This is a genomic window from Nocardioides sp. CPCC 206347 (genome assembly GCF_048654605.1).
In the GTDB taxonomy this organism is placed as follows: Bacteria; Actinomycetota; Actinomycetes; order Propionibacteriales; family Nocardioidaceae; genus Nocardioides.
In genome coordinates this window covers 391619-449157 of sequence record NZ_JBMCYZ010000005.1, presented here as the reverse complement: position 1 = coordinate 449157, position 57539 = coordinate 391619, and the positions used below count along the sequence as shown (strand labels likewise).

The 57539-nt window shown below is 67.8% G+C and carries 47 protein-coding genes and 7 tRNA genes (2 of these 54 running past the window's edge); 25 read left to right on the top strand and 29 right to left on the bottom strand.

Annotation, left to right across the window (positions count from 1 at the left end; translation table 11 throughout):
- The 10 genes from dpdJ to ACOACQ_RS19030 form a co-directional block, all read right to left on the bottom strand.
- Positions 1 to 3098 carry the 5' portion of a protein DpdJ gene (gene dpdJ, locus ACOACQ_RS19075; RefSeq protein ID WP_378596061.1) on the bottom strand. The gene continues 1402 nt to the left of window position 1, outside the view, so the window shows 3098 of its 4500 coding nt (coding positions 1-3098); its start codon is at positions 3096 to 3098; its stop codon lies beyond the left edge, outside the window.
- Positions 3095 to 3802 carry a hypothetical protein gene (locus tag ACOACQ_RS19070; protein ID WP_378596060.1) on the bottom strand — a complete coding sequence of 236 codons (708 nt, stop codon included), beginning with the start codon at positions 3800 to 3802 and terminating at the stop codon, positions 3095 to 3097. The genes dpdJ and ACOACQ_RS19070 overlap by 4 nt, the downstream gene beginning before the upstream one ends.
- Complete coding sequence (gene dpdH / locus ACOACQ_RS19065; protein ID WP_420289045.1) at positions 3799 to 6810, bottom strand: protein DpdH; 3012 nt, start codon at positions 6808 to 6810, stop codon at positions 3799 to 3801. The genes ACOACQ_RS19070 and dpdH overlap by 4 nt, the downstream gene beginning before the upstream one ends.
- Positions 6807 to 7727 (bottom strand): protein DpdG, encoded by a 921-nt coding sequence (dpdG, locus tag ACOACQ_RS19060; RefSeq protein WP_378596058.1) that lies wholly within the window; start codon positions 7725 to 7727, stop codon positions 6807 to 6809. Before dpdG ends, dpdH begins: the two co-directional genes overlap by 4 nt.
- Positions 7728 to 10334, bottom strand: coding sequence for a protein DpdF (gene dpdF / locus ACOACQ_RS19055; RefSeq protein ID WP_420289044.1), 2607 nt, complete (start codon positions 10332 to 10334; stop codon positions 7728 to 7730).
- Entirely contained in the window at positions 10334 to 13726 is a 3393-nt protein-coding gene (gene dpdE, locus ACOACQ_RS19050; RefSeq protein ID WP_420289043.1) for a protein DpdE, read from the bottom strand. Before dpdE ends, dpdF begins: the two co-directional genes overlap by 1 nt.
- 142 nt (positions 13727 to 13868) lie before the next feature.
- Positions 13869 to 14972 (bottom strand): DGQHR domain-containing protein DpdB, encoded by a 1104-nt coding sequence (gene dbpB, locus ACOACQ_RS19045; RefSeq protein ID WP_378602221.1) that lies wholly within the window; start codon positions 14970 to 14972, stop codon positions 13869 to 13871.
- The gene (gene dpdA, locus ACOACQ_RS19040) at positions 14965 to 16200 is read right to left on the bottom strand and encodes a tRNA-guanine transglycosylase DpdA (protein ID WP_378602218.1); all 1236 of its coding nucleotides are present in this window, start codon (positions 16198 to 16200) and stop codon (positions 14965 to 14967) included. The genes dbpB (ACOACQ_RS19045) and dpdA overlap by 8 nt, the downstream gene beginning before the upstream one ends.
- Positions 16197 to 17330, bottom strand: coding sequence for a DGQHR domain-containing protein DpdB (gene dbpB / locus ACOACQ_RS19035; RefSeq protein ID WP_378602215.1), 1134 nt, complete (start codon positions 17328 to 17330; stop codon positions 16197 to 16199). The genes dpdA and dbpB (ACOACQ_RS19035) overlap by 4 nt, the downstream gene beginning before the upstream one ends.
- On the bottom strand, positions 17327 to 18226 hold the full coding sequence (locus ACOACQ_RS19030) for a hypothetical protein (RefSeq protein ID WP_420289042.1): 900 nt from the start codon (positions 18224 to 18226) through the stop codon (positions 17327 to 17329). The genes dbpB (ACOACQ_RS19035) and ACOACQ_RS19030 overlap by 4 nt, the downstream gene beginning before the upstream one ends.
- 114 nt (positions 18227 to 18340) lie before the next feature.
- On the opposite strand from ACOACQ_RS19030, the gene queC reads away from it, so the two are divergent.
- Genes queC through ACOACQ_RS19010 form a run of 4 tightly spaced genes read left to right on the top strand, consistent with a single transcriptional unit; the run spans position 18341 to position 20800 of the window.
- Positions 18341 to 19018 carry a 7-cyano-7-deazaguanine synthase QueC gene (gene queC / locus ACOACQ_RS19025; RefSeq protein ID WP_378602209.1) on the top strand — a complete coding sequence of 226 codons (678 nt, stop codon included), beginning with the start codon at positions 18341 to 18343 and terminating at the stop codon, positions 19016 to 19018.
- The gene (queE, locus tag ACOACQ_RS19020) at positions 19015 to 19650 is read left to right on the top strand and encodes a 7-carboxy-7-deazaguanine synthase (protein ID WP_378602206.1); all 636 of its coding nucleotides are present in this window, start codon (positions 19015 to 19017) and stop codon (positions 19648 to 19650) included. The genes queC and queE overlap by 4 nt, the downstream gene beginning before the upstream one ends.
- Entirely contained in the window at positions 19647 to 20012 is a 366-nt protein-coding gene (gene queD / locus ACOACQ_RS19015) for a 6-carboxytetrahydropterin synthase QueD (protein ID WP_378602203.1), read from the top strand. The genes queE and queD overlap by 4 nt, the downstream gene beginning before the upstream one ends.
- Before the next feature lie 2 nt (positions 20013 to 20014).
- Entirely contained in the window at positions 20015 to 20800 is a 786-nt protein-coding gene (locus ACOACQ_RS19010) for a GTP cyclohydrolase I FolE2 (RefSeq protein ID WP_378602200.1), read from the top strand.
- 140 nt (positions 20801 to 20940) lie between these two features.
- Here the strand turns inward: ACOACQ_RS19010 and ACOACQ_RS19005 are convergent, their stop codons facing one another.
- Positions 20941 to 21180, bottom strand: a complete 240-nt coding sequence (locus ACOACQ_RS19005) for a hypothetical protein (protein ID WP_378602197.1) — start codon at positions 21178 to 21180, stop codon at positions 20941 to 20943.
- A gap of 208 nt (positions 21181 to 21388) precedes the next feature.
- On the opposite strand from ACOACQ_RS19005, the gene ACOACQ_RS19000 reads away from it, so the two are divergent.
- From ACOACQ_RS19000 to ACOACQ_RS18970, 7 genes are all read left to right on the top strand, one after another.
- Positions 21389 to 22879, top strand: a complete 1491-nt coding sequence (locus ACOACQ_RS19000) for a DUF3375 domain-containing protein (RefSeq protein WP_420289041.1) — start codon at positions 21389 to 21391, stop codon at positions 22877 to 22879.
- A 125-nt stretch (positions 22880 to 23004) separates the two neighbouring features.
- The gene (locus ACOACQ_RS18995) at positions 23005 to 23721 is read left to right on the top strand and encodes a DUF4194 domain-containing protein (protein ID WP_420289040.1); all 717 of its coding nucleotides are present in this window, start codon (positions 23005 to 23007) and stop codon (positions 23719 to 23721) included.
- A complete protein-coding gene (locus ACOACQ_RS18990; protein ID WP_420289039.1) occupies positions 23718 to 27206 on the top strand; it encodes an ATP-binding protein in 3489 nt (1162 codons plus the stop codon). The genes ACOACQ_RS18995 and ACOACQ_RS18990 overlap by 4 nt, the downstream gene beginning before the upstream one ends.
- The gene (locus tag ACOACQ_RS18985) at positions 27199 to 28008 is read left to right on the top strand and encodes a thioesterase family protein (RefSeq protein ID WP_420289038.1); all 810 of its coding nucleotides are present in this window, start codon (positions 27199 to 27201) and stop codon (positions 28006 to 28008) included. Before ACOACQ_RS18990 ends, ACOACQ_RS18985 begins: the two co-directional genes overlap by 8 nt.
- A 43-nt stretch (positions 28009 to 28051) precedes the next feature.
- Entirely contained in the window at positions 28052 to 28780 is a 729-nt protein-coding gene (locus ACOACQ_RS18980; RefSeq protein ID WP_420289037.1) for an SH3-like domain-containing protein, read from the top strand.
- Positions 28777 to 29364 carry a nitrile hydratase subunit alpha gene (gene nthA / locus ACOACQ_RS18975; protein WP_420289036.1) on the top strand — a complete coding sequence of 196 codons (588 nt, stop codon included), beginning with the start codon at positions 28777 to 28779 and terminating at the stop codon, positions 29362 to 29364. The genes ACOACQ_RS18980 and nthA overlap by 4 nt, the downstream gene beginning before the upstream one ends.
- Positions 29361 to 29744 (top strand): nitrile hydratase accessory protein, encoded by a 384-nt coding sequence (locus ACOACQ_RS18970; protein WP_420289035.1) that lies wholly within the window; start codon positions 29361 to 29363, stop codon positions 29742 to 29744. The genes nthA and ACOACQ_RS18970 overlap by 4 nt, the downstream gene beginning before the upstream one ends.
- Positions 29745 to 29750: 6 nt before the next feature.
- On the opposite strand, the gene ACOACQ_RS18965 is transcribed toward ACOACQ_RS18970, so the two are convergent.
- Positions 29751 to 31316, bottom strand: coding sequence for a peptide chain release factor 3 (locus ACOACQ_RS18965; RefSeq protein WP_420289034.1), 1566 nt, complete (start codon positions 31314 to 31316; stop codon positions 29751 to 29753).
- A gap of 16 nt (positions 31317 to 31332) precedes the next feature.
- Positions 31333 to 32121, bottom strand: coding sequence for an MBL fold metallo-hydrolase (locus tag ACOACQ_RS18960; protein WP_420289033.1), 789 nt, complete (start codon positions 32119 to 32121; stop codon positions 31333 to 31335).
- Positions 32122 to 32198: 77 nt separating this feature from the next.
- Between ACOACQ_RS18960 and ACOACQ_RS18955 the strand changes: the two genes are divergently transcribed.
- Positions 32199 to 32438 (top strand): FitA-like ribbon-helix-helix domain-containing protein, encoded by a 240-nt coding sequence (locus ACOACQ_RS18955; protein ID WP_378606320.1) that lies wholly within the window; start codon positions 32199 to 32201, stop codon positions 32436 to 32438.
- On the top strand, positions 32435 to 32851 hold the full coding sequence (locus ACOACQ_RS18950) for a type II toxin-antitoxin system VapC family toxin (protein ID WP_378606323.1): 417 nt from the start codon (positions 32435 to 32437) through the stop codon (positions 32849 to 32851). The genes ACOACQ_RS18955 and ACOACQ_RS18950 overlap by 4 nt, the downstream gene beginning before the upstream one ends.
- Positions 32852 to 32889: 38 nt before the next feature.
- On the opposite strand, the gene ACOACQ_RS18945 is transcribed toward ACOACQ_RS18950, so the two are convergent.
- On the bottom strand, positions 32890 to 33525 hold the full coding sequence (locus ACOACQ_RS18945; RefSeq protein ID WP_420289032.1) for a TetR/AcrR family transcriptional regulator: 636 nt from the start codon (positions 33523 to 33525) through the stop codon (positions 32890 to 32892).
- A 100-nt stretch (positions 33526 to 33625) separates the two neighbouring features.
- On the opposite strand from ACOACQ_RS18945, the gene ACOACQ_RS18940 reads away from it, so the two are divergent.
- Genes ACOACQ_RS18940 through ACOACQ_RS18930 form a run of 3 tightly spaced genes read left to right on the top strand, consistent with a single transcriptional unit; the run spans position 33626 to position 38723 of the window.
- On the top strand, positions 33626 to 35110 hold the full coding sequence (locus tag ACOACQ_RS18940) for an aldehyde dehydrogenase (RefSeq protein ID WP_420289031.1): 1485 nt from the start codon (positions 33626 to 33628) through the stop codon (positions 35108 to 35110).
- 38 nt (positions 35111 to 35148) lie between these two features.
- Positions 35149 to 36651, top strand: a complete 1503-nt coding sequence (locus ACOACQ_RS18935; RefSeq protein WP_420289030.1) for an APC family permease — start codon at positions 35149 to 35151, stop codon at positions 36649 to 36651.
- Positions 36648 to 38723, top strand: a complete 2076-nt coding sequence (locus tag ACOACQ_RS18930) for an FAD-dependent oxidoreductase (protein ID WP_420289029.1) — start codon at positions 36648 to 36650, stop codon at positions 38721 to 38723. The genes ACOACQ_RS18935 and ACOACQ_RS18930 overlap by 4 nt, the downstream gene beginning before the upstream one ends.
- A 275-nt stretch (positions 38724 to 38998) precedes the next feature.
- Here ACOACQ_RS18930 and ACOACQ_RS18925 read toward each other — a convergent pair whose 3' ends face one another.
- Positions 38999 to 40246: a flavin-containing monooxygenase gene (locus tag ACOACQ_RS18925; protein ID WP_420289028.1), complete on the bottom strand. Its 1248-nt coding sequence runs from the start codon at positions 40244 to 40246 to the stop codon at positions 38999 to 39001.
- A gap of 175 nt (positions 40247 to 40421) precedes the next feature.
- Here ACOACQ_RS18925 and ACOACQ_RS18920 point away from each other — a divergent pair, with 175 nt between their 5' ends.
- Genes ACOACQ_RS18920 through ACOACQ_RS18900 form a run of 5 tightly spaced genes read left to right on the top strand, consistent with a single transcriptional unit; the run spans position 40422 to position 45025 of the window.
- Entirely contained in the window at positions 40422 to 40868 is a 447-nt protein-coding gene (locus ACOACQ_RS18920; protein WP_420289027.1) for a RidA family protein, read from the top strand.
- On the top strand, positions 40865 to 41533 hold the full coding sequence (locus ACOACQ_RS18915; protein ID WP_420289026.1) for a DUF1028 domain-containing protein: 669 nt from the start codon (positions 40865 to 40867) through the stop codon (positions 41531 to 41533). Before ACOACQ_RS18920 ends, ACOACQ_RS18915 begins: the two co-directional genes overlap by 4 nt.
- Before the next feature lie 2 nt (positions 41534 to 41535).
- On the top strand, positions 41536 to 42675 hold the full coding sequence (locus tag ACOACQ_RS18910; protein ID WP_420289025.1) for a M20 family metallopeptidase: 1140 nt from the start codon (positions 41536 to 41538) through the stop codon (positions 42673 to 42675).
- Positions 42672 to 44087 carry an aspartate ammonia-lyase gene (locus ACOACQ_RS18905; RefSeq protein WP_420289024.1) on the top strand — a complete coding sequence of 472 codons (1416 nt, stop codon included), beginning with the start codon at positions 42672 to 42674 and terminating at the stop codon, positions 44085 to 44087. The genes ACOACQ_RS18910 and ACOACQ_RS18905 overlap by 4 nt, the downstream gene beginning before the upstream one ends.
- Before the next feature lie 20 nt (positions 44088 to 44107).
- Entirely contained in the window at positions 44108 to 45025 is a 918-nt protein-coding gene (locus ACOACQ_RS18900; protein WP_420289023.1) for a LysR family transcriptional regulator, read from the top strand.
- A gap of 30 nt (positions 45026 to 45055) precedes the next feature.
- Here ACOACQ_RS18900 and ACOACQ_RS18895 read toward each other — a convergent pair whose 3' ends face one another.
- The 11 genes from ACOACQ_RS18895 to ACOACQ_RS18845 all read right to left on the bottom strand — a co-directional run bounded on the left by ACOACQ_RS18895 (position 45056) and on the right by ACOACQ_RS18845 (position 50857).
- A complete protein-coding gene (locus ACOACQ_RS18895) occupies positions 45056 to 46447 on the bottom strand; it encodes a purine-cytosine permease family protein (protein WP_420289022.1) in 1392 nt (463 codons plus the stop codon).
- A gap of 120 nt (positions 46448 to 46567) precedes the next feature.
- Positions 46568 to 47731 carry an alpha-hydroxy-acid oxidizing protein gene (locus ACOACQ_RS18890; protein ID WP_420289021.1) on the bottom strand — a complete coding sequence of 388 codons (1164 nt, stop codon included), beginning with the start codon at positions 47729 to 47731 and terminating at the stop codon, positions 46568 to 46570.
- A gap of 69 nt (positions 47732 to 47800) precedes the next feature.
- Positions 47801 to 47877, bottom strand: a tRNA-His gene (locus ACOACQ_RS18885).
- Between the two features lie 2 nt (positions 47878 to 47879).
- Positions 47880 to 47951: transfer RNA gene (locus ACOACQ_RS18880), tRNA-Arg, on the bottom strand.
- 30 nt (positions 47952 to 47981) lie between these two features.
- Complete coding sequence (locus ACOACQ_RS18875; RefSeq protein WP_420289020.1) at positions 47982 to 48344, bottom strand: WhiB family transcriptional regulator; 363 nt, start codon at positions 48342 to 48344, stop codon at positions 47982 to 47984.
- 73 nt (positions 48345 to 48417) lie between these two features.
- Positions 48418 to 48490: transfer RNA gene (locus ACOACQ_RS18870), tRNA-Lys, on the bottom strand.
- 92 nt (positions 48491 to 48582) lie between these two features.
- Positions 48583 to 48655 (bottom strand) — tRNA-Asn (locus ACOACQ_RS18865).
- A 13-nt stretch (positions 48656 to 48668) separates the two neighbouring features.
- A tRNA-Leu gene (locus ACOACQ_RS18860) sits at positions 48669 to 48748 on the bottom strand.
- A gap of 2 nt (positions 48749 to 48750) precedes the next feature.
- Positions 48751 to 48837 (bottom strand) — tRNA-Leu (locus tag ACOACQ_RS18855).
- Between the two features lie 15 nt (positions 48838 to 48852).
- Positions 48853 to 48923 (bottom strand) — tRNA-Glu (locus ACOACQ_RS18850).
- Between the two features lie 785 nt (positions 48924 to 49708).
- Positions 49709 to 50857 carry an acyl-CoA dehydrogenase family protein gene (locus tag ACOACQ_RS18845; protein WP_420289019.1) on the bottom strand — a complete coding sequence of 383 codons (1149 nt, stop codon included), beginning with the start codon at positions 50855 to 50857 and terminating at the stop codon, positions 49709 to 49711.
- A gap of 86 nt (positions 50858 to 50943) precedes the next feature.
- Between ACOACQ_RS18845 and ACOACQ_RS18840 the strand changes: the two genes are divergently transcribed.
- On the top strand, positions 50944 to 51630 hold the full coding sequence (locus ACOACQ_RS18840; RefSeq protein ID WP_420289018.1) for a class I SAM-dependent methyltransferase: 687 nt from the start codon (positions 50944 to 50946) through the stop codon (positions 51628 to 51630).
- A gap of 9 nt (positions 51631 to 51639) precedes the next feature.
- Positions 51640 to 51984, top strand: coding sequence for a DUF1801 domain-containing protein (locus tag ACOACQ_RS18835; protein ID WP_420289017.1), 345 nt, complete (start codon positions 51640 to 51642; stop codon positions 51982 to 51984).
- Positions 51985 to 52002: 18 nt separating this feature from the next.
- On the opposite strand, the gene ACOACQ_RS18830 is transcribed toward ACOACQ_RS18835, so the two are convergent.
- Entirely contained in the window at positions 52003 to 52605 is a 603-nt protein-coding gene (locus ACOACQ_RS18830) for a hypothetical protein (protein ID WP_420289016.1), read from the bottom strand.
- 164 nt (positions 52606 to 52769) lie between these two features.
- Positions 52770 to 53708 (bottom strand): cupin domain-containing protein, encoded by a 939-nt coding sequence (locus ACOACQ_RS18825; protein ID WP_420289015.1) that lies wholly within the window; start codon positions 53706 to 53708, stop codon positions 52770 to 52772.
- A gap of 83 nt (positions 53709 to 53791) precedes the next feature.
- Between ACOACQ_RS18825 and ACOACQ_RS18820 the strand changes: the two genes are divergently transcribed.
- Both ACOACQ_RS18820 and ACOACQ_RS18815 read left to right on the top strand, forming a co-directional pair.
- A complete protein-coding gene (locus tag ACOACQ_RS18820; protein ID WP_420289014.1) occupies positions 53792 to 54628 on the top strand; it encodes an SDR family oxidoreductase in 837 nt (278 codons plus the stop codon).
- The gene (locus ACOACQ_RS18815; RefSeq protein WP_420289013.1) at positions 54625 to 55095 is read left to right on the top strand and encodes a DUF1772 domain-containing protein; all 471 of its coding nucleotides are present in this window, start codon (positions 54625 to 54627) and stop codon (positions 55093 to 55095) included. Before ACOACQ_RS18820 ends, ACOACQ_RS18815 begins: the two co-directional genes overlap by 4 nt.
- 25 nt (positions 55096 to 55120) lie before the next feature.
- Here the strand turns inward: ACOACQ_RS18815 and ACOACQ_RS18810 are convergent, their stop codons facing one another.
- Positions 55121 to 57539 carry the 3' portion of a choice-of-anchor P family protein gene (locus tag ACOACQ_RS18810; RefSeq protein WP_420289012.1) on the bottom strand. It continues 1292 nt past the right edge of the window, so 2419 of the gene's 3711 nt are visible here — the last part of the coding sequence; its start codon lies beyond the right edge, outside the window; the stop codon is at positions 55121 to 55123.

Genomic DNA, 57539 nt, shown 5'->3' with positions numbered 1-57539 from the left:
ACGTGGTCTGGAGGGGTGATCGTCTTCGGCAGTTGGAGGGTCATCCGCAGTCCGTCGACGTCGTAGGTCGCGCCGAGGCAGACCTGCTCGCCATCGAGGGTGAACCGGGACCGGACCTGCATCTCGACGTCGGTCTGCCCTGGGCCACCCTTGACCATCACAGTGGCGTCCGACTGGGTGGCGACCCGGTGGACGGCGAGATGCGAGTTCTGAGCATGCAGGAAGAAGCGCGCCTCGCTCAGGTAGCGGCCGATCGGGTCCGCCGTCGGCACCCGGAGTACCAGGCCGTCGCCATTCTCGAGGAATTGCGATCGCCATACCATCGTCGCGTTCGACGAGTCCTTGACGTCGTCCGGCGGCAGCTCCAACTTCACCTGGTCGGGGCGGACCACCGAGACTTTGGTCGCGGTGCCGTTGACTTCGATCGTGCAGGCCTCCTCGCGTTGGAACGCGAGCAACGTCGGCGCCAGGTCGATGACGGCGTCCCGATTCCCCAACGGCACCGGGATCCAGTGCCGATGGTCCAGGTTGCGCGTGGCGAACCGACGGGAGACGCGTCCAGGTGCGTACTCCCGCAGCATCTGTCCCATCCGCATCGGTTCGAGTTTGTCCTCGGTATCTCGCCGCGTCTGCGGAGGAATGGACACGTACGTCTCGGGCAACGCGAGTTCGCTGAACAGGTTCATTGGGAAGAAGTCCGGAAGTGGATTCTCGCCCATCGTGTCCCGGTACTTGACGATCTCCGTCTGGGTGGCGATCGACCATTCGTTGTGGAGGCGCCGAGCGAGCGTCGGAATAGCCGCCAGCAGGAGTGGGCGAGGCGGATGCCACAGAATCTCGTTCGCCTCGGAGTCCGTCAGTTGCAGGGCGCCTTGCACCCATTCGCGCAGGCTGCGTTGGCGCGCGGGGTCGCGCATCAAAGACCGCAGGATCGCGACGGCCTTGGTCTGGGTCTCCCGACCCGGCTTGGCGAAACTTTGGGCTGGTGGCTTCGCGAGCGCACTCCAGGCTTTGGTCGTGGGCATCACGTTCTGGGTGCTCAGTTGTCCGGCCAACCAGTCGATCATCGCGATCGTCGCTTGCATGCGCAGCACGGCTCGGTTGCGGATCGGCAACACCAAGTCCGGAAGCACCGGGTCGAACAGCGTGTCCCAGGCCTCGTACGTTGCCCGGTCGCGGCCGTAGTCGGACAGCACCACCGCTGTGTACGGGCGCATCCCGCGCTGGCGGCCAGCGCGGCCCTTGCGTTGCAGAAACGCTGCCACACCGCGTGGTGCCTTGTGCTGGATGACCACACCGACGTCTGGGTCGTCATAGCCCACCTCGAGGGAGGCGGTGGCAACGATCAGTTGGGCATTCGTGTCGACCCCCGAGTCCTGAGATGTCGTCCGGCCGATGTTCAGCCCGGAGCCTCTGTCGGCGAACTTGTGGCCGATCGCATTCGGGAGGTCCCACACCTGTCCTGCGCGCCGTTGGTTGAGCGGGTCATCGGAGGGCACTCGAGTCGAGGCAAGTGGCTTTTTGGTGTGCTCGGTCCTGCCGCTGTAATAGCGCTGGCCCTCAGCGTCGAGGAGATACCCGTACAGTCGGTTGGTGACGTCGAGGTCATCGGTGAACACGAACGCCTTGGTGCCGAGCAGGCCGCCTGAGATCCGACTGTTGGGGGCATCCTGTGTGCGCGGAAGCAGCATGGATGCCTGGATGGTGGTCGAAAGCACCGAGGCGCCGCTGGTCGGGTCGCTGCGCAAGGCGATCAAGTACTCGGCGCCCTCGTATTCCATCTCTGCTGGCTCCGGGGTGATGCTGGCGACCAGTTCATCTTCGACGCCGGTGAGGTCAGCCATGTGCCGGATCGGGTTCGAGAGCGTTGCGGACAGCCCGACGAAGGTCACCGGTCCTTGCAGGCTGTGATGCCAGCGCCGCAGTACCATTGCCGCCTGGGCGCCGGTCGTGCCGTCGTAGGTGTGGATCTCGTCGAGGAGCATCAGCCTCGGTTTCTTGGCCACGCCGACCCCGAAGGTCTGTCGGAGTTGCAGTTCGGAGAGGCCGCGGTTGAGCATCTCCGTGGTCACGAAGAGGACGTCCGGCGGGTGGGTGCGCATCCGTTCTCGAGTGAGGACGACCACCGAGTCGTCGAAGGCGCTCTTGCAGGTGCCGCAGACCAGGCGCTCCTTCTTTTGCTTCACGTCGTCGAACGGCCAGACGAGCTCGCCGCCGCAGCGGACGTACCCGTCGCCAGGGCAGCGCAGTTGTGGCGACGCCCAGCCCGTCGCGCGCTTCGGCCAACTGTTGTAGGGACCGTTCATCCAGCTGAGGCTTTGCGGCGTGCTGGCGTACAGCGCGCCGATGGTCATCGGCCGGCCGCTAGCCTCCATCCAAAGTGGGTCCAGGCGGCGCGCGTTTGCGAAAGCGGTATCCAGTTGATCTTTGAGCAATTCGGTGCGCGGGTACACCGCTAGCGCCCGGGTCCAGCGGGTGGAGTCCTTGAGACCCGCCAGGTACGCGAAGGCTGGCAGGTAGAACGCCAGCGTCTTGCCGCTGCCGGTGCCCGCGCCCACGACGATGGCACTGGTCACCGACGTGCTCAGCGCCGCCAGCGTCTGCCGCGTCGCCCGCACCTGGAACCCGCTGAGCCGGAAGTGATCGGTGTCGATGGCGGTCATTGCGTCGATGACTGATCGGTGGGTGTCGCTAACTCCGACAACCCCGTCCAGCACAGCGTCCCAGGCCTGGTCGCGGACCGGGTAGGCGCGCGGACGACGGGCATAGCGGAAGTCGGAGACCAGGTTCACGCCAGTCTGCCAGGACCCGCCGAGCATGATTTGTCGCAAGCGGGCCAACAGACGCATTGTCTCGCCGTTCCGAGTCCGCCAGCGTGCCGGTGAGACGGTCAGATCCTGGACCAACAAGGCCTGCTCGGTCATCGTCTCGATCACGTCGTCGATCTCGTCGAGGGATCCTGAGCGCATCAACTCCTCGGAGATGTACTTACGCAGTTCGGCATCGCTGAACCCACCGTCGACCACGCCCCAGCACAGCAGCGGGTCCTCGAGTGCCTCCAAATGATCGAGCAGTCGTGCGTACAGGAATGAGGTCATGTCAGCCGCACCCGGAACCGGTCGAGGATGCCGAGATCGGTTACTGCTGCGATCCGCTCGGGCGTGAACCAACTCAACGAGATTCCCTCGGTCTGAGACTTCAGGATCCCTTCGGCGAGCGTGGGGTCGACCAGCGTGCTGATCTCCTCCCCGCACGCGCGCAAAGTAGCTAGGGCCTCGCTGAACCTGGCGACATCGCCTTCCTGGGGGATAGATCGATACCGGATGCCCAGGATGGTGCTGTGCGCGCCGATCAACTTGTTGCGCACATCCTCGACATCGACGCCACCGGCAGCGAGCGCCTCGACGAGTTCCTCGTTAATCGCAGGCAACTCTTGTTCGCGAAACGGCCCCCAGTGCGTGTCCACGAACAGGGCCAGCTTCTTGGTGAGGTTCTCAACGGACTTCACCTGCGACTTGGGCAGTTCGAGGGCGGCGTCAATCGGCAGGCCGGGCAACGTAGTCGCCAGCGAGCGCAACGCGGCAACGGTCTCGGCGGCGTCCTGCACCGAATCGCTGTCCAGAGAGGCATCGATCGAGGCCAGTTCGGTCAGGGCCGTGATCAGCGTCGGGAGTTCCCGAGCGGGGGAGCCCAAACGGTCGGAGAGGGTTCGTAGATCACCAGTCCGAGTCTTGATCTTGACGACGTCATCGACTGCGACCGCGGCGGTGCGCAGGTTGGTCACCCGAGTGAGCAAGGTCATGCGACGACCTCCGGTCCGTTGATCTCTGAGACCGTACCCGCCAGCGACTCCAAGTTCTGGATCAAGTCCTGTCGGATCTCGCTGTATTCACGCTGGGCGCTAGATGCCGGGCCTGCTTGAAGACTCGATTCGAGAGCCGAGACCGCGGCCAGTGCTGGATCGAGCCAGTTCCGGATCCGGCTTACCGGCTTCTCCCAGTCGGCGGTGAGCAGACGCAGACGCTCGTCGGAGGTGAGTTCCTCCCATCGGTCCAGGTCACTTCGGAGCGCCTCTACCGTTTTCAGATCGCCAGGCTTGACGGCCTTGGCTGCGCTACGAAGTCCCTCCGGATCGATCGAGCCGGGCAGTCCGCCCACGTTGATCCGTTCGCCGATCAGGGTGTTCAACTCGGCGGCGACGGCGGCCACCTCGCCGCCGATGTCACTGACGTCGGGTACGCGGTTCGACGCTTCGGCGCGAGCGTCGACGAGGTTGGCGAGCCAACTCGTGACGGCCTCATCTGTCGAGGTCAGCAGATCGGGGGAACCGGCGGGCCAGGCCACCTCTGCATTGGTGTCGCGCACGGCTCGCAGCAAGCGCGTCACATCAACAGCCAGTGGCTTGCCGTCGCCCTGAGTGAAAGAGGCCCGTCTGAGCAGTCGTTCTTGGAGTGCCTGACGTCCAAGGCCTGACTCGATGACCCTCTTCTGCCACTTGTGGAGATTCGGCCGGGCTTCTGGGTCGGTGTGCCCAGGCGGCGACGCGAACAAGGCCTTCACCCGGCTTTGCGCCTCGGACTTGAAAGCGTCAGCGACGCCCAGTGCTTTCGCCATTGCCAGCAGGGTGTGGGCCGTCCGAACGAGTTCAGCGTCGTCACCCTCCTCTCGGCGAGGGAGCAGCTTTTCTGAGACTCGCGCCGCCCACTGCTCGAGTTTCTGATCGCAAAGCCGCTCGAGCGAGTCCCCGCTAGGTACTCCCGCCCACGACCCCGCATGGTTGACCCAGGCGAGGGCCCTCAGCGCCCGGACGTCATCGTCGTTGTCGCGATCGACGGGGAGCAGTGCGTTTGCCAACTTCTCGTCGTCGAACTCGACCGACGTAGTAGCGACGAACGCGGGTGCGAATTCCTTTGTGCCGTTGGTCCACGAACCCTCGCCGCCGTAGCCATCCTCGAGTACCAGTCGTGCCGCGACTGCAGCGTGAACAAAGTTCCGGAGCTTGTTGCGGTCGCCCATGAGCAACTCACCGGTAGCGCGCCACTTGTCGACAGCCTTGACCAACGCAGGCAAGGCCGTCGCCTTTTCTGGCTGTGGTGGTTGTTCCACCGCATCTGTACTGACCACGACTGGCGGAAGATCAGGAGCATTCTCCAGGCCAGCAATCGGCGGAACTCCAAATGCCTGATGAATCGTCGGGTTCAGATTCTCGGGTCCGGCGCCGGACCCCCAGAACCGGACGAGGCGCTCTCGACGATCCGAGATCTCCTTGTCGCCCGGGGTGCGCAAACGTTGGAGTTCCTCAATATCGTCGAGAAGTCCGAGTGCACCGGTCTTGAAGTCGTCGGCGAACGCGACGGTCGGAAATCGGTCGTCTTCCAGTTCGGTCCCATCCCGATGCAGGACGGGACGAACGACTCGCGTAAGGACATCGCGAGCGACAAAGACTCCGTCCTTCGACTGGCTGTCGATGGCGCGGCTAAGGGCATTCGGATTGAAAGGGAACAATCCGAAGTTGTCTACCTGGCCGAATGCGGCGTGACAGGACTGATTGACGGGGCATTGTTCGCACGCACTGACGATCGGTTCGCGACTCTCGTACAGGTCATCCAGAACTGATGTGCCAGTCCGCACCGCGTTCATGTAGCGCGCAACGAAACCAGTCGGGTCGAACACAACCCTTGAGTCCTGGGGGAGTTCAAGGTCAAAGACCTTGTATGTTCGGGTGAACACGGTGTCTGGCATCTGGTCGGTAAAGTAACCGGACGTCACTGCCATCACTACCCGCATCGGGCAGAGCGTGAGTTCCTCGGTCGAGATCAGGGTGATGGCGTCGATCAGTCCGCCCTGGATTCCTTGGAAGATCGAGAAGTCCTCGATCAGCAAGAGCAGTTCCAAGCCCTGTGCGGCCAGGTCGACGCGCACATCTATCAGGATCTGTTTCAGGTCGTCTCCGCCGATCCCAAAGACCTCGCTGACGGCCGGACCCAGTTGCTCATTAAGCATGGTCGCGGCCAATTCGCGCAGTGCCGAATCGCTGGTCAGGGAACCGGCCACCTGTTTTGCCGATTCACCGGCGTTCTTGATGTCGTCGACCGAGAGGTTCAGATCGTCGGCGACGAAACCGAAGGCGCCGTCTTTGTCGACGATCCCCTTGCCATCCAGTTTCTCTTTGACCAGGCGGGCTATGGGGCCTCCGTCGGAGAGCAGGCGGGACTTGAACACGACGTCCCCGAAAAGGGCAGGTAGGCCGGTTTCCATCGCCAGGTACCGACGCAGTTCGACCTGCTCGGGCGTCCCGTCCTTCGTCGCGCCACGCGTCTCAAGCAAGATCGCCAACTCGCTCATCAAACGGAGGCGGGCGACCGGTTCGTCGGACGCTGCATCGACGGCGGTTGCGACCTTGTCGCGCAGTTCGTCCGCCCGGGGTCCGTCAGCATGTTCCAGGATCAGATTGAGGATGGATCGCAATGACATCTTGTGCTTCGGCACGAAGATCATCCGAGTCGAAGGCTTCTGGTCTAGCTTGATGCGCAGCCAACGAACCAGGTGGGACTTGCCAGCACCGGACTTGCCGAGGATGGGAATGATCGGTTGGTCGGCTGGCTGCTCCTCAACCGCTCGCAGCAGGTCCTGCTCCGTGACCTCGGTGCCGCCGTTCAGGCTCTGCACTTGGTCCCGCTGCAGGATCGGGATGGTGCTGTGTGTCGCCAGGAAGACCCCGTCCGACGTGCTCTCGGCTTCGACGGGGATGATCGCCTCCGCCTCCACGGCGTCCCAGCAGGCCGCCGGCAGGGTTCCGCGCCAACTCACTTCTTGCCTCCGCGTTTCAACGTAACGTGCGTTTGCCGACTGGTGTCGGATCGAGCCAGTCGGACTCCCCGGGCATCGGGGAGAGTCTCAAAGGCCAACCGGCCGCGCTCCTCAAGGATTCGCAGTGCCTGTCCGATCGAACTATCGGCGCAGTCCTCGGCGACCGCCGGGTCTGGGTCGGCGCCGAGGTGGGCCGTCAGGGCAGTGCGTACGGAACCGCCGTGGAGTACTGGGATCTTGGAGCTGAGTTTGGTTAGGAAATCGGTGATCGGGATGCGTCCGAGAGGGAGGTCATCAAGGACGTCGTTGACTGCGACCACCGGTAATGGGACCACCCCCGCGCTCTTCATGATCATCATCGGTGGTGATGCCAGGCCCAGTGCAAGCGCCCAGCGACTGGCCGCCGTCCAACGGGTGTCATTGGTGATCGCCCACTTCTCATTGGCGCCGGTCTGGAACTGACTGGTCTGCAGAGGTTGAACCTTCTCTGTCCACGACAAGGGCCGGCCGAGTGCATCCTGGGCCAGGAGCCAAGACAGTGCCCTGGTGAGGTCGCGCGCTCCACTGGTGTGCGCATCTCCTTCTTCGCGGTGCCAAGGGTCGCCGTCCCGTTCGAGGTCGAACACATGCGTCTGCATCAGTCGGCGGAACTGTGAGTTCGAGAACTTGGAACCGACCGTGGTCACACTCTCGCTGACTGTGACGACCCCGTTTTCGGAACGGAGCATCCCGATCGCGCGAAACGACGACAACGTGTTCGTCAACCCGTCACGAGCAGACGGGCCGTCGTTCAAGCCTTCGGGTTTGAAGAGGTCCAGCAGTTTGTCTTCAGTCCAGTCACCGCGTGCATCGATAAGGAAGTTGATGAGTGATCGGCCCAGACCGGGAAGGCTTCGGGGCGGGTTCAGGACGGCCATTCAGAATCTCCTGAGGAAGTCTTCAAGCCCGAGATGCGGGCTACGGATGTTTTTGACCAGGTGATCGGGGTATTCGGGGTCGCGGGTTCCCTCGGGCATGACCACGATCCGCAAAGGCCCTTCTGAACCGGCGAGCCAACTGAGTTGGGGTACTTGGTGCTGGTCGAGGAGGATCAAGGTCGGGACGCAAATCCGCACCGGGGGGCCGCCGCTAGGCACAGGGTCGACCATTACCAGGCCTTCGGACGCGAACTTCGAGGCGGACCCGATGGCTTTCAAGCCGACGAGCGAAGGGGATGCGAAGACTCCCCGGATGCCGTTGTTAACGCACGTCTGGAGGAGATTTCCCAGCAATGAGCGCAGACGGTCCTTCGGGTAGGTGACGACGATGGTCCGCCGGCCGAGCGACAGTTCGCGCAGGGCCGGGCTCGACTCCCGGCGGAGGTTCGGCAGCAGACCCTCGGCAACGATTGGTTGGGCAGCGCGGTAGGTCGACTGGTGGACGTGCTCGGACGCAGGGCATCCGGAGCAGGCAGCGGCGACGATCTGGGTGGCACGCATTGGACCCACGTTCGTGTAGGTGTACTCCTCCTGCAGGATCTTGCCCCAGCATTCGGTTAACGCTAGGAGTCGGCCCACACGGTCCGAGGATGCGGCCTCGGTTCCCTTGATCTCGCTGCGCACTTTCTTGAATGCGGAGACGACCGATTCCTCGTCCAGATTGGTGATGTGCGGGCGGACCCGCACCGCCATCTGACGGACGTACACCTCCCAGGTTGCGGCCACCCGGGCTGACCAGGATTCCTCGGACTCACCGGGTTCCTGTTCGAGTTTCGGCGGTTCGATGTTCTCCAGGTCAAGCAGTCCGGCTCGCTGCATCAGCACCAGGGTGTTTCGGTTCCACAGTCGGTTCTTGTCGGAGTCGATGTCGAGGTTCGGTGGTATCACGGAGGTGTCCAGGACCAGGCGGCGATGGGCATTTTCCTGGTCGACGCGCTGAGACCGCATTGCTTGCCAGCGCTTCCAGGCCTTCTCATCGCCCAGGACTGTCGACTTCTCGATATTGCTCTGATTCTTGTCGACTGTCGCTGGAATCCACACCGAGAGCGCGGCGTGGCCGTCTCGGCCGGCCCGCCCGACCTCCTGATAGAAGCGGTCGACCGTGGCCGGAATGCAGGCATGCACGACCGTCCGGACGTCGCTCTGGTCGACCCCGAGGCCGAAGGCACTGGTGCCCACCACGACGTCGTAGGAGGTCGGCCTACCGTCGCCGGACCACCGCTGGAGGATCTCCAGTCGTTCCTGCGAGCCGATGTCGCCGTGGAAAATCGCCGTACGTCCGAATCCACTGTCGCGGAGTTGGGTGGCGATCTCCTCGGCGGCAGTCTTCCGCGTGGTGTAGACGATCGCAGGACGAGGGAGGTGACGCAGTGCCTCGATGACGCGCTCGAGTCGCGTTTCCGGTGCGCAGATCTCTGCTTGGAGGTACCGCAGTTCGGTGCGTAAGAACGTTGACCCGACGAACAACGATTCCTCGGAACCGCGAAACAGGCCGTCATTGAGGATGAGGCCCTGCTCGGACAGGGTCGCTGTCAGTAGTGCGACCCGGGGAGGAGTCTGTCCGGCGGCCCGTGCGAGTTCGCGGAGTTCGCTGAGCAGCGACGCGACGATCTGGAACTCAGGGCGGAAACTCAGGCCCCAGGACCGCACCAGGTGCGCTTCGTCGATGATCAGGTGGGTGAGTTCGCCGCGTGCCGCGAGGACCCGTAGTGATTGGGCCAAGCCGGTCACCAGCGCCTCGGGCGAGGTGAAGAGCACTCGTTGGGTGCCGTTGCGCAGACGTTCTTTGATCGCGGCGCACTCATCCTCGGAGCGGTCTCCGTAGTAGGCGAGTTCCCGCGGCAGGTGCGCGCTGGGGAAGCGCGCCCGCAGGTTCCGCTCTTGGTCCAGGGCCAATGCGATGGTCGGGACGACGACTACGGTGGTGCCACTGTCGAGCAGGAGTCCGGGGGCAAGTCCGACGATCGACTTCCCGGTTCCGGTGGGCAAGACCACGTGCAGCGTCGCTTCGGGATCACCGAGAGCGGCCGCTCTCATCGCGTTCGCCTGACTGCGCGACCGGTATTCCCGGATCCCGGGCGCGATGGCCGCGACGGCCGGGTCTACCTGAACCGAGTTGTCGGGGCGGGCATAGGTAGACACTCGTTCGCCGTCGGGTAGCACGAAAAGGCCGGGACTGGCGCAGGCGAGGTCCATCCATTTGAGGTCCCCACGCAGCCAATCCGGCGCCCAATCCTCGGCCAAGGAGACGTGGTGCTCGCGCCCGCCGAAGGCGGATACGAGCAGGTGCGCCTTCTCTAAGACGCCGAGATCGATGCCACGGTCCTTGAGGTTGAGGCGGAGGCGAAGGTTGGTGAGCCCAGTGACCCCGCGTCGGTGGCGCAATACCTGGGCAATCAGCACGGCAACGTCGCCGCTGATCGTGTCGCCTGGCGCATCCGATCTCCATGCGTCGACTATTCGGCGGTGCGCTCCGGTCAGGTCGACGGAATCTTCGTGGTCACTGGTGAGCAGGCGCTGAACCAGGTCGAACTCATGGGTCGCCATCAGTCGTTTCCCAAACCCTGGCCGGAGAGAACCACCAAACCGGTGCTGTCCAGTCGCAGAGTCGGGGCCTTGATGGCAGTTGACAAGGCGCGGGCCACGACTTCCTCCCGGTGGATTTCCTCGGTGAGGGTGTTTAGTTCGGCCCCAGTGCTGCGAACTGCGCGCAATCGCAACTGACCCAATCGGGTCGCGGCGTCCTGTTCGGCGATCCCCGCCGCACGCTCGATGGCGGCCAGTGTCTCGGCACTGCTGCGGACCAGTTTCTGTGCTGCTTTCTCGGTCTTGCGCCATTCGGCGGCCCAGTTGGCTGCCGACACGATCTCGTACGCACGCTCGATCCGGATCCGGTTCAGGGCGTAGTCGCCGCCAGGCTCGACCCCGGGTTTCGCATAGGGCGCCTCCAGTGCCTCGAGATGCACCTTGCTTGTCAGTTCCCTGCCCTTGCTGTCCATCCATACGGTGACGATGAGTGGCGGGAAGATCCCGTCGGCACGCCGGGCCAAGGACAGTTGGTCCAGGCCACGGTCCGGGAGTGTGGCCAATTGGCTGCGCGGGTCATCAGCCGACGGGACCTCGAGTGGGTTCGCCTCGATCGCGTAGTCGAACCGATAGACCACGGTCTCCGCTCGCGACCAGGTCGGCAGCCAGCGCCACATCCCGAAGGCGCGGCCGCGGTCGTCGTTGGTCAGGAAGTCGGAGACGGCGTCGATGAACGGGTCGCCGTAGCGGTACAGGTGGACGTCACTGCGATCGATCGCCACGGTCCGCACGAAGGTGCCACGGTGTTCGCGGAACGGTAGGAAGTCGCGGACCAGTCGCCAAGCAGGGACCAACGGCATCTGGGCTTGCTTGCCGGGCATCTTTCCGAATACCTCGTAACTGCCGACATCGGAGACCGGGTGGCCGACCGGTTCGAATCTGAGGTTGCCGGGTGCGCCTGCCTTTGAGAGCAGGCTGTCGGTCAAGGCTGCGAACCCGTTGGCCTCGGCTTCGACCTCCTGCATGCGGTTGAAGATCGAGCGCTCGTCCGAGGTCGACTCGAGGCTGTCGAGAGCATCCTGCTCGCGGACTTTCTCAGTCTCGGCTGCGAGTGCGGCCTTGACGGCAGCGATCGCGGCCTCAGCGCCTGCGGGGCCTTGCTCTACTAGGGTCACCCAGGCCGCGTCGGTGGCGTCGTCCACGGCCTGCTGCAGGCTGGCGACAGAGGTGCCGAAGACGCCGAACCCGTCGAGCAGGATCCGGTACCAAGCATGGGCGAAGGTGTCAGCGTCGGGTTCGCGCACGACGTAGGAGCGCCAGTGCTCGCCCGTCGGGTTGGGGTCCCACCGGTCGCAACGGCCGATCCGCTGCTCCAACCGGTTCGCGCTGGCCGGCACTCCGACGTGGATCAGAAGGTCGGCGAACTGCAGGTTGCGGCCTTCCTCGGCCGAGGAATCAGCGACCAGCACGGCCGCCTTGCGGGTCTCCTCGAAGGTGCGCACGGACTTTTCCGTGAACTCGCTCGGGTCGGTGGCCAGATGCTGGAGGATGCTCTCGGGGGACAGGATCCTGCGCAGTTCCGACGCGACCTCCGCCGCCATCGCGGTCGTCGGGCAGAAGACCACGACGCACTGCTTGGCATCGAACAGGTAAGTGAGCGCGTCCGCCAACGGCCGACTGACCACCTTGCGCCGGTCGGCGAAGCCAAGATCAGCGCTGATCTGGTCCAGTGCGGTCCGCTCGCCGTCGCTCAGCGGGACCCGCGATTCGGCCCACTGCACCAGGCTGGCCGGATCGAAGGTAAGCGCTGTGGCAGTGGCAAGTGCCCGGCCCGCCTCACGAAGGCTGGCGGGATCGCCCTCGACGACTGCGAGGACCTGCTGCCGCCATTGGTCGAGCACGTTGCTGACGTCGGTCGATAGTGCGCCTTCCAGCAACAGTTCCAAGGGCAGGTCGCGCCCGGTCACCTGAAACGATCCCTCCAACGCCGCGGTGCGGCGGGTCCGCAGCATCCGGCGGTGGACTCGGTAAACCTCGGCGATGTGGGTGCGCAGTGTCGTGATTGCCTGGACGAGTGCGGCGTCGTCCTTCGCCGTGACAGCCGCAAGGCCCGCCCTCGAGAGTGCGGCCACCTCCGGGTCGTCGGGGAACGCCGCCGCGATCTCCTTCAAACGGGCGTTCACCAGCACCCCGGGCAGGCCGGGTTGCAGGCCAAGGAACAGGCGGCCGAGGCCGGCTCGCGCCTCGAGGCGCTCTCGTAGTTCCGCGACCGTAGTTCTCTGGTAAACAGCGGGGTCCAGCAACTTGAGCATCGCCAGGAACGCGTGCTCGTTGTGCAGTGCTGGTGTGGCGGACAGCATCAGCAACCGGGGACTGGAGTTTGCCGTCTTGGCCAGGCTCTCGAACCGTGCGGCGAGACTGGAGTCGTCACTGGTGGAGAGTCGGGCCAGGTTGTGCGCCTCGTCAACGACCACCAGGTCAGCGGGGGACCAGGTTGCCGGCTCGTCATCGCGGCCGAAGCGGATCTCGGCCCGCCGGAAGTCCTGGACCCGGAACTTGCTGTGCAGTTCGCGCTTCCACTGGTCGACGAGGAACGGCGGTAGGATCAACTGCACGCTGAGTTTCGGGTTGTCCAGCAGCATCTGCCGGATCACGATGCCTGCTTCGATGGTCTTTCCGAGACCGACCTCGTCGGCGAGCAGGTACCGCTGGACGGGGTCTTGTAGGACCCGCCAGGCGGTCTCAATCTGGTGCTCGTGCAACTCGATGCAACTCGACAAGGCTCCGCGCATGCCGTGCGAGGCAGACCGCTGCCGGAGGATGCCTTGGAGAAAGGGTCGCCGCATGTCGGCCAGGAGAGGGGACTCCAGGAGGCCCGCGGCACCGAAGGCCACAGGGTCGTTGAGGGGTTGATCCCAGCGGACGAAGATCTGCGCTTCGAGCAGGTGGCCGTCCCATTCGTGCCCGCGGACGAGGATGTCACCGTGCTCGGTCGTCTCGATGATGCGACCGGACCGCCATTGGGCAGTCTTGTCTTGCCAGAACACCCGCAGTTCTGGGCTCAGTGCGAACCTCTTCAAACTGGCCCGCGGCACATTCTCCTGGTACATCTCCTCCGGCGTCTGGCTCGGTGCGTCGAAGTAGGCCAGGACCAGGTTGTCGCCATCGCGGCCGACCAATTTGCCTGGTCCGAAGGTGTTCGCCGACGAAACAAGGAGGTCGCCCCTGCTGAGGCCCTTGCTGCGCGCCGCGCGACTGGCGTGGGCGACGCCCGCGACGGCCCTCTCTCGCGGTTCTCTAGCGATCGGGGCCACCCCGTCGGCGTTCCGACTGCCGCGGCAGGTCGGAAATCGCGAGCAACCCCAGAAGGATTTTCCGCTGTTGGGACCTCGAGATACGAACTGCATCAGCATCGGCGCATTGCACTTAGGACAAGTGACGTCGTCGATCACTGCGACCCCCATCTGCTCGGACTTCGAGGAGGCTATCGCCGCCGTCCGACTCATGGAGGTAGGTCAAGGAAATTGCATGAAGGTTTGGCAAATCGCGCGACATTTACCGCACCGCGCGCAGCAGGTATCCCGTGAGCATCCGGATGTCGTTCGGGGTGTTCTGGATCCCGTTCCAGCGCCGGGCCTGGTCGGCGCCGAAGTCCCACGTGCCGCCAGTCCATGCGCAGTGCTCGCGCAGTCTCTGCAGTCGTGCTGGGATGTCGAGGGCCGGCAGGTCGGCCGCTGGGACGCCGTCGGTGAGCGCGTCCATCACGTACCCGAGCGACTGGATGCCGGCGCCGTGGGTCAGTCGCGACTTCGTCGGCGGCAGTTCCCAGGCCTCCGGGAAGGTGACCCGGACGGCGGTCCAGTAGAAGTTCAGGTGGAGCAGGATTCGGTCTATGTCGCCGGAGCCGTCCACCGGATCCCTGTACTGATAGAGCGCACCCTCGTACAGGCTGTTCTCGATCATCCGTAGGACGCTGTTGTCCTTGATGTAGCCGTGCGGCATGGTCGGGGTTGCGATTCGGCCGGCGAACGGTTCCCCCTCGCCGCCAAGCCCGAAGTTCAACTGGGTCAACACCTGCGCCGGGAGTTGTTTCCGGGCGTAGTTGGTCGGTAGGTGTCCCTTGGTGTCGGGCAACAGTTCGTGGATCAGGCCCTTGGGTAGTGGTTTCGTGTTGTTCACCAAGATGAACTGGGAGCGCTGCTCTTCCTCGCCCTTGGCGATGAACCCCACCGCGGCCACCGGGAACTCGGCCAGGTCAGCATCCCGGATCGCGGCACTGCGTTGCTGGCCGTCGACCAACCAGGCGGGTCGCTCGTCGTCGGGCAGTGTCTCGTCAACGGGGATGATCAGTTCGCCGATGGTGACGTACTCGACCGACGAGGCGGAGTCAGTCGGTTCGAAGGCGACTCGGTCATCGAACGCGAACACCACAGCGTTGGGCAGCATCGCCCCGTCGGACTCGAGGTACCTGCGGATCGCTCGGATGTGTGTCAGGACTTCTGGGCGCTGGTACCCAGCCAACTTCTTGTCGTCCCGGTGGACGCGGCTGATTGCACTGAAATCCTGGATCTGCTTGCCGTCGACTCCGAAGGTGTAGATGTTCTGTTCGCCTTGGCGGATCCGGAGAGCCGGAAGTCGAATCTCGTACCTGTCAGCCATGTGCAGCCCTCTCGGCTTCTGGTTGGAGTCGGGCCATCTTCGCAGCCAGTACCGACACGTTGTGGAATCCTCGCCGCTTGTTGCGTTCGGTTCCTCGGAAGATTCCGATTTCGATGCCGTGCTGCCTACACAGCGCGCACTGGCATGCGAGCCAAGGCGCGGCGCTGAGGGTTCGTGCGTATCCGTCGAGGTAACTCTTCTTTGAATCGCAAATCAGTTCGTACTCGCCGAGAGCGTCGAGACAGCCCTGAACTTGGCTACCTGAACCATCGAATGCGCGGAGTGCCTTGAGGGTCGCCCGCTCTGCGTCCAACGCAGACTTCTGTGAAACGGTTCCGGCAAGAATCGCTCGCTTGAGAGTCGGATTTCCATCCACCTGCGGCACACGCAATGCCACGTATGCGTCATCGAGTGTGTGGTAGTTCTTCCGGTCGTCCATGAAAGCCTGCCGGAATGACGAGGTGCTATCAAAACTGGTGACACCGAGTCGTCCGAAGTCGGCCATCGCTTCGGTTCGGGTGATTCCGAGCAAGTGGAGCCCTGTCTCTGGCCGGCGAACTGCGTTGATGGCTTCCAGGCAAGCCAGAATCTGGGTCGTCTTCAAAGGCACCATGCCGCCCAACGCGATTCTGCGGTACCCCATCTCCTCTAGCGATCGAACGCTGGCGGCGTAACTCGCAGGGCTCCACCCTTGGGCAGCGCCGACCGGCTCTATCGGCGCACTCTGATCCTGCACCAAGCCAAAGAACTCCTCCGCGAACCGAAGAGTAAGGAGGCGCCGAGCCGACCACTCGGGGTCGACTTCGCTTTCGCTTGCGGTAGCGGCATATCCGAAGATGACGTGGTCGGTGCTGATCCCGGAGTCGAATCCACACGAGACGTAGAACTCGAGAGTCTCAGCCGGCGTGACTGGCGGCACAGCCTCGTCGACGTAGTTGAACGCACCATTGTCACCGAGCGCTTCGACCCCCTTGGGTAGACGAAAGAATCGCTGGACACCCATCCGATGCAGGCGCGCTCGTTGCGCTGCCGTGTACTTGCCGCCGCCCTTGATCGAGCCATCGACGATGGACTTGCTGACCAGGATCCCGTCGTACGGTGCCCCGCCGAGAACCTCGTGGGCATAGAGGTCGTCGCGTTGACGGACACGGTGGGCCGAGTACTCGTCGCGCAAAAAGTCGTACGAAGGACTGACGAGATCCTGACTGTCCGGGAAAAAGAACCTCATCGGCGCCCGGTCCGTTCTGCCAGATATGCCCGAACTAGGAAGTTAGACAGTGCACTGATGTGCCGCGGGGTGTTCTGCACGTCGTTCCAGACGATTCCCAAGTCGTCCCACGTGCCGGCGGTCCACCGGCACTGGTCGGCAATCAGCGACAGTTCGGTGCGGGCTCGCTTGGTCGCGTCCGGGGCGTCCGGGTCCACGTGCGCCATGACCCGGTCCATCAATCGGCCCATCGCCCGGATGCCGACGCCGCCCATCAGTCGCGAGTCGGTCGGCGACTGCCCCCAAGCCCGCGGGAAGGTCTCCTTGACGGCGCCCCAGTAGGCGATCAGCAGGCGGCGAATGCCCTCGGTGTCAGTGGTGCCGGTAGCGATGTTCCGGTACGGGAACAGCACTCCGGACGGCGACTCGATCGATTCGCGCAGAGCCTCCACCAGGCCGGTGTCGGTGACGACGGCGACCTTCTTGCTGTCGATCGGGGTCGAGGAGCGGCGGATGATCCCGTGGAAGGGCGAGTCCGGGTCGCTGTTCAGCATGTCGACCAGGGCAGAGGGGAGTTGCCGCGTCGCCATCCGGGCCGACGGCACTCGGGCGATCTCCGGCAGCAACTCGGTGACCAGGCCCACCGGCAGTGGTTGCACCGTGTTGACCCGCAGGAACTGTTCGCGCTGCAGTTCCAGGTCGTCGGCGACGAAGCCTGCCACTGGCACGGGCAGGCGGGTGTTCTTGGTCCTGGCCAGCGCCAGACTGCGTTGCTGGCCATCGACGATCCATGCAGGACGGGGGCCGTTCCCGTCGCGTGAGAACGGGATCTCCAGCGTGCCAGAGATCGCAAGGCCGTCACTCGCGCCGGGGCCACGACTGGATTTGAACCGGACTTCGGTCGGTAGCGCCAAGATCAGTCCGTTCGGGAAGAGTGCATCGCCGGAGTCGAGGTAGTCCTGGATCTGCTTGACGTGCTTCTTCTTCTCCGGTCGTTGGTAGCCGATCAACTTGCCAGCCTCGTCCCGGCCGATCCGGGAGACGTCGGCAACCAGGTCCACCTCCTCGGCGGCCAGGGTGAACAGGTACAGCGGTACGTCGCTGTTCTGTAGGACCTTGAGGGCCCGACGCTCAAGCCATTGCTCGCTCATACCCTTGCTCCTGACTGGGTGAAGAGGGCGCCGAAGCGGCGCTGCTCGCAGGCCATACCGGCGTCGCGCAGATGACGCAGCGCCCGGGACTTGGTCAACGCCGGTTCGAGGCGGCGCAGTGCGGTGATGAACTCCAGCACCGCGCCGTCGGTCATTGGCTCTCGGTTCCAGCGCTCGTGATGCTCCGCGCCGGCGGCCCACTGCTGCCACCGGTCCCGGACGACGGGGGAGTGCACGCCGTCGGCGCCGGCCAGTTCGGTCCAGCGGATCGCCATCCGCAGGTTCAAGCTGGTAGCGGTGCCGCCGAGCGCGTGGCGCAGCGCTCGGTTCGATGGCACCCGCAGGCCGGCCGGGATGTCCTCCGAGCCGCCGAACACCAGCAGGCCGCCGGTGTCCGCCCGGGTGAGCAGGTCGGCGGCGATCACCTTGGCGTAACTCTCCGACAGGACCCAGATCATCGGCCCGTCCAACGCCGGGAGCGGCCCGTCGTCCGGGTCGGTGGTGGCGTCGGCGCTGTTCATAGCCCGCCACCAGTCCTTGGCCAGGTCGGTGGTGTTGCCGACGGCATCCGGGTGCGGCCGGGTGAAGGTGGCGCCGTACGCGGGCGCCCTGTAGTCGATCGGTCGCAGCCCGACGCCGGCTGATGCGACTAGGGTCCGTGGTTGGTACCCGGCCTTCTCGACAGCCCGTTCCAGAACGCTGACCTGCGACCAGGTCTCACCTTGGTACAGATCCCGCAGGGGGACAGTGTCGTCGGCGTGGCGTAGCCTCCGCGACCAGGACGCCGCGCGGTCCTCCATGCTCGCCGGAGGGAGGTCGCGGATCCGGAGGCCGTCCTGAACGGGCGCTGACTTGCGATCAGCGCAGGTGACGACGATCGTCAGTTTTTGGGTCACTCGTTCGGTCTCCGGTTAATAACTGTCGGTGTGTCGAAGTTACTCTATGCGGTAGTTAGTCGTAGCGTCACTGTGTACACGCAGCGACAGTTGAGGAAAGTTCAGGTGGTTCAAATGAAGGCAGTTGTCCTGCTCAGTGGGGGTCTTGACTCCACGACCGTGCTGGCGCACGCGAAGAGCCTGGGCTTCGAGCCCTACGCCCTGAGTTTCCGCTACGGCCAGCGCCATGTCGTCGAACTGGAGGCTGCCCGCAAGGTCGCCGAGGCTCAGGGGGTGGCCGGCCACGTGATCTGCGACATCGACCTGAGCGTGTTCGGCGGGTCGGCCCTGACTGCCGACATCGACGTCCCCAAGCATGAGACCGCCGCCGAGGTTGCCGAGGACATCCCGGTCACCTACGTGCCGGCGCGCAACACCGTGTTCCTCTCCTTCGCCCTCGCCTACGCGGAGGTGATTGGCGCGACGGACGTGTTCATCGGTGTGAATGCCTTGGACTACTCCGGCTACCCGGACTGCCGCCCGGAATACATAGAGGCGTACGAGAACATGGCCAACCTGGCCACCCGGGCCGGCGTCGAGGGTGGGCGTTTGAAGATCCATACTCCGCTGATCGACAAAACCAAGGCGCAGATCGTCGAGATGGGTCTGGCGCTCGGCGTTGACTATGGGCTTACCTCGTCCTGCTATGACCCCGACGCCGCCGGCCGCTCGTGCGGCCACTGCGACTCCTGCCTGCTGCGCCTGAAGGGCTTCGCCGAGGCCGGCACCTCCGACCCGATCGAGTACCAGTGACGTACAAGATCAAGGAGATCTTCTACACCCTCCAGGGGGAGGGGGCGCACGCCGGGACGCCGGCGGTGTTCTGCCGGTTCAGCCTCTGCAACCTCTGGACCGGCCGCGAGGCCGACCGCGACCGCGCGATCTGCCAGTTCTGCGACACAGACTTCATCGGCACCGATGGCGAGAACGGCGGTCGCTTCGAGACCGCCGAAGACCTGGCCGATGCTGTGGAAGCGCAGTGGCCGGCCGACTGGCAGGAGGACCGGATGGTCGTCTGTACCGGTGGCGAGCCGCTCCTGCAGTTGGACGACGACGCGGTCGCTGCGCTGAAGGCCCGGGGGTTCTTCGTCGCGGTGGAGACCAATGGCACCCAGGTGCCGCCGGCCGGGATCGACTGGCTGTGCGTCAGTCCCAAGATCGGAGCCGAGTTGGTGGTGTCAGGTGGTCAGGAACTCAAGTTCGTCTATCCGCAGAAAGACGCCGACCCGACGCGTTTCGAGGGACTCGCGTTCGAGTCCTTTCGGGTACAACCCATGGACGGACCCGATCTCGACATGAACGTCGCTGCCGCCGTGAAGTTCTGTCTGGATCACCCGAACTGGCAACTCAGCCTGCAAACCCACAAGTACCTAGGAATCCCGTGACCGGCACTGCAGAGATCTACCGCGAGTTCACCTTTGAGGCGGCGCACCGTCTGCCCCATGTGCCAGACGGGCACAAGTGCGGTCGGCTCCACGGGCATTCGTATCGTGTGGAGGTGCATGTCACGGGTTCAATCGGCGAAGACACCGGGTGGGTGCAGGACTTCGGGGACATCAAGAGTGTCTACAAGCCGCTTGAGGAGCAGTTGGATCACAACTACCTCAACGACATCGAAGGGCTCGAGAACCCGACCAGCGAGGTGCTCGCTCAGTGGATCTGGAACAAGTTGGTTGGAACGTTGGCGGGCCTGAGTGCAGTCCAGGTTCGTGAGACCTGCACCTCCGGGTGCATTTACCGGGGGTAAACATGTCGCTGCCAGACATCCAGGACCAGGTGGACGAGCGCGGAGTGGAACTCGATCGCGTTGGCATCGCTGGGGTTCAATACCCGATCCGCTTCAATGACGGTTTGACCCAGCACGCCGGGATGGCGACATTCGATGTGACTGTGACGCTGCCGGCCGACCGCCGCGGAACCCACATGAGCCGGATGGTGGAGATCATCCATGACGAACTCCAGGATCTGGAACCCGAACGGCTTCCTCAGGCCCTCAAGGTGGCAGCTGACCGCCTTGACGTCGACAGGGTCCAGGTTGGTGTTGGGTTGCCGATGGCTTTCCTGGTCCAAGCGCCGACCTCTGGGAAGGAAGCGTGGCAGGTCTGCGACGTGGAACTTGAGGCGCGACTGACCGCCGATCGCGCAGAGCTCGCGGTCACAGTCGGCACTGATGTCACGAGTCTCTGCCCCTGCAGCAAAGCGATCAGTGACTACGGAGCCCACAACCAGCGCAGTCGAGTGCGTCTCACCACCATCGGGCGGCATGACGATGTCTATCCGTTGGACGTGGCGTCCGCATTCGCCATGATTCGCTCGATCGGCTCAAGCCCGGTTTTCCCGCTGATCAAGCGGCCTGACGAGCGCGCCGTCACGATGGACGCCCACGACAACCCCGCCTTTGTAGAAGACATGGTGCGGGATCTCTCTCACATGTGCCGAGAGCGCGGCATTGCCCACGCGGTGAGCGTGCGCAACTTCGAGAGCATTCACAGCCACGACGCCGTGGCCTCCCTTAGATGGGTTCCGGGCCCGTAGGCTCCCGACCGACTGAAGCACTCGCTTAGCCGCAACGCACAACTGTGTCGATACCTCAGGATGCACAGCGAACGCTTCTCGCAATACTGCGCCGCTCCGATGTCTCTGCCCAGGAACTCTGTCGGGCGCGGCCTGCTGGGTCACGGCGTTATGCAGAACGTCTCGCATTCGACGACGTCGTTCGGGTAGTCGTCGTTGATCGTCAGGACGTAGTACGTCTGCCCTGATTGTTTGTCGATCTCGTGGCCGAATAGGGTGATGGATTCGATGGGTGCCACCGGGTAGACGTTTGTGACCTCGCCATCCCGGATCTCGCGAAGTTCGCCATTCTGGCGCACCATCTCCCAGCCAGTTTCCAAATCTGTGTAGGTCAGTCGCATGCGATGAGGATGCCATCCAGTACGACTGTTTGCGGTCGCGCCCGTCGCGTCTGGTCTGTCCGCGGGGCCGACCATCGCGATCGCCCGCCGAGTCAGACCGCACATTGGCGACCCGACTTCGGGCGGCCGGTGGGCCTCTCCGACCCGCCGTCGTACCCCTCTGGAATGCTGACCCTCTGTCCAGAACGCCAGGGGAGGCACGACAGCAGTGAGTGACATCGCGGGGGAGTTGGCTCGGGTCAAGGGTGCGTTCGCGCAGCCGACCCTGACGTTGCTCCACCAGCGGCAGGCGCCGGTGGTGATCACGATCTTCCGGGCGGCGTTCGGGCGGAACAACAAGCCGATCCCGACGGCCCGGCTGCACAGCCAGGTGGAGGAGCATCTCGCCGCGATCCGGGCGGCGGGGGAGAGCGACGTACCGGCTGGGAGCGGGCGGGACATCTGTCAGCGGTGGATGCGCGGGCAGTGGTTGGTGCGGTCCCTCGACGAGATCGGCAACGAGGTCTACACGTTGACCTCGCACGCCCAGCAGGCGCTCGAGCTGGTGAAGTCGATGACCCGCGACCGGGCGACGCTCAGTGAGCACCGGATCGCGACCATTCTCGGCACCGTGCGGCGGTTCAACGCCGAGGCCAACCCCGACCGAGGCGCCCGGGTCACCCTGCTCAACGAAGAGATCGCGCGGCTCAAGGCCGAGCGGGACCGGTTGGTCGACGGGGCGGAGATGGTCAGTGCCACCGAGGACTACATGCTCGAGGGGTACACCGAGCTCCTCTCCCTCATCTCTGCGCTGCCCAGTGACTTCGCCCGGGTCGAGGAGCGGTTCGCGACGATCCGCGGCGAGATCCTGGCCGCGTTCCGGGCCGAGGACCGGCCGGCCGGTGAGGTCATCGACGACTACCTCGCCCGCGCCGACGCGCTGATGACCGCCACCCACGAAGGGCGGGCGTTCGAGGGGGCGTTCGCGTTGCTGCGCGACGACGCCCTCGTCACCCAACTGCGCGAAGACCTCACCGCGCTTCTCGACCACCCGCTGTCCGACGGGATCCTCGGCGACGCCGACCGTGCCGAACTGCGCGGCACGGTCCGCCTGGTGCGGGACGGGCTGGACCGGGTGCTCGCGCAGCGGTCGCGGGTGACCGCGACGCTGCGGGAGTACATCGTGTCCCACGACGCCGCGCGCGACCGCGAGCTCGAGCAGACGCTGCGGCAGGTCGAGTCCGAGCTGATGGGGTGGATGGCGACCACCGGGCCGCGCGCCACTCACGACGTCTCCTTGTTGCCGCTTCGGACGAACCTGGACCACCTCCGTGAGCGGTTCTACGACCCGGCGGACGACGTACTGCCGGAGCGGATCGGTGTTGCCGACCCCGACGACGCTCCATCTGTCCTGCTGTCCGAGCTGATGGCGCAAGGTGGGCCACAGCTGTCGACGCTGCGGGACCGGTTGTCGGATGCGCTCAGTGCGTTGTTGCCTGCTGGCTCGTTGGGTGAACTGTTCGACGGGCTCGAACCTTCGCTGCGCCGGCCCGTCGAGATCTTCGGCCTGCTGCACCTGGCCGCCGACCACGCGTGGGAGACCGAGGACGTGGCGGAGGAGTTCGCCGCCGTACGGCCGGATGGGTCGAAGCGGACGTTCTCGGTGCCGCGGATGGCGATTCCTGACCCTGACCTGACTGAGAGTGAGAGCCGCGGATGACCGAGTTGGATGTTGAGCCCGGGGGTTTCGAGGCTCGGCCGCGGGCGGCCTCGCACCTCAACCACCGGGAGGAAGACGGGCGTCTCGATACGCCCTCGCCTGGCGGCTCGGACTACTCGACGAGCTTGGACGAGGACGAGTTTGGTGAGGACTCGGTGTCGTTGTTCGAGGGGGACGAGGGCGGGCTGGAGTACGGGCAGCGCCATGCGCTCGTGACGCTGCTCAAGCAGCGCTTCATCAGCGCCCGCACCCACCCGCGTGATTGGCAGGTGCTCGTCGAGAACGAACGGGTCCTGCGGTCGCGGCTCAACGACCTCTTCCTCGACCTCGCCATCGACCGCGGGCGTGAGGTGGCGTGGAAGCGCCAGGCGGTCTCGGAGACCGCCAGCCGGTTCCCGACCCTGTTGTACGACGCCGCGTGGACCCGTGAGGAGACGCTGGTGCTCGTGCACCTGCGTGACCGGCTGCGGGCCGGGGTCGCGAGTGGGGACGTGCGGGTGTTCATCGACCGCGAGGACATCGTCGACTACATCGCCACCTTCCGTCCGCCGCACGCGACCGACGAGGCCGGGGACGAGAAGCGGGCCCGGAATGCGGTTGCTTCGGTGGTGAAGTCCGGGTTGCTGATCGGTGCGGTCGGGGATGACCGGTACGAGATCAGTGAGGCCGTGGAGCCGTTGCTGCCGCTGGAGCTGTTGGCTGAGTTGCTCGAGGCGTTGCAGAAGGCGAATGGGACCGAGGTCGTTGTGGAGGACGACGCGGACCTTTTCGACGAAGGCGGCGGGCGTCTCGAGACGGTTGCTAGCGCAACCTCCTCGACGAGCGGGGAGGACGGCGAATGAGTATCGACGAGGGTTTCGAGACGGCCGTGGCCGGCCTCCTCAACCAGCGGGACGAAGACGGGTTGTTCCGGGAAGACGTCGTGGCGACGCCGGCGGACGACACGGTGCAGTGGCGGGCGTCGTTGCTGCAGTTGGTCAACTGGGGCGGGTTCGGGGGACTGACGACCGTCCCGCTGCGGGGCGACACGACCATGATCTCCGGGGCGTCGGGGGTCGGGAAGAGCACGATCCTCGACGCCTACACGGCGCTGATGATGCCGTCGGACACCAAGTTCAACGGTGCCTCCAACGACGCCGTCGCCGGGCGGGCGCGCAGTGTCGGGCAGCGGAACCTGCTGTCGTACCTGCGGGGTGCCGTCGACGTGATCGACAACCCGAAGACCGGGCGGCCCGAGGAGCAGCTGCTGCGCGGCAAGGGCACCGACACCTGGGGTGCCGTCGCGATGACGTTCGTCAACGACCAGGGCGGCCGGTTCACGGCGCTGCGGACCTACTACGTCCCGCGTCGCGCCACCCGCTCCGGTGAGGTGCAGATGCAGCTCACCACCCACGAGGGGGCGCTCGCGCTCGACACGCTCGAGGTCGCCGTACCCGAGCGCTTCCACGCGAACACCCTCAAGAAGCTCTTCCCCGGCATCCGCGTGCACCGGACCTATGCGGAGTACTCCGCTGTCCTACACGCGCGGCTCGGCATCGGTGCGAACGGTGATGGTGCCAAGGCGCTGCGGCTGCTCGCGCGGATCCAGGCTGGCAACCAGGTGCGCAGCGTCGACGAGCTCTACAAGGACATGGTGCTCGAGCGGCCGGCGACCTATGCCGCTGCCGACCGGGCCATCGAGCACTTCGACGACCTCGACGCGGCGTACGTCGCCATGCGCACCGAGGAGCAGAAGCTCGAGCTGCTCGAGCCGATCACCGACCTGCACGAGCGCCGGGTCGTGGCGACGCGACGGCGCGCCGAGCTCGATTCGTACGGCGTCACGCTCGCCGGTGACACGCCCCTGCGGCTCTGGCTGCTGCGCACCCACCGGCGGCTCCTCGAGGCCGAGGTCGGCAGCAACCGCGCCGAGCGGAGCGCGACCACCGGGAGCCTGACCACGGCGCGAGCCCTGGAGGCCACGCTGGCCAGCGACCTGGAGGCGGCCAAGGAAGCGCACCGGGCGGCGGGCGGGGGAGACCTGCAGGCGCTCGCCGCGCAGATCGACCACGAACGCGTGATCCGCGAGGAACGCGGCAACCGGCTGGCCGAGCTGGAGGAACGCGTCTACCCGCTGGTCGGGCTCACCGACGCCGACGCGCCCGACCTCGAGGTCGCCCTCGACTCCGCCTCGGCGTTCGCCGAGCTCCAGGTGCAGGCGCGCAAGCGGCTGGCCCACGGTGACGAGCAGCAGGCCGCGCTCCGGGCCGAGCGCGACAAGGTGCGCGACGGGCTGGTGCCGCTGAAGAACGACCAGGGCAGCCTGCGCCGTGAGCGGGACTCGCTGGAGTCCCGCGCCGGCCGGGTGCCGGCGCACCTGCACGAGCTGCGTGCCGAGGTCGCAGCGGCCAGCGGGCTCAGCGTCGAGGAGCTCCCGTTCGTCGCCGAGCTCATCGACGTCGCGCCCGAGGAGGCGCGGTGGCGCACGGCCATCGAGACCGTCCTCGGCGGTACGGCCCGGATGATGCTGGTGCCGCTCGACCGGCTCAAGGACTTCTCGTCCGCGATCGACGGGGTGCGCCTCAGGGGTCGCCTGACGTTCCAGGGCGTCGAGCTCGACCTCCCGGAGACCGGGCCGTCCGACCCTGAGCGGATCGCGGGCAAGCTGCTGTTCAAGGACTCGCCGTTCGCCGGCTGGGTGCAGCAGCACGTCGAGGAACCCGCCCGCAACGCGCTGTGCGTCGAGACCGCGGACGGCCTCGACGGCGGCGGCTTCCGGGTGACCGCATCGGGGCAGACCCGCAACGGTCTGCGCGGCACGCACGGGCGCAACGACCAGCGCAGCATCATCGGCTTCTCCAACGGCGACGCCATCGCCGAGATCGATGCCCAGCTGGCCGCGAGCGAGCGCAAGCTCGAGGACCTCGACGTCCGGATCGCCGAGCTGGACCGGCGGGCGAGCCTGCTGGAGCTCCAGCGCAAGGCGTACGACGCCATCGCCATGGTGCGCTTCGACGACGTCGACGTGACCGGCAGTGACCGGCGGATCGCCGAGCTGGAGCAGCGTCGCGCCGACATCCTCACGTCCGATGACCAGCTGCAGGTGCTGCAGGCGCAGATCGACGACCTGGTCGTCCGCCTCGAGTCGACCCGGCAGCAGCGGTTCGGGCTGGAGCAGGCGCAGAAGGACCTGAACTCCGCGCACGGCGAGCTCGTCGAGTCCGAGGACATGGTCAACGACCGGCTGCAGGCGATGGAGGCGACCGGTGCCGTCGAGCTGACCGACGAACAGGCGGCAGCGCTGGCCGCCGACTTCGCCGCTGCGGCCGCGCCCGCGGATCCGGAGGACCTCGACCGGTTCAGCGACAACGCCCACCGCCTCGGTGAGCGGTTGCGTGGCGCCGTCGGTGAGGTGGAGGCCGAGATCCGCCGGTGCGAGGAGGACCTCGCGCTGATCTTCAAGCACTACAAGTTCCAGTGGGACTCGCCGAACCTCGGTGGCACCGCGGACTCCTACCCGGACTACGCGCGGATCCTCGACGAGATCCGCGGCAAGGGCCTCGCCGACCGGCGCTCCGAGTGGCGGCGCCGGCTCACCGAATGGAGCGGTCAGGACCTCGTGCCGCTCGTCGGCGCGATGGCCGCCTCGATCGAGGAGATCGAGGATCGGCTCGAGCCGATCAACGCGATCCTGCGGCGCCTCGAGTTCGGTGGCCTGGCCAGCGACCGGCTGCGGATCCGGTTGCGGCGGTTGAGCCCCGCGCACGTGCAGGTCTTCATGAAGGACCTGCGGTCGCTGTCCTCCGGTGTCACGACCGAGCTCGCCGAGGCCGACCTGGAGAAGCGGTTCACGCTGCTCAGCGGGTTCATGAACCAGCTGCGCAAGCCCGCCCAGGCAGGCGAGGCCGGCCCGGTCACGAGTGACCGCGACCGGCTCCTCGACGTGCGGCGTCACGTGGAGATCAGCGCCGAACGCTATGACCACCTGACCGGCGAGCTCCGGGCGACGTACCGGACGCTGGGGGAGAAGAGCGGCGGCGAGAGCCAGGAGCTGGTCGCGTTCATCGTCGGCTCGGCACTGCGGTTCCGGCTCGGCGACGAGATGCGGTCGCGGCCGCGCTTTGCGCCGGTGTTCCTCGACGAGGGCTTCGTGAAGGCCGACTCCGAGTTCGCCGGGCGTGCGGTGCAGGCCTGGAAGGGGCTCGGGTTCCAGCTGATCATCGGCGTCCCGCTCGACAAGGTCACCGGCCTCGAGCCGCACATGGACGACCTGCTCGCGATCACCAAGAACTCGGCGACCCACCAGTCGTGGATCACGCCGATCACCGACGCGGCTGTCGATGGGTGAGGCAACGGCCGTCTTCACCCGCGACGGCGAGACCTGGCTGCCGAGCGTCCTGTCCCGAGGCCCGTGGGACGAGCGCGCCCAGCACGGTGGCGCGCCGGGCGCGCTCCTGGCCCACGTCGCCGAGTCCGCGGTGGACGAGCCCGGTTGGCAGCTCTCGCGACTGTCCATCGAGCTGATCAAGCCCGTACCGGTCGCGCCGCTGACCACACGGTCCGATGTCCATCCCGCCCGTTCCACGACCCGCGTCACGCTCAAGCTGCTCGCCGGCGACGTACTCGTGGCCCGGGCGCATGCCCTCCTGGTCCGGGGCCAGCCCTTCGAGCTGCCGGCCGGGCTGCCCGGCTGGGAGCCGGCGCAGCTCCTGCCCGGTCCCGACGACTGCACCCAGCGGCTGCTCATCCCCGGCATGCCCACGGGCGTCTCGTTCTACCAAACGGCGATGGAGCACCGGATGGCTCGCGGCAACACCGCGGAGCCCGGACCGGCAGCCGCGTGGTTCCGGCTGGCCGTGCCCCTGATCGAGGGGCAGTCCACCTCGGCTGCCATGCGCGCCGTCGCGGCCGCCGACTTCGGCAACGGCCTGAGCTGGGTGCTCCCGGCCGACCGGTACCTCTTCTCCAACGCCGACCTCAACGTGCACCTGCACCGCCCACCCGTGGGCGAATGGATCGGCCTGTCGTCGGCGACGCAGCCCGACGGCAGCGGCGTCGGTACGACGCTGTCCCACCTGTACGACGCCGGCGGCCCCATCGGCGTCGCGATCCAGACGCTGGTGATGCGCGAACGCCGCGATCCCTCGTAACGAAGGGATCCCGGGAGCGGCCGTCAGCCGCTATCTTCGGCAGATGACCACGCTGGCGGACATGGGCGGCCGCGCCGAGTTCTACGGCACGGTCGCGCACGACCCCGACGCGCCGGCCTTCCACGCCGACTGGGAGCGCCGCGCCTTCGGCTGCGCGGTCTTCGTCAGCGGGATCCTGAATCCCACCGGCCCGGACCTGGACTCGGGCCGCTGGGCGATCGAGCAGATCGCCCGCGAGGACTACCTGGCGCCGTACTACTGGCGCTGGCTGCGTGGAATGGAGCTGCAGCTGGAGCAGGCGAAGTGGCTCCAGCCGGGCGAGGTGCAGGCCCGCATCGACGGCTCACCCGCCCCGGGAGGTGGACGCCGGGCACGGAAGATCCAGACGACCATGGCCAGTGCCGCCATCGGACTGGTCACGCGTCCGACGATGCCGCGCTTCATGGCCGCACAGGTCATGCCCCGCATCATCGGCGGCAACCGCAGGACCATCCGCCGGCCCCGCTTCAAGGTCGGGGACGCCGTCCGGGTGCGCGCCGAACGCGCCGCCGGCCACACGCGCCAGCCGGGCTACACGTCGGGCAAGCCGGGGACCATCGTCGGCAACAGCGGTGCCGTGCGGTTCTCCGATGCCAGGGCGATGGGTCGCCGGAGCCGGCCCCAGTACGTCTACACCGTCGCGTTCGACGGGCGTGACCTGTGGGGCGAGGCCGCCGAGCCCGACACCGAGGTCCGCATCGAGCTGTTCGAGTCCTACCTGGAGGCACGATGACCACCGACGACGCCCGCGCGATCCGGGTCGAGGCGGTCGAGTCGCTTCTCGTGGAGAAGGGTCTGGTGGACTCCGCTGTCGTCGACAGGATCGTCGAGCACTACGAGACCAACGTCGGGCCGCTCAACGGCGCGAAGATCGTCGCCCGCGCCTGGACCGACCCGGCCTTCCGCGAACGCCTCCTCGCCAACGGCACCAAGGCCGTCGCCGAGCTCGGCTTCGGTGGTCCCGAGGGCGCGATGATCGTCGCGATCGAGAACACCGCCGAGGTCCACAACGTCGTCGTGTGCACCCTCTGCTCCTGCTACCCGTGGCCGGTCCTCGGCCTCCCGCCGACCTGGTACAAATCCGACGCGTACCGCTCGCGCATGGTCGCCGAGCCGCGCAAGCTCCTCGGCGAGATGGGCCTCGAGGTGCCCGCGACCAAGAAGGTGCGGGTGTGGGACAGCTCGGCGGAGGCGCGGTACCTCGTGATCCCGGAACGTCCGTCGGGCACCGAGGCGATGAGCGTCGAGGAGCTGGCTGCGCTGGTCAGCCGGGACTCGATGATCGGTGTCGCGGTCGCGAAGGTGCCCGCCGCATGACGGCGCAGCCCGAGCCGATGACCGGGCAGGCGACGATCGACTCCGACCTCGAAGGAACGGTTTCCCCGCCGCGCGACAACGGCGCGATCGTGTTCGACGCCCCGTGGGAACGCCGGGCGTTCGGCCTCGTGCTGGCGTTGTGCCGGGACGGGCAGTGGGAGTGGGAGGAGTTCCGGCAGGAGCTGATCGCGCAGATCGCGGCCGACCCGGAGCGGCCCTACTGGGAGAGCTGGGCGGCCGCGCTGGAAGCGGTCCTCAGCACCAGGTCAGCGCTGCTGCCCGTCGAGGTCGACGAACGCACGGACGAGCTGCTCGCCCGACCCCACGGGCACGACCACCGCGACGACGAACACGGCCACGGGCATGGCCACGGCCACTGAGACCGGTCAGTTGCCGCCGGCCGGCAGCTCTTCGAGCATCACCGTCGGGTTGTCGCGCGCGGTGACCTGCGCCCGCCAGCGGTCGACGAACAGCGCCAGGTAGGTGCCGTCGCTGCGCTGCAGCACCTCGACGCCGCGGATGCCGGACAGCGCCGAAGCTCCGGCAGCATCGGTGAGGCGCGCGACCTGGTAGTCGAGCCGCGAGAACCGGATCGGCGAGTTGAACTCGTTGAGCATCCGGTCCTCGACCACCTCGAACTGCATGGGGCCGACGGCTGCGAGCACGGGCGACTGGTCGCCGCGGAGGTCGGAGCGCAGCACCTGCACCACGCCCTCCTGGTCCAGCTGCTCGATGCCCTTGCGGAACTGCTTGTAGCGGCTGATGTCGCCCGCGGTGGCGGTCATGAAGTGCTCGGGCGCGAACGACGGTACGGGCGGGTACTCGATCGCGTCGCCGACGTACACGGTGTCGCCCACACGCAGTGCCTGGGCGTTGACGAAGCCGATGATGTCGCCGGGCTCGGCGGTCTCGACCGAGGTGGTGTCGCGGCCGAACACGGCCTGCGCGAACTTCGTGGCGAACGGGCGGCCGCTGGCGGCGTGGGTGACGATCATGCCGCGCTCGAAGGAGCCGGACACGATGCGGGCGTAGGCCAGGCGGTCACGGTGGGCGTTGTTCATGCCGGACTGCACCTTGAACACGAACGCGCTGAAGTCGTCGTCGACCTTGCGGACCGAGCCGTCCACGCCGAGCGCGGCGTCCGGCGAGGGGGCGAGGTCCAGCAGCAGGTCGAGCAGCTGCGCGACGCCGAAGTTCTGCAGCGCCGAGGCGAACATGACCGGTGTCGTCTCGCCGGCGAGGAAGCGGTCCTGGTCGTGGTCGGCGTCGTCGAGCGAGAGCAGCTCGTGCTCCTCGACGGCGTGCGCCCACACCTGGGCGTCGTTCTCCTCGACCTCGTCGGCGCCCATCCGCTTCTCGGGCGCGCGGGTGGCACCACCGGCGGTGCGGGTGTACTTGATGAACTCGCCCGTACGACGGTCCAGGACACCCCGGAAGTCACCGGCCTCGCCGACCGGCCAGGTCAGGGGAGTGGGACGGAGCTTGATCTTCTCCTGGATCAGGTCCATCAGCTCGAGGGCGTGGAGGCCGGGGCGGTCCCACTTGTTGATGACCGTGATCACCGGGATGCCGCGCAGCGCGCACACCTTGAACAGCTTGAGTGTCTGCGGCTCCAGGCCCTTACCGGCGTCGACGAGCATCACGGCCGAGTCGACCGCCGAGAGCACGCGGTAGGTGTCCTCGGAGAAGTCGCTGTGGCCGGGGGTGTCGACGAGGTTGATGACATGGTCGCGGTAGACGAACTGCAGCGCGGCCGACGTGATCGAGATGCCGCGGGCCTTCTCCATCGCCATCCAGTCCGACACCGTGGCGCGCCGGTCACCCTTGCCGTGGACCGCTCCCGCCTCGGTGATCACCCGCGCGTGGAGCGCCAGCGCTTCGGTCAGCGTGGACTTGCCGGCGTCGGGGTGGCTGATGACGGCAAAGGTACGGCGGGGACGAGTGTCGGACACTGGCCGAAATCTACCCCTACACAGGCAGAGTCACGTCCTCGCCGGGGTCGAGCCAGGTCACCCGGTCGGCCAGTGGTGACTGGCCCAGCACTGCCTCCGCTTCGGCACGGCCCTGCTGGAAGTGCGACCAGCCCTCGTAGTGCACGGGTACGACGTGTGCCGGGTCGACGAGCTCGATCAGCTCGGCGCCCTCGCGGGCGTCCATCGTGTAGCGGAACCAGCCCGAGAGGTAGCGGAAGCGGACCGACCCCAGGTGGAGCAGGATCGTGCCGATCTTCAACCGGGACGGGACCTCGCGCAGCGCTGGGTAGAGCACGGTGTCGCCCGTGACCCAGAGCTCGCCGTGCTCCTGACCCGCCCAGGCGAGGGAGAAGCCGATCACCGGCCCCGTGATCGGCTCGCTGCCGACCGGTCCGTGCCGGCACGGAGTAGCGGTGACCGTGATGGTCTCCTTGCCCGGTGCCTCCAGCAGCGTGGTCTCCCACGCCGCGAGGCCGACGCAGTTCCCGCCCAGCTTCGCTGCTGCCTTCTTCGTCGTGACCGTCGTGCCCCAGGTCGGGAGGAGCGCCTGCGCCGACGGGTCGAGGTTGTCGCCGTGGTGGTGATGGCTGACGAGGACGGCATCGATCGGGCCCAGGTCCGCTGCGGCGATCGAAGGACCGACCAGCTTGCGCGACGTCGTACCCCAGCCGAAGAAGTAGCGCTTGCCGGGCGGGTCGAAGGTCGGATCGGTCAGGATCCGCCAGCCACCGACCTCGATGAGGGCCGTCGGACCGCCGATGTGGGTGATCTTGGTGGGAGCCATGAACAGAACCTAGAGGTCAGGAAGGGCCTGCGGCCACCAAGGTGATAGCATATTGAGATCTGATATCAGGAGGGCTGATGGCAGCAATCACGATCCGTAACCTTTCCGACGAGACGCATCGGGCGTTGAAGGCTCGGGCGGCGTCGCGCGGTCGCAGCACCGAGGCGGAAGTGCGCCAGATCCTCGACGACGCTGTCGCTCTTCGTGTCGACATCGGCTTCGGGGAGCGGATGGTGCAGATCGCCGCTGAAGTGGGCGGGTTCGACCTGGAGGTCGAACGGGACCGGACAGTCACCGAGCCGATCGAGTTCGGGTGATCATCCTCGACACCAACGTGGTGTCCGAGTTGATGCGCGCCCGGCCCGATCCGATCGTCGTCGGGTGGGCCGACCGCCAGACTGAGAGCAGTTTGTTCCTCACAGCGATCAGCCTTGCGGAGATCCGGTTTGGCGTCGCAGCCCTGCCACGCGGACGCCGACGTACCGCTCTGAGCACCACTTTCGAGCAGGGCATCCGGCCCCTGTTCGGCACCCGGGTCCTCGATTTCGACGAGCCCGCTTCGTTGGCTTACGCCGAGATCCGCGCTTCGGCACGAGAGCGCGGCCTCGCGCTCGCCAATGTCGACGCGATGATCGCCGCGATCGCTCGTGTTCATCGTTGCGACGTCGCCACGAGGGATGTAGCTCCCTTCGAGGCTGCCGACGTCAGGGTGACCAACCCGTTCGAGTGACTACTACCGGTTTCTTTGCGGCTCGCCGCAGTTGAGGGTCAGCTCTTCGCTCGCCCGGACGTTGCGGGGGCAGGCTCGATCGTCACGCCCGTGGTGGCGCGGGCGTAGCTGGCCAGCTGCTGCTCGGCGCGAGCCAGGGTCATCGATGAGTTGTTCGCCAGCAGGTGCAGGCCGAGGGCGTCCTCGAGGGCGACGAAGTTGCGGGCGATGACGTCGGAGGAGTCGGTGAGCTCGAACTCGCCGAGCGCCGCGCCGACGTCGAGGACGGCGGCGTAGAGCGAGACCTCGCGGTCGAAGAGCAGGGTCATCAAGGTGGCGTGCATCGGGCTGCGGCTCGCGCTCACCGACATCTCGTCGAGCACCTGGCTGAGCAGGAGGTCGTCCCCACGGGGGAGTCCGGAGTGCATCAGGCGTGCGAGCTTGGCGGTCGGGGAGAGCTCGCCCTCGATGTCGCGCTGCCGGGACCAGTAGTAGCGATCGGTCGCCGCCTGGTGCGTGGCCTCGATCAGGTCGTCCAGCTCGGGGTAGTAGTAGGCGATCAGCCGCGGGGAGATCCCTGCTTCCTCGGCGATGTTCTTCATCGATGCCTCCGCCAGTCCGTGCGTGGCGATCGTCTTCAGGGTTGCCGAAATCAGGTGCTCGCGCCGAGCTGTCTGGTCCTTGCGTCGCGCCATGGCTTCACGGTAGCGCCCTGACCTGCGATTTCGGGCCAGGCATTGACAGCAAGTGTGGGCTGGGTCATATTTGCGCTGAAGCGCAAAGAAAGGATCACTCGTGCGTTCACATCAGGACTGGGTCCAGGAGGCGGCCAAGGCCACCCTCCACACCCGCCCGTTCATCGGCGGCCGTTTCGTGGAGGCCGGGCAGGCCACCTTCGAGAACCGCAACCCGGCCACGGGCGAGCTGCTCAGCGAGGTCTTCGACACCGGCGCCGCGGGAGTCGACGCCGCCGTACGGGCTGCCCGGTCGACGTACGACTCCGGCGTGTGGAGCCGCGCCGGGGTGCGCTTCCGCCGGGAGCGGATGCTGCGCTTCGCCGACCTGCTCGCGGACCACGCAGCAGAGCTCGCGGTGCTGGACTCGCTCGACATGGGCAAGCGCGTGGCCGACGCCCACGACCTCGACCTGCCGTTCTCGGTCGACCTGTTCCGCTACTACGCCGAGGCGATCGACAAGATCAACGATGAGGTCGCACCGACGCCGCCCGGGACGCTCGGGCTGATCCGCCGCGTGCCGCTGGGCGTGGTGGCCGCGGTCATCCCGTGGAACTACCCGGTCGACATGCTGGCCTGGAAGGTCGCGCCCGCCATGGCCGTCGGCAACAGCGTGGTCCTCAAGCCGGCCGAGCAGTCGCCGTCCTCGGCCCTGCGGATCGCCGAGCTCGCCGTCGAGGCGGGGATCCCCGAAGGCGTCCTCAACGTCGTCCCCGGACTGGGCGAGACCACGGGCAAGGCGCTCGGCCTGCACCCGGACGTCGACGTGCTCGCCTTCACCGGCTCCACCGAGGTCGGCCGCTACTTCCTGCAGTACGCCGGCCAGTCGAACCTCAAGCAGGTGTGGCTCGAGTGCGGCGGCAAGAGCCCGCACCTCGTCTTCGCCGACGCCGTCGACCTCGCCGAGACCGCCCGGCACACCGCAGCCGGCATCTGGTTCAACCAGGGCGCCGTGTGCTCGGCCCACTCCCGCGTGTTGGTCGAGCGGTCCGTGCACGAGGAGTTCGTCTCGCTCGTCGCGGCCGAGGCGGCGTCGTATGCCCCGGGCGACCCGCTGGACCCCGCGGCCGGCATGGGTGCGATCGTCTCGCCGGAACAGACCGACGGCATCATGGGGTTCGTCGACGAGGCCCGCGCCTCCGGAGCACGACTGGTGACCGGTGGTGAGCGGATCACCCGCGACGGCAGCGACTGCTACGTCCAGCCCACCGTCTTCGACGACGTCGACCCGGCCTCCGCCCTCGCCCGCGAAGAGGTGTTCGGACCGGTCCTCGCGATCACGCCGTTCGACACCGAGGCCGAGGCGCTGGGGCTGGCGAACGACTCGGCGTACGGACTCGCCGCATCGGTTGCGACCGGAAGCCTCGGTCGCGCCCACCGCCTCGTCGAGCAAATCCACGCCGGCACGGTCACCGTCAACGGTGTCGACGCGTTCAGCGCCTGGACCCCGTTCGGCGGCTTCAAGGGATCCGGATTCGGCCGCGACCTCTCCCTCCACGCGCTGGACAAGTACGTCGGTCTGAAGACCGTCTGGATCAACCACTGACCTCTGGCACCACCTCCACCTACGCTCAAGGAATCACCATGACGCAGAACAACCGACCGACCGAGCTGGCGGCCGAGCAGCATGCCCTGCTGCACAAGACCCTGGGGCGCTTCGACATCGTCTTCCTGATGATCGCGGCCGTCGTGGGTCTCGAGACCCTCGGCCAGGTCTCGCTGTACGGCGCGGAGGCGTTCACCTGGGCGCTCGTCCTCGCCGTCTTCTTCCTCGTGCCCTACGGCCTGATCTTCGCCGAGACCGGCGCGGCCTTCAGTGAGGAGGGCGGTGCCTACACCTGGGTGCGGGACGCCTTCGGCCGGCCGGCCGCGGCCGTCGCGGCGATCCTGACCTGGATCACCCAGCCCGTGTGGGTCGGCGGCTCGATGGCGTTCCTCGCCGCCGAGACGATCAGCTCCTACATCACGCCGCTCGAGCACGGTTCGTTCGCCGACTACGTCTTCAAGATCGTCTTCATCTGGATCACCGTGCTGGCCGCGATCGTCAGCCTGCGCAAGGGCAAGTGGCTCCCGACGAGCGGTGCGCTGCTCAAGATCAGCCTGCTCGTGTTCTTCGTCGTCACCACCGCGATCTACGCCGCGAAGAACGGCGTGGTCGGCATCAGCCCCGGCGACTTCAGCCCCTCGTTGCTCGGACTCTTCGGCTCCGTGCCGATCCTGCTGTTCGCCTACCTCGGCTTCGAGTCCTCCAACAGCGCCGCCGGCGAGATGCAGAACCCCGCCCGCGACGTACCGATCTCGATCTTCCGCTCCTGCGCCACCGCTGCGGCCTGCTACCTGCTGCCGATCTTCGCGATCCTGCTCGTCGTACCCACCGAGGACATCACCGGCATCGGCGGCCTCCTCGACGCGGTCGGCACCGTCTACTCCGTGTACGGCGGCGCGGCGGACGCGTTGCTCAAGCTCACCGCGTTCGTCTTCGTCTACATCCTGATGAGCCAGGGCGCCGCGTGGATGATCATCTCCGACCGGATGCAGGCGATGACCGCCGCCGACGGCTCCTTCTTCGGCGGGTTCTTCGGCCACTTCCACCCCGGCCTCGGCACCCCGGTGCGTGTCAACCTGCTCTCGGGCGTCGTGTCCACCACCTTCATGCTCGTCGCGATGCAGGTGACCGGCTCCGGTGCCTCCGTCTTCGGCGTCGTGCTCACCATCTCGATCTCGACCTTCCTGCTCAGCTACCTGCTGGTCATCCCGGCCGCCATCAGGCTCCGCACCCGCTACCCCGACCGGGTGCGCCCGTTCAAGGTGCCGGTGTCCGACAAGGGCTTCGCGATGCTCGGCTGGTCGGCGTTCGCCTGGGTCCTGCTCGGTTCGTGGGTCGCGGTCTTCCCCGGCACCCTCGAGCGGCTCTTCGGCGAGGACTACCCGTTCAAGGACATCTGGGGCGTCAGCCAGACGACCTTCGAGGTCTTCACGCTCGGCACCCTCGGCTGCCTGATGGCCCTGTGCGCCGTCGGCTATGTCCGCGGTGCCCGCGTCCGTCGTACGACGCCCGTCCCCGTTGCCGAGGAGGTCGGCCGATGAGTGACCAGCCCGCCGTCGCCGCGCCGTACGACGTCCTGTTCGAGCCCGTGAAGATCGGGCCGCTCACGACGAAGAACCGCTTCTACCAGGTGCCCCACTGCAACGGCATGGGCTACCGCGACCCCAGCGCCCAGGCCGCGATGCGCAAGATCAAGGCCGAGGGCGGCTGGTCGGTGGTCTGCACCGAGCAGGTCGAGATCCACGCGACCTCCGACATCGCGCCGTTCATCGAGCTGCGGATCTGGGACGACCAGGACCTGCCCGCCCTCAAGCGGATCGCCGACGCGATCCACGAGGGCGGCGGCCTGGCCGGCATCGAGCTCGCCCACAACGGCATGAACGCGCCGAACCAGCTCAGCCGCGAGACGCCACTGGGGCCCGGCCACCTGCCGGTAGCCCCCGACACGATCGCGCCGATCCAGGCCCGCGCGATGAGCAAGCAGGACATCGACGACCTGCGGCGCTGGCACCGCAACGCCGTACGCCGTTCGATCGAGGCGGGCTACGACATCGTCTACGTCTACGGCGCGCACGGCTACAGCGGCGTGCACCACTTCCTGTCGAAGCGCTACAACCAGCGCACCGACGAGTACGGCGGCTCGCTCGAGAACCGGATGCGCCTGCTGCGCGAGCTGCTCGAGGACACCCTCGACGAGTGCGCCGGTCGCGGGGTCGCGGTTGCGTGCCGGATCACGGTGGAGGAGGAGATCGACGGCGGGATCACCCGCGAGGACATCGAGGGCGTGCTCCGCGAGCTCGGCGAGCTCCCCGACCTGTGGGACTTCGCGATGGGCAGCTGGGAGGGCGACTCCGTCACTTCCCGCTTCGGCCCCGAGGGCCAGCAGGAGGAGTTCGTCGCCGGGCTGAAGAAGCTCACCACCAAGCCGGTGGTCGGTGTCGGTCGGTTCACGTCGCCCGACGCGATGGTCCGCCAGATCAAGGCCGGCATCCTCGACCTGATCGGTGCGGCGCGGCCCTCGATCGCCGACCCGTTCCTGCCGAACAAGATCCGCGACGGCCACCTCAACCTGATCCGTGAGTGCATCGGCTGCAACATCTGCGTGTCGGGCGACCTCACCATGTCGCCGATCCGCTGCACCCAGAACCCGAGCATGGGGGAGGAGTGGCGGCGTGGCTGGCACCCCGAGCTCATCCGGTCGAAGGAGAGCGACGCGCAGGTCCTCGTCGTCGGCGCCGGCCCGTCCGGGCTGGAGGCCGCTCGAGCCCTGGGCGTCCGGGGGTACGACGTCGCGCTGATCGAGGCGCGTCGCGAGCTCGGTGGGCGGGTGACCCAGGAGTCCCTGTTGCCGGGTCTCTCGGCCTGGGGACGCGTCAAGGAGTACCGCGAAGCGGCCCTGGCCGAGCTCCCGAACGTGGAGATCTTCCGCGAGAGCCCGATGACCGCCGACGACATCGTCGAGTTCGGTTTCCAGCACGTGCTGGTCGCCACCGGCTCCACGTGGCGCACCGACGGCGTCGCGCGCTTCCACACCACTCCACTGCCGATCGCTGAGGGAGCGCAGGTGCTCGGCCCCGACGACCTGTTCGCCGGACGCCTGCCCACCGGGAAGAAGGTCGTGGTCTACGACGACGACCATTACTACCTGGGCGGCCTGGTCGCCGAGCTCCTCGCCGGGAAGGGGTACGACGTCTCGCTCGTCACCACCGCTTCGCAGGTCTCGGCGTGGACCAACAACACCTTCGAGGTCAACCGGATCCAGCGCCGCCTCATCGAGAAGGGCGTTGCCCGGATCACGGATCACGCTGTGGTGCGGGTCGGAGTCGGCGGCGTCGAGGTGAAGGACGTCTACGCCGGCCAGACCCGGGAGATCGAGTGCGACGCCGTCGTCATGGTGACCGCACGCCTGCCCCGCGAGGAGCTCTACCTCGACCTCGTGGGTCGACGTGACGCCGGCGAGCTGCTGTCCGTGCGCGGCATCGGCGACGCCTGGGCCCCCGGCACCATTGCTGCCGCGGTCTGGTCCGGACGCCGTGCGGCAGAGGAGTTCGACGCCGTACTGCCGTCCAACGACGTCGTGCCGTTCCGGCGCGAGGTGACCCAGCTGGCGTGAGGCGCAACTCTGCTGGCTGCACGCCGCACCCCCGGGGCTCGCTGAGTCCCGGGGGTGCGGTGCTTTTCGACCCGGTGGTTGAGGTGCGAGGAGCGCCAGCGACGAGCCTCGAAACCTCCGGGCCCACCTACGCGAGGTGAGCCCGGGGTTTCGAGGCTCGCTTCGCTCGCACCTCAACCAGCGGGAGGGCTCGCTTCGCTCGCACCCCACCCACCGGGGGTGAAATGCACACTGGCCCGAACCCCTCCGGGGTCCGGGCCAGCGGCTTGGTGGTGTCAGTTGCCGTAGGTGAGGTAGCTGCGCTGGGTCGCGATGTGGCCGGCGACGTGCTTGGCGTCGTGCCAGACGCCCCAGATGAAGCTGGAGCCGCGGCGCGAGAGCCAGGGCAGGCCGATGAAGTAGACGCCGGGCTCGGTGGAGACGCCGCGGTTGTGCTGCGGCTTGCCGGCCTCGTCGAAGGCGTCGACCTGGAGCCAGCTGTAGTCGGTGGCGAAGCCCGTGGCCCAGACGATCGAGGTGACGCCGGCTTCGGCGAGGTCGAGCTCGAGGCGCGGGTTGGTCGCGGCCTCCGGGTCCGGGCCGAGGATGCGGGCCTGCGGCTCCTCGGGCAGGTCGAGCCCGTTGGCCTCGACGTACGCGTCGGCGGCGTCGAGCAGGGCCAGGTAGTTCAGGTCGCCGCGGGTGATGTTGTCGGCGAGGTCGTCGCGGAACCGCAGCACGCCGTCGTCGTACGCATCGGTCAGTCCGACCAGGTTCACACCGAGGGCGGCCAGCGCGCGGAAGTCGACGGTGTGGCCGCCCCGCGCGCCGCTGACGGCGATGGTGACGTGCTCGGCGCCGGCGGCGGGGGTCTCGAGGTCCCACAGGCCGAGGACGCCGAGCCACCAGCAGAAGTCGCGGTCGCGGTAGCTGCGCGGCGGACGGTCGTGTGCGCCGACGGAGAGGTAGACCTCGCGGCCCGAGCGGCGGAGCTCGTCGGCGATCTGGACGCCGGAGGAGCCGGCGCCGACGACGAGGACGGCGCCCTCGGGCAGCTGCTGCGGGTTGCGGTAGCTGCTGGAGTGGATCTGCACGGGTACGGCGCCCTCGGGGACGATCTTCGGAAAGACCGGCCGCTGGAACGGGCCGGTCGCCGCGACGACGTAGCGCGCGTCGATGGTGCCGTCCGAGGTCTCGACGCGGAAGCCGGGCCGGCCCTGGTGGCGCGTCACCGAGGTCACCTCGACGCCGCACCGCACGGGGGCGGCGATCTTCTCGGCGTACGCCTGGAAGTAGTCGGCAACCTGGTCCTTGGTGGCGAACTCGTCGGCACCGACGTCCTGGAACTCGAGACCGGGGAAGCGGTCGTGCCAGGCGGGGCCGTTGGCGACCAGGGAGTCCCAGCGTCCCGTGCGCCAGCGCTCGGCGATCCGGTCACGCTCGAGCACGAGGTGCGGGACGCCGTTCTCGCTCAGGTGCTCGCTCATCGCCACGCCGGCCTGGCCGGCGCCGATGACGAGGACCTCGATCTCTTCGTTCGACATGCCGAGAATCCTCCGCCGCCCCGAACCCCCTGTCCAACAGATGTTGTCGGCCTTCTAGTTCGGTTCTGTTGATGCAGTGGTACGGCGGGCGGATGGCGACTGCATCTGTTTCATCGATGAAGGTAGTCAGAAACATCTGTTGGACACATGGCCCCCGGTGGAGTGGACTGTTCCCGTGGAGATCAACAAGAGCATCGTCGCCGGCGGGCACACCCGCATCCGTCCGTTCAACACGGGCGTCACCTACCCCGAGCAGAACCTCGACAACGACCTCTGCCAGGCCGTCGTCGCCGGTAACACCGTGTACGTCCGCGGCCAGATCGGCCAGGACCTCGACACGAGCGAGTCGGTAGGTATCGGTGACGTCGAGGCGCAGACCGAGCGCGCGATGGCGAACATCGACATGCTCCTCAAGGAGTCCGGCGCCCGGATGGAGCACCTGGTCAAGCTGACCATCTACATCGTCGACCCGCGCTACCGCGAGACCGTCTACCGCACCATCGGCCGCTGGACCAAGGGCGTGCACCCCATCTCGACCGGACTCGTCGTCTCGGCCCTGGCCCGGCCCGAGTGGCTCGTCGAGGTCGACGCGATCGCCGTCATCCCCGAGGACGCACGGTGACCTTCTCGGTCCTCGCCACCGACGGCCGTGGCGCCGTCGGCATCGCCGTCACCTCCTCCAGCCCGGCCGTCGCTGCCCGGTGCATCCACCTGCGCCCCGGCGTCGGCGGGGCGTCCTCGCAGAACATCACGGACCCGCGCCTGGGGACCGAGCTCCTCGACGCGCTCGAGTCCGGCCTGGACGCACGCAGCGCCCTGGCAGCGGTCGTCGACGACCGTGAGCTGGTCGAGTACCGCCAGCTCACCGTCCTCGAGCTCAACGGCAACGGCGCGGCCTTCTCCGGGTCCGAGTCGCTCGGCGTCCACCACGACGTCGTCGGCGCCGGCGTGGTCGCCGCGGGCAACATGCTCGCCAGCACCGACGTCATCGATGCCGTGGCGAAGGGCTTCGAGTCCGCCGACGGCGAGCTCGAGGAGCGCCTGCTGGCCGCACTCGTCGCGGGCCTCGACGCCGGCGGCGAGGCAGGACCGGTCCATTCGGCCGGTCTCTCCGTCGTGCGCGACGTGGCCTGGCGCGTGACCGACCTGCGCGTGGACTGGAGCGAGCAGCCGATCGCGGACCTCGCTGCCCTCCTCGACGTCTGGCTCCCGCAGCGCGACGACTACGTGACCCGCGGGCTCGACCCGACCGCCGCACCGTCGTACGGCGTCCCCGGGGACGAGTGACAATGCCCCGCACCGCGCACGACCGGGCCGCCGGCGCCATCGCCGCCGATGCCGGCCGACTCATCGACCTCTCCGAGCTGCTGCACGCGAACCCGGAAACGGCCTGGGAGGAGCACAACTCGTCCCGCTGGGTCGCCGATGCCCTCGACGAGGCCGGCTTCTCGGTGACGCCGTCGTACCTCGGCCTGGAGACGGCCTTCCTGGCCACCTACGGCAGCGGCCCGTTCCGCCTGGGCCTGTGTGCCGAGTACGACGCCCTTCCCGGACTCGGGCACGCTTGCGGGCACAACCTGATCTCGGCCATCACGGTCGGCGCCGCGCGGGCCCTCGCGCCGCTGGCGGACGCAGCGGGCCTGACCATCGAGGTCTACGGCACTCCGGCCGAGGAGGGTGGCGGCGGCAAGATCGAGCTGCTGGAGCGCGGCGCGTTCGCCGGGCTGGACCTGGCGATGATGGCGCACCCGGCGCCGGTCGACGTCGCCGAGGCCGAGCCGTTCGCGGTGTCGCACTCCCACATCACCTACCAGGGCAAGGGCGCCCACGCGGCCGCCTATCCCGAGCAGGGCATCAACGCCGCCGATGCGTTCACGATCGCGCAGGTCGCCGTCGGCCTGCTGCGCCAGCAGCTGCCGCCGACCGTGCGCGTCCACGGCGTGATGACCAACGGGGGAGAGGCGCCGAACGCCATCCCCGCCCGCACCGAGGGCCGCTGGTACGTCCGGGCCGAGTCCCTCGACCAGCTCGCCACCACCGAGGAGAAGGTCTGGCGGTGCTTCGAGGCAGGAGCCCTCGCCACCGGTGCGAGCCTCGACATCACCCCGGAGAGCAAGCCGTACGCCGAGTTCCGCGCCTTCCAGCCGGCCGTCGACGCCTACGTGCGCAACGCCGAGAGCCTGGGGCGCGTCTTCGACCCGGGCACGCCCGCCCGGCGGATGAACCGCGCCTCGACGGACATGGGCAACGTGTCCCAGGTCGTGCCGGCCATCCACCCCTACATCGGCATCGGGTCCCTCCCTGCCCTCAACCACCAACCCGAGTTCGCTGCCCACTGCGTCGGCGGTGACGCCGAGAAGGCGTTGCTCGACGCCGCGACCGCCCTCGCCTGGACAGCGCTCGACATCGCCGAGGAGCACCAACGATGACCATCGCGACCCGCACCGAGCACGACTCCCTCGGCCCGCACGAGGTGCCGGCCGACGCGTACTGGGGCGTCCACACCGCCCGCGCCCTGACGAACTTCCCGATCAGCGGCACGCCCGTCGGCGTCCACCGCGAGCTCGTCGCGGCCCTCGGTGCCGTCAAGCTCGCCGCGGCGCGGGCGAACCACGAGCTCGGCCTGCTCGACGACCGCCGCTTCGAAGCGATCGCGGCGGCAGCGGACGACGTACGCACGGGGAAGCTGGACGACCAGTTCGTCGTCGACGTCATCCAGGGAGGTGCCGGGACCTCGACGAACATGAACGCCAACGAGGTCATCGCCAACCGGGCCCTGGAGATCCTCGGCCTGCCGCGGGGCCGGTACGACGAGATCCACCCGCTCGACCACGTGAACCGCTGCCAGTCGACCAACGACGTCTACCCGACCGCCGTACGCCTTGCGCTGCTGACCGTCATCGAGTGGCTGGCCGTGTCGACGGCCGACCTGGCCGCCTCCTTCGCCGCCAAGGCGGCGGAGTTCCGGACGGTGCCCAAGATGGGCCGGACCCAGCTCCAGGACGCCGTACCGATGACGGTCGGACAGGAGCTCGGCGCGTTCGCGGTCACGCTGCTCGAGGAGCAGGCCCGCCTCGACGACTCCCGCGGGCTGCTGTGCGAGATCAACCTCGGCGCCACCGCGATCGGCACCGGCATCACCGCGCACCCGGAATACCGGCGGCGCGCGGTCGCACACCTGGCCGAGATCACCGGGCAGCCGGTCGTCGGCGCCGGCGACCTCGTCGAGGCCACCAGCGACACCGGCGCGTTCGTCCAGGTCTCCGGTGTGCTGAAGCGGGTCGTCGTCAAGGCATCCAAGATCTGCAACGACCTGCGACTGCTGTCCTCCGGACCCCAGGCCGGCTTCGGCGAGCTCCAGCTCCCCGCACGCCAGGCGGGTTCGAGCATCATGCCGGGCAAGGTCAACCCCGTCGTCCCGGAGATGGTCAACCAGGTCGCCTACTGGGTGATCGGGAACGACCTGACCGTCACCATGGCCGCCGAGAGCGGACAGCTGCAGCTCAACGCCTTCGAGCCGATCATCTGCCACAGCCTGCTCCAGGGCTTCACCTGGACGGCCGCCGCGTTCGACTCGCTGCGCGAGCTGTGCGTCGACGGCATCACCGTCGACGCCGCCAAGCTCGCCGCGGTCGTCGCCGGCAACGCCGGCCTGGTCACCGCGCTGACGCCCCTGCTGGGCTACGCGCGGTCGGCCGAGATCGCCAAGGCCGCGCTCAGCGGCGCCGGCGACGTGCGGGGCCTCGCCCTCGCCGGCGGCGGCGTGGACGCCGACGTCCTCGACGCCCTGCTGCACCCCGAGACCCTCGCGAACCTGGAGCCGGGAGCGCTACGGGCCTGACCTGCGGCAGGATGAGCGCCATGGCGGAGGTCGGCTTCACCCTGACACAGCTGCGGTACTTCGCCGCGGCCGCCGAGCTGGGCAGCATGACGGCCGCGTCGCGGCAGCTCATGGTGTCCCAGTCGGCCATCTCCACGGCGGTCGCGCAGCTGGAGAAGGAGCTCGGCGTCCAGCTGTTGCTGCGCCACCACGCCCGCGGACTCACGCTGACCGCGGCCGGCGAGGAGTTCACCCGCGAGCTGCGTAGCTACCTGGTGCACACCAACGACCTGGCTGAGGTCGCCCGTTCCGCCGGGCAGGCGCTCGTGGGCGACCTCGCCGTCGGCTGCTTCACGACCCTGGGGCCCTTCGAGCTGCCTCGGCTCCTCGCTGCCTGCGCCGAGGAGCACCCCGGCATCCACGTCTCGGTGGTGGAGGACGAGCACGCTGCACTGAAGCAGGCGCTGCGCTCCGGTGCCTGCGAGCTGGCCCTGATGTACGGCTACGACCTCGACGAGGACATCGACCACGTCCGGGTCGGCGTCGCAGCGCCGTACGTCCTGGTGGCCAAGGGGCACCGCCTCGCGCGCCGCAAGAAGGTCGCGCTCAAGGACCTGGCCGAGGAGCCGATGGTCCTGCTCGACCTCCCGCACAGCGGCCAGTACCTCGAGCGGCTGGTCGAGTCGGCCGGCTTCCACCCCCAGATCCGGCACCGTACGGCGGGCTTCGAGACCGTCCGCGCCATGGTGGCCAACGGGCAGGGCTGGTCCGTGCTCAACCAGCGCCCGGCCAGCAACATCACCTACGACGGGGCCGAGGTGGTCACCCTCGAGATCTCCGACCCGCTCGAACCGCTGGAAGTCGTGCTCACGTCGATGAAGGGCGTGCGGTTGACCGCTCGCGCCCAGGCGTTCGTGCGGTCGTCCTCCCGGGCGGCGCGCCAACGGGCAGGTCGCTGAACGCGACCTGCCCGTCGGGCCGAACAAAGCTCAGACAGCGACCGGCGCTGCCACCTCGCTCGCCGCGAGCTTCCGGCCACGCGCCAGGGCGTAGTACACCGGACCGGTGATGACGAGGCCGATGATCCAGCTGAGGTCGGCGCCGTTCAGCTCACCGGCCACCGGGCCGGCGTACAGAGGCGTGTTCATGAACGGGATCTGGACCAGGATGCCGATGGCGTAGGCGAAGAGTGCCTTGCCGTTGAACCGGCCGTAGATCCCGCCGTCGGCGGCGAAGATCGAGGCGAGGTCGTACTTGCCGCGGTGGATCAGGTAGAAGTCGATCAGGTTGATCGCGGTCCACGGAACCAGCACGACCAGCAGGGCCAGCACGATGTCGACGAAGTGCGAGATGAAGTCGCCCGAGACACCGATCGCGAAGTACGTCGACGCGATGATCACGGCCACCGAGAGCACCACGCGGGAGCGGGCCGTCGGGATCCACTGGGCGACGAACGTCTGGACGCAGGTGATGACCGCGAGGACGGTGCCGTACAGGTTGAGCGCGTTGTGGCTGATCACCGACAGCAGGAACAGCACCAGCAGGAGCGGCCCGAGCAGTCCGGTGGTGTCGCGGACGCCGGTCATCACGTCGGAGCCCGACGTCATCGCGAGGGCGACGATCGCACCGAAGACGAACGGCAGGATCGAGCCGAGCGTGCAGCCGAGGTAGGTGGCGTTGAACGTGGCGCGGACGCCCACGTCAGCAGGCAGGTACCGCGAGTAGTCCGAGACGTACGGCGCGAAGGCGATCTGCCAGAGCGCGGCGAGCGACACGGTGGCCAGGAAGCCGGCCGTGGTGTAGCTGCCCTGGCTCCAGAAGGTGGCGGGGACGCCGGAGGCGAAGATCGCGACCGTGCCGAGCACGATGCCGATGCCGAGGACCCAGGTGGCGACCTTGTTGAGCGCGTGGATGAAGCGGTAGCCGATCACGCAGATCAGGCCCGAACCGAGGGCGCCGATGACGATGCCTGTCGAGACGGGCACGGGCTCGGCGATGCCGTGCAGGGACTGCCCGGCGAGCACGATGTTCGAGGCGAAGAACGCCAGGTACATCACGGCGGCGATCACCACTACGATGAGGGCGCCGAACGAACCGAACTGGCCGCGGCTCTGGATCATCTGCGGGATCCCCATCTGGGGGCCCTGGGCGGAGTGCAGTGCCATGAAGACACCGCCCACCAGGTGGCCGACCACGATGGCGACGATGCACCACAGCAGGTCGAGCCCGAAGACGGTGACGCCGGCGGCGCCGGTGACGACGGGCAACGGGGCGATGTTGGTCCCGAACCACAGCGTGAACAGGTCACGCACCTTCCCGTGGCGGTCCTCGGGCGGTACGTAACCGATGGTGTGTTTTTCGACGACGGTCTGATCGTTCATGATTCTTCTCCAAGTGTGAGGCGCACCACCATGGTCGTGAACACCTCAGTCACCTGGCAAACGAATCCTTTGGGCGCAAGTCATCGGCTGAACAGATGACCCGCCGTGCCGGACCTGTCGTCAGGACACCCGCACCAGCACGTCGGGCGTCAGGTCCGCGATCGACCGGTAGCCGTTGAGGCCCATGGTCAGGTCGGCCTCGGCGAGCAGGCACTTGAGCACGTGCTCGGCGCCCGCCGCGCCCCCGACGGTGATGCCCCAGCCGTAGGGGCGGCCGACTGCGACCGCGGTGGCACCCAGGGCGAGCGCCTTGACGACGTCGACTCCGGTGCGCACGCCGGAGTCGAAGATGACCGGCATCCCCTCGGCGGCGTCGACGACGGCCGGAAGGAAGTCGAGCGCGGGTGCGCTGGCGGCCTGGCGACCGCCGTGGTTCGAGCAGTAGATGCCGTCGACACCGGCATCCCGCGCCCGTCGTACGTCGTCGGGGTGGCAGATGCCCTTGAGCAGCAGCGGCAGGTCGGTCAGCCCGCGCAGCCACGCCAGGTCGTCCCAGGACAGGGCCGGGTTGCCGAATGTCAGGGCCCACGCGAAGGTCGCGGCTGCCGGGTCCTCCTCGGGCGACTTCTCCAGACGACTGCGGAAGACGGGGTCGGAGAAGTAGTTGGCCAGGCAGAGTCCCTGCAGCTGCGGCATGGCGGCGTGCTGCAAGTCGCGAGGACGCCACCCGAGGGTCCACGTGTCGAGGGTGACCACGATCCCCGCGTAGCCGGCCGCCTCTGCCCGTCGTACGAAGCTCTCCGCGAGCTCGCGGTCGTTGGGCGTGTAGAGCTGGTAGAAACCGGGGGTCTCGCCGAGTGCAGCGGCGACGTCCTCCATCGGGTCCTGGGTCAGGGTCGAGGCGATCATCGGTACGCCGGTCGCGGCCGCCGCCTTCGCCACCTCGAGGTCACCGTGCTGGTCCTCGTGCATGATCCCCACGACGCCGATCGGCGCCATCAGCAGGGGAGTCGGGTACTGCCGTCCGAACAGCTCGACCGACAGGTCCCGCTCGGCGGCACCGGACAGCATCCGGGGTACGACGCCCCACCGCTCGAAGGCCGTGACGTTGCCCCGCTGTGTGCCCTCGTCGCCCGCCCCGCCGGCGACGTAGTCGTAGAGCACCGGGTCGAGCAGCTCCTTCGCCTGTGCCTCGAGCGCGGCGAAGGTCACCGGGTACGGCGGCTTCTGGCCGCTCAGCCCGGTGAGGTAGATGCCCATGTTGAAGTCGGAGAAGTTCGGCATGGCGCGAGCATGCCAGATCCGTCCCGGTGGTTGAGGTGCGAGCGAAGCGAGCCTCGAAACCCCTTCGGTTGGGGTGACTGCGGGGAGTCGAACCCCGACCTCCTGGGCCACATCCAGGTGTGCAGATACCGCTACACCACAGTCACAGTGCCCCCTCCAGGAATCGAACCTGGATCCTCGCCTTCGTAGGGCGATGTCGTCTCCGTTGGACCAAGGAGGCTGGTTGCCCCTGTGACGCCGGGGCTCGCGTTCATGCGACGGCGGCCTTCCTCGGCCGACCGCGGCGCCGGACGGTCTCGATCTGCTTGCCGCCCTCGAGGAGGACGCCACCCCAGACACCCCACTCGCCACGGCTGGTGCCGAGGGCGAGGCAGAGGGTCCGGACACCGCACGGGTTGCAGATCTCGAGCGCGGCAGCAAGGGTCTCGTCGTCGCAGGGATCGAAGATCTCCGGATCCTCGTGCCCCTCGCACCGCCACGCGATGCCCGGCGACCGCGGCGTCGGGTGGGCGAAGGCGATGGTCACGCCCTTGGTGTTGAGGTCGCCCCGCTCGTCCGCGGAGTACGACGCCGGGGTGGTGGCCGTGTGCGGCCACCCGTTCTTCGTCTCCACGCCGGTCACCTCCTTGGGCTTGTCGGGGCATGGTCATTGGCTGGTTGTCGGGCTGGTCATGGGGCTGGATCGGTACACCGTCTCGGACTCGAACCGAGGACCTTCGACTTAAGAGGACGCCGCTCTACCAACTGAGCTAACGGTGCGTAGCGGGGCCACGAGTCGAACGTGGGCCGACGGGCTTATGAGACCCATGGCGTCTCCCGACACCCGCTTGGTCCCGCCGGAGCGGGAGTTGCTGCTCGACCAGGGCTCGAACCTGGGACCTCCCGGGTAACAACCGGGCGCTCTGCCAACTGAGCTATCGAGCATCGTGTTTCGTCGTACCGCCCCGGGATTCGAACCCGGACGCCCTGGGGACACGGCGTCCTGAACGCCGCGCGTCTACCGTTCCGCCAGGCGGGCGTGGTGCTCACCGGGGGAGTCGAACCCCCACGTCCCGAAGGACACGCGGCCCTCAACCGCGACCGTCTACCAGTTCCGGCAGGTGAGCAGGTGGTGCTTCTCGTACCCCCACCGGGAGTCGAACCCGGACGAACGGACTGAGAATCCGGCAGGCTGCCGCTACCTCATGGGGGCGCAAGCGGAAGGCGGAGGAGTCGAACCTCATGGCTCGCACCACGACCCAGGTAGCAACCGGGCGCCGGGCCGCCCCGGCATCACCTTCCAGAATGTGCTGTCCACTGTTCAGTTGGTCCCGCTTCCGGCGAATGCCGGATCCGGGTGGGGAGAGGTCGCCCACGGCCGTATGACCGTTAGCCCGGTGCCGCCTGCTTCCCGGCCTCTCGGCCAGGTCGCGGGTCCGGTGCCCGTGGGACCTTCCACCTTGGTGTTGGAGTTGTTTGTCGAGCTGCCCGCACATGCAGAAGGGCCGCCCCGATGAGGCCTGTCCCAGGTCGGTGGTGACCTGTGGACGTTCGCCTCGCTGGAGCGGCCCGGTGTTCCCGGTGCGTGAGGGCACCTAGAGGGGCGGCTCCAGCTGGCCCAGCAGCTGATTGCGCTTGGCCATGGTCGAGGGCTCATAGCCTTCGAGGGGTCGCCGGAGGAGGGCAGCGTCGAGCGCACAGGTCGCGTTGCGACTCGTGGCGACGGGGAGATGGTGGATGCCCACAGCCCTGCCCTTCCTGCTCGTCCTCGATCGACCGGCCGGGTGGCTCGGTCGTGCCCAAGGTTAGGGGCGGCCCGCCGTACCGGCCTAACGAATTACGCGAGTTGGGGTTTGTCACGCGCGAGTTGGGGTTTGTCGACGTACGACGGCGGTGACAAACCCCAACTCGGCGGTGACAAACCCCAACTCGGCGGTGACAAACCCCAACTCGGCGGTGACAAACCCCAACTCGGCGGTGACAAACCCCAACTCGGCGTCAGAAGGCGCTGATGCCTGTGAGGGACCGTCCGATCAGCAGCTTCTGGATCTGGCTGGTGCCTTCGTAGAGGGTCGTCACGCGGGCATCGCGCAAGGCCTTGCCGACGGGGAACTCGTCGACGTATCCGTAGCCGCCGAAGACCTGGACCGCCTGGTTGGCCGCGCGGACCGAGGCCTCGGAGGCGAACAGCTTGGCCATCGACGCGGCCGTCCCGAACGGCTGGCCGCGCTCGGCCAGGTCGGCCGCGCGCCACACCATCAGCCGGGCAGCCTCGGTGTCGACCGCCATGTCGGAGAGCATCTCCTGGACCAGTTGGTACGACGCGATGGGCTTGCCGAACTGCGTGCGCTCGCCGGCGTACGCAACACTCGCCTCGAGGCACCCGCGGGCGAGGCCGACACAGCCGGCGGCGACCGAGATGCGGCCCTTGTCGAGCGCGGTCATCGCGATCTTGAAGCCGGAGCCCTCGTCGCCGAGCCGGTTGCTGTCCGGCACCCGTACGTCGGACAGGATCAGCTCGGCGGTGGCCTGGCCCCGCAGGCCGAGCTTGCCCTTGATCTCGCGGCGCTCGAAACCGGGGGAGTCGGTGGGCACGAGGAAGGCCGTGATGCCCCTCGCGCCGGGCCCGCCCGTGCGGGCGAAGACCAGCGCGACCGTTGCCCAGGTGCCGTTGGTGATGAAGAGCTTGTTGCCGCTGATCACCCAGTCGTCGCCATCGCGTACGGCCCGGGAGACGAGCGACCCGGCGTCCGATCCGGTGCCGGGTTCGGTGAGGCCGAAGCAGGCGAGGCCCGCACCGCTGCACAGGTCGGGCAGCCAGGCGTTCTTCTGCTCCTCGGTGCCCCACGCCTGGATGCTCTTGCTGACCAGGCCGAGGGAGACACTCACGATCCCCCGGATGGAGGTGTCGCCGCGGCCGAGCTCCTCCATCATCAGGACGTAGGACAGGAAGTCTCCGCCCGAGCCGCCGTACTCCTCAGCGATCCCCATCCCGAGGAAGCCGACCTCGGCGAGCTTGCCGACGATCGCCCGGTCGACCTGCTCCTCGCGGTCCCACGCGGCGGCATTCGGCACCACCTCGCGGTCCACCCAGTCGCGGGCGAGGTCCCGCAGCGATTGCTGGTCGTCGGTCAACGTCAGGTCCATGGCGCCATCGTGCCCGATGGCTGCCCCGATGGCTGCCAGCCACTGCTCCACTTGCGGGGGAGCGGTGCGTGCGCCAGCCTCGGCGCATGGGACTTCGCACCAGGTTCGCCGCCGGTTTCGCCCGCCAGCTCGGTCATCCGTCCGGGCCCGCGGGTCGGCTCGTCGCGCGCATGCTCAACAAGGGCAACAGTCGCGCGGTTCACGGTGCCGTCGACGCGGCGGACCCGCGACCCGGCCAGTCGGTGGCGGACTTCGGGTTCGGTGGCGGGGTCGGCTTTCGTCCGCGCCTCGATCGAGCCGGTCCGACCGGCCACGTCCACGGCGTCGAGATCGCCGAGACGATGCTCGACGGGGCACGGCGACGCTTCGCTGCCGAGGTCGGCGGAGGCCGACTTCACCTCCACAGCGGTGACCTGACCGCGTTGCCGCTCGCCGACGCCTCGCTCGACGCCGCCATCACCACGAACACCATCTACTTCATCGAGGACCTGCCCCGCGCGTTCGCCGAGGTCGCGCGTGTGGTCCGTCCCGGCGGACGCTTCGTGGTCGGCATCGGCGACCCGGAGGAGATGCGCAAGTACCCGTTCACTGCGCACGGGTTCCGCCTGCGGCCGGTCGACGAGGTCGTGGAGCTGTTGCAGGCGGCAGGCTTCGCCGAGCCGGAGCGCCGCCGGGTCGGTGAGTCCGCCGGGGCGTTCCATCTCCTCGTCGCCGAGCGCGCCGAGCGCGCCGAGCACGCCGAGCACGCCGAGCGCGACGGTCCGGATCGGTAGGGTCGGCGCATGAGCGCTGACTGGCGGACCGACACGGTCACCACCCTGCGATCCCTGATCGTGAAGGCCGAGCCCGACGTGGTTGAAGAGGCCAAGTGGAAGAAGGCGTCCAACCCGGACGGCGTCCCGACCTTCTCGGCCGACGGCCTGATCTGCACCGTCGAGACCTACAAGGACAAGGTGAAGGTCACGTTCGCCAAGGGCGCGTCCCTGGACGACCCCTCCGGCCTGTTCAACGCGAGCCTGGACGCCGGCACGCGCCGGGCGATCGACATCTTCGAGGCGGACACGTTCGACCAGGACGCCTTCGTGGAGCTGATCCGTGAGGCGGTCGCGCGCAACCGCCTCACCTGATCCTCAGCCGGGACGGCGTCACGCCATCTCGGGAACGTGCAGGTGTGCGTAGGCGAGGTCGAACTCGTGGACCTCGACGATCATGCCGTCGGCATCGCTCGCCGCGCGGGCGCGCATGTCGTGGGCCATCGAACGGCTTGCTTCCATGGCGGCACGCGACTCCCAGGCAGTGGTGGCGCATCCGAGACGGGCCGACCGATCCACCAGGAGGCTGGCGCTGCAGAAGCCGTCGAGCTCCTCAAGCTGGGGCATGATCCCGACCCGGAACGTCTCGGCCATGGTGTCGAGGTCGCCCTCGATCCAGCTGACCCGGCAGCACTCGCCGTGCTGGTTGCGGTGCATGACCGTGATCTCCCACGAGTCGACCTGCAGGGAGGCGCCGAGGATGTCCTTGCCGCGGTCGCGGAGCGAGCGCAACAGCTCGTCGCTGGCGGCCATCGCCTCCTCGGAGTCCCACGAGCTGGTGGCGATGCAGTAGCCGGTCTCGCGGTCGACCAGGAGCGAGAGGCCGCGACAGCCCTCGGTCGCGTCGAGCCTGGGAGCTACTTCGTCCTGGACGAATCTGATGCCCGCATCGATGTTGTCGGGCTTGCCGTGGAACGTGCTCGAACGTGCGTACACGACCCACTCCTCTCGGAGACGGGGCAGTGCCCGACCGGCACTGCCGGTTGTTCCCTGCTTACTCCTTCGGACGGTCTGGCGCCAGAGGTACGGGCGTCTCGATACGTCCTCGCCTGGCGGCTCGGGCTACTCGACGACCTTGGGTCGCTGACGCTTCTCGCACCTCAACCACCGGCGCGGGCTGCCTTGCGGTGTTGTTGCGGACTGACCCCGCGCACCCGCTTGAACGCCGCGCTCAGCGCGAACCCGCTGCCGTACCCGACCTGCCGGGCGACCCGGTCGATGGCGTCGTCGGTGGCGACGAGCAGGTCGGCGGCGAGGGAGAGGCGCCAGTGGGTCAGGTAGGTCATCGGTGGCTCGCCGACGAGCTCTCCGAAGCGTCGGGCCAGTGCGGCCCGCGAGACCCCGACCTCCCGCGCCAGGGACGCGATCGTCCACGCGTGCTCGGGGTGGTGGTGCATCAGGCGCAGCGCTTCGCCGACGGTCGGATCGGCATGGGCGAGGCCGCGGGTCACCTGCTCCTCGTTCGCCAGCCACGAGCGCACGACGGTCACCAGCACCAGGTCCAGCAACCGGTCGAGCACCACTTCCTGGCCGAGCTCCTCCCGCAACATCTCGGCGGAGAGCAGGTCGACGAGGGGTGAGTCGTCCTCCTCCCGACGTCGTACGACGACCGGTGGGAGCGCCGCGAGAAGGGGACGCCCGGCTTCCGTCTCGGCCTCCCACGTGCCGACCAGCATCACCGTCGATCCGTCGTGGCTGTTGCCCCAGGTGCGCACGCCCAGCGCCATCCGCTGGGCCAGCAGCTCGCCGTCCGGGTCGACGCAGATGTTGCCCTTGAGGATGGTCACCTTCGGGGCGGTCGCCGGGTGGTCGGCCACGGTGTAGACCGGACCGCCGCGGATCACGGCCACGTCGCCGGCCTGCAGCTCCAGGGCCTCGCCGAGCTCGCCGGTGATCCACGCCGAACCGCGCGCCACCGCCATCAGCGTCAGCGCCGGGTCGTCCTCGATCCGCACCGCCCACGGGGGCTCCATCACCATGCGCAGCAGGAAGGCCTGCCGCGCCCGGGGCCCGGAGAGGAGGTGTTCGAGTCCGTCCATGACACCACCATGCAAGACGATCACGCATGGAATCAAGACATTCGGCCATGGAAAGTCTCACCCGACCGCGATGGACTGGGGTCATGACAACGAACCTGATCATCGGCGGCACCGGCAAGACCGGTCGCCGCGTCGCGTCCCTCCTCCAGGGCCGGGGCCTCCCGGTCACCTCCCTCTCCCGTCCCGGGTTCGACTGGGCCGACCCGACCACGTGGTCGTCGGTCGAGCAGCCGGCCACCGCGGCGTACCTCACCTTCGCCCCCGACCTGACCTTCCCCGGAGCCCCCGAAGCGGTGGCCGACGTCGCCGGACGCATGGCCCGTTCCGGCGTACGACGCATCGTGCTCCTCTCGGGTCGAGGCGAGGCCGAGGCGCAGCAGGCCGAGCAGCTGGTCGCCGAAGCCGCCGCGAAGCACGGCGCCAGCTGGGGCGTCGTACGGTGCGCGTTCTTCATGCAGAACTTCGACGAGAGCCTGTTCGCCGGGCCGCTCGCCGCCGGCCGCCTGGCCTTCTCCGCGGGCGATGTCCGCGAGCCGTTCGTCGATCTTGATGACGTCGCCGAGGTGGCCGTCGCGATGATGACCGGTGACGCTCCGGCGAACCGGACCTACGAGCTCACCGGTCCTCGCCTGATGACCTTCGCCGAGGCGACCGCCGAGATCGCTGCCGCCACCGGACGAGAGATCGCCTACGAACAGATCACCAACGAGCGGCTCGTCGACGACCTGGTCCACGCCGGACTGCCTGCCGAGGAGGCCGGGGGACTGGGCGCGCTGTTCGCGCACCTCCTCGACGGCCACAACGAGCACTTCGCCGACGGTGTGCACGAGGCGCTGGGCCGCCCGGCCAGGGACTTCGCCGCCTACGCCCGGAAGGCCGCGGCAAGCGGCGCGTGGAGCAGCCAAGAGGTGGCGTCATGAGCGAGACGATCGGCAACACCGCGCTGGTCACCGGCACCGTCGCCGCCGGGCTGATCGCCGGGATCTTCTTCTGCTTCTCGACCGCGGTCATGCCCGGCCTCGCCGGCACCGATGACCGGACGTTCGTCCACGCCATGCAGGAGATCAACAAGGCGATCCTCAACCCGGTGTTCCTGCTGCTCTTCGTCGCGCCGATCCCCGCGCTCGCTGTCGCGGCGTTCACCGGTCCGTCGCGGATCTGGGTGATCGCTGCGCTCGCCCTCTACGTCGTGTGCTTCGGCATCACCATGGCCGGCAACGTGCCGCTCAACGACGCCCTCCTGGCCGTCGGCCAGACCGACGCGCCGACCACGCTGAAGGCCGCACGCGAGGCGTTCGAGGACCCGTGGAACCGGCTGCACCTGATCCGGACGGTCGCGCTGGTCGCGGCGTTCGGGTGCTGTGTGGGTGCCGCCCTGGCGGGGTGAGTCCGCCAGGGCGACCCCCGGCTGGTCACTGCGTATGTGCGTCGCTGTGTGCCGACACCACGATCACGTCCGTGGTGAGCAGTCCGACCGCGGAGAACAGTCGGACGTGGACGGCATTGACCGTGCCGGCCGTGTCCTTTCCACCGGCAGGCGTGTTCGTGACCTGCTCGTTGAGCACGATGTGGGCGATGCCGCCGCCGTACAACAGGTCGATGGTGAAGTTGGGCGTCACCTGGCCGTTGATCGTCAGGGTGCCGACCTTGAGGTTGACGAAGTTCGCGCTCAGCGCGGTGCTCGCGGTGGTGCCGTTGGCCGTGCTCGTCGCCGCCACCTCGATCAGGTCAGCCGTGATGAGGCCGGCCAGGATGTTGGCGCCGGCGGCCTTGCTCGTGCTGGTCGCGGTGGGCGGCGTACCGATGGATCCGGTGCTCGAGTTGGTCAGGGCCGACGCGGTCAGCACGCCCGGCAGGCCGGGCACCGATGCGGTGTTCGCCGTCGACGTCCCGCCCAGCGGCGCGATCTCCGCCTTGTTGACGTAGAGGTCGTCGAGCAGCACGTTGTCGACGAAGGCGGTGAACGCCTTGCCCGACACCGTGTTCGGCCGCGCACCACACGGTGCCCCGCTCGGGTACGTCGCGTCGGACTCGGTGTGACCGACGATCACGTGCGTGTTGAGCGGGACGACCAGCAACCCGGTCAGGGTCACGTCGATCATGTTCACCGAGGCCGTGGTCGTGTAGCGGCCCTGGGCGTCGACGCCTGCCGTGATCTTCGGGGCCCGCAGCTTCACCGACCCGATCCCCAGCGGCAGGTTGATCACCGTGTTCGGAGCGACCGAGTTCGGGATCGGCTGGCCGGCGATCACCAGGTCGGTGAACGTCGACCCGTCCGTGTTCGACGACGCGCCCAGCGGTCCGGCCACCGAGGTCGACACGCTGCGCACGGCCTTCGCCGTGATCAGGCCGTTGAGCAGGTTCAGGTTGGCCACCGTCGAGGTGGACGTCGAGCTCGCCGAACCGATGTCGACCTTGGAGTGCGATGCCGCCGAGAGCACCCCGGCGTTGACCACGCCGGCCACGGTGAGCGTCGCCAGCGGGCCGGCCGCCGAGTCGTTCGGGCCACCGGGGTCGTTGGAGCTCGCCCTGACGAACTTGTCGATCAGGGTGAGCCCGAGCGCCCGGACGTCGATGCCGTAGGCGCTGCCGTGCGTCGACGAGCCCGTCCCGTTGACCTGGGTGTACGCCGTCGCCGTGGTGGCGCTCGCATTGTCAGCGTCCAGCGTGGCGGTGTTGGACACCTGCGTGCCGCTCTCGACGTTCACCTCGACCGTGAGTGACCTGGTGCCTTCCTCGCCGGGCGACAGGGTGCCGAGGTCCCACACCGCGGTGTTCTCGTCGACGTCGATGTCGGCGTCCGGCGCGGCCGAGATCCGCTGTCCGGTCGGCGGGGTGTCAGTGAGCGTGGCTCCGGTGGCGGGCGCCGTACCCTCGTTGGCGAAGCCGAGCGTGTAGGTCTGGAAGCCGCCCGGCACCACGGTGTCCCGACAGCCGATCTTCGTCAGCGTCAGCCGTGGCTGGTAGTCGACGTCCGTCGAGCATGCCTTCGAGTCGTTGCTCGTGTTGATGCTGTTGCTGCTCGTGGTGCTGATCGCAGCCGTGTCGGTGAACGTCTTCACTCCGGCCGACGTCGCGGTCGCGTCGAGCACCACGTCGTAGGTGATGACGCCCGAGCCGCCTGCGGCGACGGTGCCGAGGTTGAAGGTGAGCACCTGGCCGTTGACCGAGGGAGTCACCGCGGAGCCGTTGACCTTCGCGGAGCCGGCCTTGAAGGCCAGCCCTGCCCCGAGCGTGTCCACGACCACGACGCCGGCGGCGGGCTGGTTGCCCACATTGGCGTAGCTCACCGTGTGCGTGACGGTCGCCCCGGGCGAGGCGTTCGAGGGACAGGCCTTGTCGACCGCGACGTCGGAGTACGCCGCCCCGGCCGTGCACTCGGCGCTGTTGTCCGTCGCGTCGGCATCCGGCTGGTCGGCCGAGATCGCCGCGACGTTCTTGTACTGGCCGGGAGCGGCGACAGTGACCTGGTAGGTGATCGTCACCGGTGCCGAGCCGGCCGGGACGCTGCCGATCACCCAGGTGATCACGCGTCCGTTCACCGAGGTCGGCGCCAGCGAGGCGCTGCCGGCGACGTAGCTCATGCCGACGGGGAGCGTGTCGACGATGGTGACGCCCGTCGCTGTGGCGGTGCCTCCGTTGCGGTAGGTCACCGATTCCTGCGTGGGCGTGTTGGCGGGCAGGGTGCCGGGGCACGCCTTGGTGATGCCCAGGTCGACCGCGAAGGTCACCTCGACGATCTCGGTGTCGGTGTCGTCCTCGGGATCGGGGTCACCTGTGGTGCGCACCGTCGCCGTGTTCTTGTACTCCTGGGTGCCGCCAGGACCGGTC

Excerpts from the sequence above, each read along its gene's own strand:
- ACOACQ_RS19070 (WP_378596060.1), bottom strand. The coding sequence starts at position 3,802 with ATGACCTTGCTCACTCGGGTGACCAACCTGCGCACCGCCGCGGTCGCA.
- dpdG (WP_378596058.1), bottom strand. The coding sequence starts at position 7,727 with ATGGCCGTCCTGAACCCGCCCCGAAGCCTTCCCGGTCTGGGCCGATCA.
- dpdF (WP_420289044.1), bottom strand. The coding sequence starts at position 10,334 with ATGGCGACCCATGAGTTCGACCTGGTTCAGCGCCTGCTCACCAGTGAC.
- dpdE (WP_420289043.1), bottom strand. The coding sequence starts at position 13,726 with ATGCTGATGCAGTTCGTATCTCGAGGTCCCAACAGCGGAAAATCCTTC.
- dbpB (WP_378602221.1), bottom strand. The coding sequence starts at position 14,972 with ATGGCTGACAGGTACGAGATTCGACTTCCGGCTCTCCGGATCCGCCAA.
- dpdA (WP_378602218.1), bottom strand. The coding sequence starts at position 16,200 with ATGAGGTTCTTTTTCCCGGACAGTCAGGATCTCGTCAGTCCTTCGTAC.
- dbpB (WP_378602215.1), bottom strand. The coding sequence starts at position 17,330 with ATGAGCGAGCAATGGCTTGAGCGTCGGGCCCTCAAGGTCCTACAGAAC.
- queC (WP_378602209.1), top strand. The coding sequence starts at position 18,341 with ATGAAGGCAGTTGTCCTGCTCAGTGGGGGTCTTGACTCCACGACCGTG.
- ACOACQ_RS19010 (WP_378602200.1), top strand. The coding sequence starts at position 20,015 with ATGTCGCTGCCAGACATCCAGGACCAGGTGGACGAGCGCGGAGTGGAA.
- ACOACQ_RS19005 (WP_378602197.1), bottom strand. The coding sequence starts at position 21,180 with ATGCGACTGACCTACACAGATTTGGAAACTGGCTGGGAGATGGTGCGC.
- ACOACQ_RS18990 (WP_420289039.1), top strand. The coding sequence starts at position 23,718 with ATGAGTATCGACGAGGGTTTCGAGACGGCCGTGGCCGGCCTCCTCAAC.
- ACOACQ_RS18985 (WP_420289038.1), top strand. The coding sequence starts at position 27,199 with ATGGGTGAGGCAACGGCCGTCTTCACCCGCGACGGCGAGACCTGGCTG.
- ACOACQ_RS18980 (WP_420289037.1), top strand. The coding sequence starts at position 28,052 with ATGACCACGCTGGCGGACATGGGCGGCCGCGCCGAGTTCTACGGCACG.
- nthA (WP_420289036.1), top strand. The coding sequence starts at position 28,777 with ATGACCACCGACGACGCCCGCGCGATCCGGGTCGAGGCGGTCGAGTCG.
- ACOACQ_RS18970 (WP_420289035.1), top strand. The coding sequence starts at position 29,361 with ATGACGGCGCAGCCCGAGCCGATGACCGGGCAGGCGACGATCGACTCC.
- ACOACQ_RS18960 (WP_420289033.1), bottom strand. The coding sequence starts at position 32,121 with ATGGCTCCCACCAAGATCACCCACATCGGCGGTCCGACGGCCCTCATC.
- ACOACQ_RS18955 (WP_378606320.1), top strand. The coding sequence starts at position 32,199 with ATGGCAGCAATCACGATCCGTAACCTTTCCGACGAGACGCATCGGGCG.
- ACOACQ_RS18945 (WP_420289032.1), bottom strand. The coding sequence starts at position 33,525 with ATGGCGCGACGCAAGGACCAGACAGCTCGGCGCGAGCACCTGATTTCG.
- ACOACQ_RS18935 (WP_420289030.1), top strand. The coding sequence starts at position 35,149 with ATGACGCAGAACAACCGACCGACCGAGCTGGCGGCCGAGCAGCATGCC.
- ACOACQ_RS18930 (WP_420289029.1), top strand. The coding sequence starts at position 36,648 with ATGAGTGACCAGCCCGCCGTCGCCGCGCCGTACGACGTCCTGTTCGAG.
- ACOACQ_RS18925 (WP_420289028.1), bottom strand. The coding sequence starts at position 40,246 with ATGTCGAACGAAGAGATCGAGGTCCTCGTCATCGGCGCCGGCCAGGCC.
- ACOACQ_RS18910 (WP_420289025.1), top strand. The coding sequence starts at position 41,536 with ATGCCCCGCACCGCGCACGACCGGGCCGCCGGCGCCATCGCCGCCGAT.
- ACOACQ_RS18905 (WP_420289024.1), top strand. The coding sequence starts at position 42,672 with ATGACCATCGCGACCCGCACCGAGCACGACTCCCTCGGCCCGCACGAG.
- ACOACQ_RS18900 (WP_420289023.1), top strand. The coding sequence starts at position 44,108 with ATGGCGGAGGTCGGCTTCACCCTGACACAGCTGCGGTACTTCGCCGCG.
- ACOACQ_RS18895 (WP_420289022.1), bottom strand. The coding sequence starts at position 46,447 with ATGAACGATCAGACCGTCGTCGAAAAACACACCATCGGTTACGTACCG.
- ACOACQ_RS18890 (WP_420289021.1), bottom strand. The coding sequence starts at position 47,731 with ATGCCGAACTTCTCCGACTTCAACATGGGCATCTACCTCACCGGGCTG.
- ACOACQ_RS18845 (WP_420289019.1), bottom strand. The coding sequence starts at position 50,857 with ATGGACCTGACGTTGACCGACGACCAGCAATCGCTGCGGGACCTCGCC.
- ACOACQ_RS18840 (WP_420289018.1), top strand. The coding sequence starts at position 50,944 with ATGGGACTTCGCACCAGGTTCGCCGCCGGTTTCGCCCGCCAGCTCGGT.
- ACOACQ_RS18835 (WP_420289017.1), top strand. The coding sequence starts at position 51,640 with ATGAGCGCTGACTGGCGGACCGACACGGTCACCACCCTGCGATCCCTG.
- ACOACQ_RS18825 (WP_420289015.1), bottom strand. The coding sequence starts at position 53,708 with ATGGACGGACTCGAACACCTCCTCTCCGGGCCCCGGGCGCGGCAGGCC.
- ACOACQ_RS18820 (WP_420289014.1), top strand. The coding sequence starts at position 53,792 with ATGACAACGAACCTGATCATCGGCGGCACCGGCAAGACCGGTCGCCGC.
- ACOACQ_RS18815 (WP_420289013.1), top strand. The coding sequence starts at position 54,625 with ATGAGCGAGACGATCGGCAACACCGCGCTGGTCACCGGCACCGTCGCC.